55 protein-coding genes (2 of these 55 cut by a window edge) are annotated in these 57,671 nt (G+C 44.1%); 25 read left to right on the forward strand and 30 right to left on the reverse strand.

The features are described 5' to 3' along the window. From IEW69_RS14960 to IEW69_RS14975, 4 genes are all read left to right on the forward strand, one after another. Positions 1 to 212, forward strand: partial view of a transferrin receptor-like dimerization domain-containing protein gene (locus IEW69_RS14960; protein ID WP_188627687.1) — the 3' end only. 2,023 nt of this gene lie to the left of the window's left edge; 212 of the gene's 2,235 nt are visible here — the last part of the coding sequence; its start codon lies beyond the left edge, outside the window; its stop codon occupies positions 210 to 212. Between the two features lie 12 nt (positions 213 to 224). Further along, the gene (locus IEW69_RS14965; protein WP_188627688.1) at positions 225 to 3,329 is read left to right on the forward strand and encodes a SusC/RagA family TonB-linked outer membrane protein; all 3,105 of its coding nucleotides are present in this window, start codon (positions 225 to 227) and stop codon (positions 3,327 to 3,329) included. 12 nt (positions 3,330 to 3,341) lie between these two features. After that, positions 3,342 to 4,820, forward strand: a complete 1,479-nt coding sequence (locus IEW69_RS14970) for a RagB/SusD family nutrient uptake outer membrane protein (RefSeq protein WP_188627689.1) — start codon at positions 3,342 to 3,344, stop codon at positions 4,818 to 4,820. A 217-nt stretch (positions 4,821 to 5,037) separates the two neighbouring features. Beyond that, a complete protein-coding gene (locus IEW69_RS14975) occupies positions 5,038 to 8,241 on the forward strand; it encodes a TonB-dependent receptor (RefSeq protein ID WP_188627690.1) in 3,204 nt (1,067 codons plus the stop codon). An 82-nt stretch (positions 8,242 to 8,323) separates the two neighbouring features. On the opposite strand, the gene IEW69_RS14980 is transcribed toward IEW69_RS14975, so the two are convergent. After that, complete coding sequence (locus tag IEW69_RS14980; RefSeq protein WP_188627691.1) at positions 8,324 to 9,187, reverse strand: DUF808 domain-containing protein; 864 nt, start codon at positions 9,185 to 9,187, stop codon at positions 8,324 to 8,326. Positions 9,188 to 9,400: 213 nt separating this feature from the next. Next, on the reverse strand, positions 9,401 to 9,670 hold the full coding sequence (locus tag IEW69_RS14985) for a DUF3072 domain-containing protein (protein ID WP_188627692.1): 270 nt from the start codon (positions 9,668 to 9,670) through the stop codon (positions 9,401 to 9,403). Positions 9,671 to 9,819: 149 nt separating this feature from the next. Between IEW69_RS14985 and IEW69_RS14990 the strand changes: the two genes are divergently transcribed. Continuing rightward, positions 9,820 to 11,136, forward strand: a complete 1,317-nt coding sequence (locus IEW69_RS14990) for a Gfo/Idh/MocA family protein (RefSeq protein ID WP_229663641.1) — start codon at positions 9,820 to 9,822, stop codon at positions 11,134 to 11,136. On the opposite strand, the gene IEW69_RS14995 is transcribed toward IEW69_RS14990, so the two are convergent. The 4 genes from IEW69_RS14995 to IEW69_RS15010 all read right to left on the reverse strand — a co-directional run bounded on the left by IEW69_RS14995 (position 11,133) and on the right by IEW69_RS15010 (position 15,283). Then, complete coding sequence (locus IEW69_RS14995) at positions 11,133 to 11,804, reverse strand: response regulator (RefSeq protein WP_229663642.1); 672 nt, start codon at positions 11,802 to 11,804, stop codon at positions 11,133 to 11,135. The two genes, IEW69_RS14990 and IEW69_RS14995, sit on opposite strands and share 4 nt — an antisense overlap. After that, positions 11,801 to 13,531 carry a tetratricopeptide repeat-containing sensor histidine kinase gene (locus tag IEW69_RS15000; RefSeq protein WP_188627694.1) on the reverse strand — a complete coding sequence of 577 codons (1,731 nt, stop codon included), beginning with the start codon at positions 13,529 to 13,531 and terminating at the stop codon, positions 11,801 to 11,803. The genes IEW69_RS14995 and IEW69_RS15000 overlap by 4 nt, the downstream gene beginning before the upstream one ends. A 191-nt stretch (positions 13,532 to 13,722) precedes the next feature. After that, positions 13,723 to 14,841, reverse strand: a complete 1,119-nt coding sequence (locus tag IEW69_RS15005; protein WP_188627695.1) for an AI-2E family transporter — start codon at positions 14,839 to 14,841, stop codon at positions 13,723 to 13,725. 67 nt (positions 14,842 to 14,908) lie between these two features. Next, positions 14,909 to 15,283, reverse strand: a complete 375-nt coding sequence (locus IEW69_RS15010) for a Fur family transcriptional regulator (RefSeq protein WP_188627696.1) — start codon at positions 15,281 to 15,283, stop codon at positions 14,909 to 14,911. Positions 15,284 to 15,396: 113 nt separating this feature from the next. Between IEW69_RS15010 and IEW69_RS15015 the strand changes: the two genes are divergently transcribed. The 4 genes from IEW69_RS15015 (at position 15,397) to IEW69_RS15030 (ending at position 19,466) form a co-directional block, all read left to right on the forward strand. Then, entirely contained in the window at positions 15,397 to 16,305 is a 909-nt protein-coding gene (locus IEW69_RS15015; RefSeq protein ID WP_188627697.1) for an NAD(P)/FAD-dependent oxidoreductase, read from the forward strand. Positions 16,306 to 16,437: 132 nt separating this feature from the next. Beyond that, a complete protein-coding gene (locus tag IEW69_RS15020) occupies positions 16,438 to 17,202 on the forward strand; it encodes a glycerophosphodiester phosphodiesterase (RefSeq protein WP_188627698.1) in 765 nt (254 codons plus the stop codon). Positions 17,203 to 17,327: 125 nt separating this feature from the next. Then, on the forward strand, positions 17,328 to 18,236 hold the full coding sequence (locus tag IEW69_RS15025; RefSeq protein WP_188627699.1) for a glycosyltransferase family 2 protein: 909 nt from the start codon (positions 17,328 to 17,330) through the stop codon (positions 18,234 to 18,236). Positions 18,237 to 18,374: 138 nt separating this feature from the next. Continuing rightward, the gene (locus IEW69_RS15030; RefSeq protein ID WP_188627700.1) at positions 18,375 to 19,466 is read left to right on the forward strand and encodes a glycosyltransferase; all 1,092 of its coding nucleotides are present in this window, start codon (positions 18,375 to 18,377) and stop codon (positions 19,464 to 19,466) included. 7 nt (positions 19,467 to 19,473) lie between these two features. On the opposite strand, the gene IEW69_RS15035 is transcribed toward IEW69_RS15030, so the two are convergent. The 5 genes from IEW69_RS15035 to IEW69_RS15055 all read right to left on the reverse strand — a co-directional run bounded on the left by IEW69_RS15035 (position 19,474) and on the right by IEW69_RS15055 (position 27,748). Continuing rightward, positions 19,474 to 20,625: a PAS domain-containing protein gene (locus tag IEW69_RS15035; protein ID WP_188627701.1), complete on the reverse strand. Its 1,152-nt coding sequence runs from the start codon at positions 20,623 to 20,625 to the stop codon at positions 19,474 to 19,476. Positions 20,626 to 20,782: 157 nt separating this feature from the next. Next, positions 20,783 to 24,082: a c-type cytochrome biogenesis protein CcsB gene (gene ccsB, locus IEW69_RS15040; RefSeq protein ID WP_229663643.1), complete on the reverse strand. Its 3,300-nt coding sequence runs from the start codon at positions 24,080 to 24,082 to the stop codon at positions 20,783 to 20,785. 91 nt (positions 24,083 to 24,173) lie between these two features. Next, complete coding sequence (locus tag IEW69_RS15045; RefSeq protein WP_188627702.1) at positions 24,174 to 26,009, reverse strand: ATP-binding protein; 1,836 nt, start codon at positions 26,007 to 26,009, stop codon at positions 24,174 to 24,176. A 168-nt stretch (positions 26,010 to 26,177) separates the two neighbouring features. After that, complete coding sequence (locus tag IEW69_RS15050) at positions 26,178 to 27,194, reverse strand: LLM class flavin-dependent oxidoreductase (protein ID WP_188627703.1); 1,017 nt, start codon at positions 27,192 to 27,194, stop codon at positions 26,178 to 26,180. Between the two features lie 110 nt (positions 27,195 to 27,304). Then, a complete protein-coding gene (locus IEW69_RS15055) occupies positions 27,305 to 27,748 on the reverse strand; it encodes a BLUF domain-containing protein (protein ID WP_188627704.1) in 444 nt (147 codons plus the stop codon). A 161-nt stretch (positions 27,749 to 27,909) separates the two neighbouring features. On the opposite strand from IEW69_RS15055, the gene IEW69_RS15060 reads away from it, so the two are divergent. From IEW69_RS15060 to IEW69_RS15070, 3 genes are all read left to right on the forward strand, one after another. After that, positions 27,910 to 28,386 (forward strand): ferritin-like domain-containing protein, encoded by a 477-nt coding sequence (locus IEW69_RS15060; protein WP_188627705.1) that lies wholly within the window; start codon positions 27,910 to 27,912, stop codon positions 28,384 to 28,386. Between the two features lie 173 nt (positions 28,387 to 28,559). After that, positions 28,560 to 31,775, forward strand: coding sequence for a TonB-dependent receptor (locus IEW69_RS15065; RefSeq protein WP_229663644.1), 3,216 nt, complete (start codon positions 28,560 to 28,562; stop codon positions 31,773 to 31,775). 29 nt (positions 31,776 to 31,804) lie between these two features. Next, the gene (locus IEW69_RS15070) at positions 31,805 to 33,148 is read left to right on the forward strand and encodes an alkaline phosphatase family protein (protein WP_188627706.1); all 1,344 of its coding nucleotides are present in this window, start codon (positions 31,805 to 31,807) and stop codon (positions 33,146 to 33,148) included. Between the two features lie 130 nt (positions 33,149 to 33,278). Here the strand turns inward: IEW69_RS15070 and IEW69_RS15075 are convergent, their stop codons facing one another. From IEW69_RS15075 to IEW69_RS15090, 4 genes are all read right to left on the reverse strand, one after another. Continuing rightward, on the reverse strand, positions 33,279 to 34,181 hold the full coding sequence (locus IEW69_RS15075) for an NmrA family NAD(P)-binding protein (protein WP_188627707.1): 903 nt from the start codon (positions 34,179 to 34,181) through the stop codon (positions 33,279 to 33,281). A gap of 88 nt (positions 34,182 to 34,269) precedes the next feature. After that, the gene (locus tag IEW69_RS15080) at positions 34,270 to 35,169 is read right to left on the reverse strand and encodes a hypothetical protein (RefSeq protein WP_188627708.1); all 900 of its coding nucleotides are present in this window, start codon (positions 35,167 to 35,169) and stop codon (positions 34,270 to 34,272) included. A 95-nt stretch (positions 35,170 to 35,264) separates the two neighbouring features. After that, a complete protein-coding gene (gene uraH, locus IEW69_RS15085; RefSeq protein ID WP_188627709.1) occupies positions 35,265 to 35,720 on the reverse strand; it encodes a hydroxyisourate hydrolase in 456 nt (151 codons plus the stop codon). A 21-nt stretch (positions 35,721 to 35,741) separates the two neighbouring features. Then, on the reverse strand, positions 35,742 to 36,083 hold the full coding sequence (locus tag IEW69_RS15090; RefSeq protein ID WP_188627710.1) for a VOC family protein: 342 nt from the start codon (positions 36,081 to 36,083) through the stop codon (positions 35,742 to 35,744). Positions 36,084 to 36,155: 72 nt separating this feature from the next. Here IEW69_RS15090 and IEW69_RS15095 point away from each other — a divergent pair, with 72 nt between their 5' ends. Continuing rightward, the gene (locus tag IEW69_RS15095) at positions 36,156 to 36,458 is read left to right on the forward strand and encodes a DUF3253 domain-containing protein (RefSeq protein ID WP_229663645.1); all 303 of its coding nucleotides are present in this window, start codon (positions 36,156 to 36,158) and stop codon (positions 36,456 to 36,458) included. A gap of 77 nt (positions 36,459 to 36,535) precedes the next feature. Here IEW69_RS15095 and IEW69_RS15100 read toward each other — a convergent pair whose 3' ends face one another. Beyond that, positions 36,536 to 37,216: an NADPH-dependent F420 reductase gene (locus tag IEW69_RS15100; RefSeq protein ID WP_188627711.1), complete on the reverse strand. Its 681-nt coding sequence runs from the start codon at positions 37,214 to 37,216 to the stop codon at positions 36,536 to 36,538. Positions 37,217 to 37,521: 305 nt separating this feature from the next. On the opposite strand from IEW69_RS15100, the gene IEW69_RS15105 reads away from it, so the two are divergent. Then, entirely contained in the window at positions 37,522 to 38,664 is a 1,143-nt protein-coding gene (locus IEW69_RS15105; protein ID WP_188627712.1) for a glycoside hydrolase family 43 protein, read from the forward strand. 21 nt (positions 38,665 to 38,685) lie between these two features. On the opposite strand, the gene IEW69_RS15110 is transcribed toward IEW69_RS15105, so the two are convergent. The 3 genes from IEW69_RS15110 to IEW69_RS15120 all read right to left on the reverse strand — a co-directional run bounded on the left by IEW69_RS15110 (position 38,686) and on the right by IEW69_RS15120 (position 41,573). Continuing rightward, positions 38,686 to 39,420 (reverse strand): SIMPL domain-containing protein, encoded by a 735-nt coding sequence (locus IEW69_RS15110; protein WP_188627713.1) that lies wholly within the window; start codon positions 39,418 to 39,420, stop codon positions 38,686 to 38,688. A 26-nt stretch (positions 39,421 to 39,446) separates the two neighbouring features. Then, the gene (locus IEW69_RS15115) at positions 39,447 to 40,979 is read right to left on the reverse strand and encodes a PAS domain-containing sensor histidine kinase (RefSeq protein ID WP_188627714.1); all 1,533 of its coding nucleotides are present in this window, start codon (positions 40,977 to 40,979) and stop codon (positions 39,447 to 39,449) included. Positions 40,980 to 41,177: 198 nt separating this feature from the next. Next, positions 41,178 to 41,573 (reverse strand): peptidase associated/transthyretin-like domain-containing protein, encoded by a 396-nt coding sequence (locus IEW69_RS15120; RefSeq protein ID WP_188627715.1) that lies wholly within the window; start codon positions 41,571 to 41,573, stop codon positions 41,178 to 41,180. A 184-nt stretch (positions 41,574 to 41,757) separates the two neighbouring features. On the opposite strand from IEW69_RS15120, the gene IEW69_RS15125 reads away from it, so the two are divergent. Further along, positions 41,758 to 42,021, forward strand: coding sequence for a TFIIB-type zinc ribbon-containing protein (locus IEW69_RS15125; protein ID WP_188627716.1), 264 nt, complete (start codon positions 41,758 to 41,760; stop codon positions 42,019 to 42,021). Positions 42,022 to 42,313: 292 nt separating this feature from the next. On the opposite strand, the gene IEW69_RS15130 is transcribed toward IEW69_RS15125, so the two are convergent. Beyond that, a complete protein-coding gene (locus IEW69_RS15130) occupies positions 42,314 to 42,772 on the reverse strand; it encodes a hypothetical protein (protein ID WP_229663646.1) in 459 nt (152 codons plus the stop codon). A gap of 49 nt (positions 42,773 to 42,821) precedes the next feature. Here IEW69_RS15130 and IEW69_RS15135 point away from each other — a divergent pair, with 49 nt between their 5' ends. Genes IEW69_RS15135 through IEW69_RS15145 form a run of 3 tightly spaced genes read left to right on the forward strand, consistent with a single transcriptional unit; the run spans position 42,822 to position 44,105 of the window. Beyond that, positions 42,822 to 43,391 (forward strand): alpha/beta hydrolase, encoded by a 570-nt coding sequence (locus IEW69_RS15135; RefSeq protein WP_229663647.1) that lies wholly within the window; start codon positions 42,822 to 42,824, stop codon positions 43,389 to 43,391. Between the two features lie 10 nt (positions 43,392 to 43,401). After that, positions 43,402 to 43,548: a hypothetical protein gene (locus IEW69_RS15140; RefSeq protein ID WP_188627718.1), complete on the forward strand. Its 147-nt coding sequence runs from the start codon at positions 43,402 to 43,404 to the stop codon at positions 43,546 to 43,548. Next, on the forward strand, positions 43,533 to 44,105 hold the full coding sequence (locus IEW69_RS15145; protein ID WP_188627719.1) for a tetratricopeptide repeat protein: 573 nt from the start codon (positions 43,533 to 43,535) through the stop codon (positions 44,103 to 44,105). Before IEW69_RS15140 ends, IEW69_RS15145 begins: the two co-directional genes overlap by 16 nt. Before the next feature lie 22 nt (positions 44,106 to 44,127). Here the strand turns inward: IEW69_RS15145 and IEW69_RS15150 are convergent, their stop codons facing one another. After that, complete coding sequence (locus IEW69_RS15150; protein WP_188627720.1) at positions 44,128 to 45,060, reverse strand: TerC family protein; 933 nt, start codon at positions 45,058 to 45,060, stop codon at positions 44,128 to 44,130. Positions 45,061 to 45,442: 382 nt separating this feature from the next. On the opposite strand from IEW69_RS15150, the gene IEW69_RS15155 reads away from it, so the two are divergent. Then, positions 45,443 to 46,603, forward strand: coding sequence for a Gfo/Idh/MocA family protein (locus IEW69_RS15155; protein WP_229663648.1), 1,161 nt, complete (start codon positions 45,443 to 45,445; stop codon positions 46,601 to 46,603). A gap of 66 nt (positions 46,604 to 46,669) precedes the next feature. Here IEW69_RS15155 and IEW69_RS15160 read toward each other — a convergent pair whose 3' ends face one another. Continuing rightward, positions 46,670 to 47,077, reverse strand: a complete 408-nt coding sequence (locus IEW69_RS15160; protein ID WP_188627721.1) for a DUF1801 domain-containing protein — start codon at positions 47,075 to 47,077, stop codon at positions 46,670 to 46,672. A gap of 44 nt (positions 47,078 to 47,121) precedes the next feature. Next, positions 47,122 to 47,460, reverse strand: a complete 339-nt coding sequence (locus tag IEW69_RS15165; RefSeq protein WP_188627722.1) for an EthD domain-containing protein — start codon at positions 47,458 to 47,460, stop codon at positions 47,122 to 47,124. A gap of 99 nt (positions 47,461 to 47,559) precedes the next feature. On the opposite strand from IEW69_RS15165, the gene IEW69_RS15170 reads away from it, so the two are divergent. From IEW69_RS15170 to IEW69_RS15180, 3 genes are all read left to right on the forward strand, one after another. After that, a complete protein-coding gene (locus tag IEW69_RS15170; protein ID WP_188627723.1) occupies positions 47,560 to 47,934 on the forward strand; it encodes a winged helix-turn-helix transcriptional regulator in 375 nt (124 codons plus the stop codon). Positions 47,935 to 47,960: 26 nt separating this feature from the next. Next, entirely contained in the window at positions 47,961 to 48,584 is a 624-nt protein-coding gene (locus IEW69_RS15175) for a hypothetical protein (protein WP_188627724.1), read from the forward strand. A 101-nt stretch (positions 48,585 to 48,685) separates the two neighbouring features. Further along, positions 48,686 to 49,663 (forward strand): Gfo/Idh/MocA family protein, encoded by a 978-nt coding sequence (locus tag IEW69_RS15180; RefSeq protein WP_188627725.1) that lies wholly within the window; start codon positions 48,686 to 48,688, stop codon positions 49,661 to 49,663. A 181-nt stretch (positions 49,664 to 49,844) separates the two neighbouring features. Here the strand turns inward: IEW69_RS15180 and IEW69_RS15185 are convergent, their stop codons facing one another. The 6 genes from IEW69_RS15185 to IEW69_RS15205 all read right to left on the reverse strand — a co-directional run bounded on the left by IEW69_RS15185 (position 49,845) and on the right by IEW69_RS15205 (position 54,310). Next, positions 49,845 to 50,312, reverse strand: coding sequence for an HAD domain-containing protein (locus IEW69_RS15185; RefSeq protein ID WP_188627726.1), 468 nt, complete (start codon positions 50,310 to 50,312; stop codon positions 49,845 to 49,847). A 10-nt stretch (positions 50,313 to 50,322) separates the two neighbouring features. Next, a complete protein-coding gene (locus IEW69_RS15190) occupies positions 50,323 to 50,712 on the reverse strand; it encodes a hypothetical protein (RefSeq protein WP_188627727.1) in 390 nt (129 codons plus the stop codon). Between the two features lie 399 nt (positions 50,713 to 51,111). Beyond that, positions 51,112 to 51,279, reverse strand: a complete 168-nt coding sequence (locus tag IEW69_RS17125) for an FEKKY domain-containing protein (RefSeq protein ID WP_444543962.1) — start codon at positions 51,277 to 51,279, stop codon at positions 51,112 to 51,114. Between the two features lie 70 nt (positions 51,280 to 51,349). Beyond that, complete coding sequence (locus tag IEW69_RS15195) at positions 51,350 to 52,543, reverse strand: neutral zinc metallopeptidase (RefSeq protein WP_188627728.1); 1,194 nt, start codon at positions 52,541 to 52,543, stop codon at positions 51,350 to 51,352. 389 nt (positions 52,544 to 52,932) lie between these two features. After that, positions 52,933 to 53,595, reverse strand: a complete 663-nt coding sequence (locus IEW69_RS15200; protein WP_229663649.1) for an AAA family ATPase — start codon at positions 53,593 to 53,595, stop codon at positions 52,933 to 52,935. Positions 53,596 to 53,719: 124 nt separating this feature from the next. After that, positions 53,720 to 54,310, reverse strand: a complete 591-nt coding sequence (locus IEW69_RS15205; RefSeq protein WP_188627729.1) for an HD domain-containing protein — start codon at positions 54,308 to 54,310, stop codon at positions 53,720 to 53,722. Between the two features lie 108 nt (positions 54,311 to 54,418). Here IEW69_RS15205 and IEW69_RS17010 point away from each other — a divergent pair, with 108 nt between their 5' ends. The 3 genes from IEW69_RS17010 to IEW69_RS15220 all read left to right on the forward strand — a co-directional run bounded on the left by IEW69_RS17010 (position 54,419) and on the right by IEW69_RS15220 (position 56,311). After that, a complete protein-coding gene (locus tag IEW69_RS17010) occupies positions 54,419 to 54,649 on the forward strand; it encodes an inner membrane CreD family protein (protein WP_188627730.1) in 231 nt (76 codons plus the stop codon). 81 nt (positions 54,650 to 54,730) lie between these two features. Then, positions 54,731 to 55,129: a ribosomal maturation YjgA family protein gene (locus tag IEW69_RS15215; protein ID WP_188627731.1), complete on the forward strand. Its 399-nt coding sequence runs from the start codon at positions 54,731 to 54,733 to the stop codon at positions 55,127 to 55,129. A 1,044-nt stretch (positions 55,130 to 56,173) separates the two neighbouring features. Further along, positions 56,174 to 56,311, forward strand: a complete 138-nt coding sequence (locus IEW69_RS15220) for a hypothetical protein (RefSeq protein WP_188627732.1) — start codon at positions 56,174 to 56,176, stop codon at positions 56,309 to 56,311. 12 nt (positions 56,312 to 56,323) lie between these two features. Here IEW69_RS15220 and IEW69_RS15225 read toward each other — a convergent pair whose 3' ends face one another. After that, positions 56,324 to 57,671, reverse strand: the 3' portion of a protein-coding gene (locus IEW69_RS15225) for an ABC transporter permease (RefSeq protein WP_188627733.1). It continues 1,028 nt past the right edge of the window; only the last 1,348 of its 2,376 coding nucleotides appear in the window; its start codon lies off the right edge, out of view; the stop codon is at positions 56,324 to 56,326.

Below are 57,671 nucleotides of genomic sequence, written 5' to 3' on the forward strand. Positions count from 1 at the left end.
TTATCCCAGAGGGCTTACCAAAAAGAACATGGTATAAACACAGCATCTATGCCCCCGGCTTCTATACTGGATATGGTGTAAAAACTTTGCCTGGTGTTCGTGAGGCCATTGAACAAAACAACTGGACAGAAGCCGATGCACAGCTGCAGACGGCAACAAAGCGCATCAACGCGCTCGCGCAAACCTTAGATCAAATTACACAAGCGAAATAAATATACATACGAATGAAACCCAGAATTCTCTACTTTTTAATACTGTTCTGCAGCTTATCCGGGTTTGCGCAAGCGCAATCCAGGAAAGTTAGCGGGCAGGTCACGGAAGCCGGCAGCGGTCAGCCCCTTCCCGGCGTAAGCGTCAACATCAAAGGACTTAAAACCAGCACGCAAACGGGTCCTGATGGCAAGTATAACCTGACCATCCCCGAAGGATCAACGACCCTGGTATTTACCTATATCGGCTATGAAACCCGGGAGATGACGCCCAGTTCAGGCACCTTAAACCTGCAATTGAAAACCTCAGAAAACAACCTGAATGAAATTGTTGTGGTTGCTTATGGCACCGCCAATAAGTCGACCTACACCGGTTCTGCCTCGGTTGTAAACGCCAGCGAACTGGAGAAACGTCCGGTAGCCAATGTGAGTCGTGCTTTGCAAGGCGCGGTACCCGGCGTACAATCCGTGGCTTCCGCAGGGCAGCCCGGCAGTGATGCCTCCATCCGCATCCGCGGTATCGGCTCCATTAATGCTTCCAGCGATCCCTTATACGTTGTAGATGGCGTACCCTACTCCGGAAACATCAACTCCATCAACAGCGCCGACATTGCTTCCATTACCGTGCTTAAGGATGCCGCAGCAAGTGCCTTGTATGGCTCCCGTGGTGCAAATGGCGTCATCATCATCACCACAAAAGCAGGAAGATACAACAGCAAACCACAGGTAAGCTTAAGTACCAATACCGGTTTTTCACAACGTTCGGTAAAAGATTATGAATTTGTAAACACCGATCAGTACTTCCAGCTGCAATGGGAAGCGTTGCGCAACAACCAGCTTGATCAAGGTAAGACAGATCAGGAAGCTGCTCAATTTGCAAGCACAGAGCTGGTGAGTAACCTTAAAATTAATCCATATGGGCCGAACTATCCAAATCCGGTAGGTCTTGATGGGCAACTCGTGCGGGGTGCGGTACCTTTGTGGCAGGACGACTGGTCCAAATCGCTAAGCCGTACGGGTATTCGCCAGGAGGTAAACCTTGGTGTAAGTGGCGGTAGCGCAGACTCCAGGTATTTTGTTTCCGGTGGATATTTGTCTGACAAGGGCTTCATCGTAGGGTCGGGCTTCCGCAGATTCAATACGCGGGTAAACTACAATACGAAGGTTAACAAATGGTTTGAAGCGGGCATCAATGTCGCGGCCTCTTCCACCAATCAGGATTCTCCACCACAGAGCGACAGTGACCAGGGAAACTTCGCAAACTTTGGACGACTGGTTTCCAACATCTATCCTGTATATGAGCGCAATGCGGACGGCAGCTTCAAGCTGGATGCTGCAGGCAATCAGATTTACGATTTTGGTAACTACCGCCCGAGTGCCGCTGCAACCGGCAATAACCTGCTGGGGATTGTTGATCTCAACAAATACAACAACAAACAAGATGCACTTTTACTGCGTGGAAACCTGCAGTTCAACATCCTGGATGGCTTAAAACTTAAGAGCAGCGTAAACACAGATTATAACAATCGCAACAACCTGTCTTATTCCAATCCACTTTTCGGTTCAGGCATCGCCAATGGCGGTTCTGTAACAAAAGGGAGCGTTCGCACGGTGGGTTACACCATCAATAACTTGCTTGATTACACCTTTGATCTGGGGTCTGCACACCACTTTAATGTGCTAGGTGGACAGGAAGTTTATGTGTTGAATATTTCCAACCTTTCCGGAAGTCGTAGTAATTTCGGCTTTGATGGTAAAACGGAGCCTAACGCCGCATCGCTGATCAATAGCTTTAACGGCAGTTCCGACCAATATAAGCTTTCCAGTTTTCTGGGTAAATTAGACTATAACTACAACCAACGGTACTTTTTCTCTGCAAGTTTCAGAAGAGATGGTTCATCAAGGTTCAGTCCGGAATCCAGATGGGGTAACTTCTGGTCTGTGGGTGCTTCCTGGAATGCGAAGTCAGAAGCCTTCTTAGCCAACACGAACTGGTTAAATAGTCTTACCGTACGGACCAGCTATGGCGCACAGGGTAACGATAACCTGGGTAGCTATTACGCATATCAGGATCTCTATTCCATATACAACAGCCTGGGTCAGGCCGGATTGGTGACCTCCCGCCTGCCTACGCCGGGTCTAAAGTGGGAGACCAACCTGAACTTCAATGCGGGGATCGACTTTGCAATTCTGAATCACCGCATCAGCGGAACATTTGAAGTCTTCCAGCGCCAGTCTAAAGACCTGTTATTTAGCCGTCCTTTAGCCCCGTCACTGGGCTTCACGGCGATTGACGATAACATCGGCTCCCTGCGCAACAATGGCTATGAAGGGCAGCTGAACTTTGTGCCGGTGACGAATCAAAATGTACACTGGACTGTAGGTTTAAACTTCGGACACTACAACAACAGGATCACCAAGTTGCCACAGAAAGAAATCATCAGCGGAAATGTGGGTCAGTTGGGCTCTACAAAGAAACTGACGGTAGGAAGCTCGGTTTACGACTTCTACATCCGCGAATGGGCAGGTGTTGATCCGGCAAATGGTAAGCCGATGTGGTACAAGGATGCGGAGAACGGTCGTACCACCACCAGCGTTTATGCCGATGCCACCCAGTACTATTCCGGCAGTGCCTTACCCGATTTTTATGGTGGATTGAACTCTTCCATTCGTTACAAGCAGTTTGAGCTTTATGCGCTCGTGGCCTATAACATCGGCGGAAAGGTGCTTGATCTGGATGAGGTGATGATCATGCACACTGGCGAAAATACCGGAAGAACCTGGAGCAGTCAGATCTTAGATCGCTGGACACCAACCAATACAAATACCGATGTTCCGCGTTTAACGACGACAGCGACAAACTGGAACAGCATCTCTACCCGCTTCCTTTATGACGCAAGTTATGTGCGCCTGAAGAATTTGAGCCTAAGCTACAGTCTTCCGGAGAAATGGGCGAATCAGCTGGGCATGGGTAAGTTAAGGCTCTACGCACGTGGCGAGAACCTGCTGACATACTACAAACACAAAGGTTTGGATCCGGAGCAGGCTGTGGATGGGGTGACTTACTACCGTTATCCATCTCAGAAAACGTACACCTTCGGTTTAGATCTATCCTTTTAATTGCAACATCACATGAAAACAAGATATTTTACTTTGAAACTGATCCTGCTTGCTGCAGTGTTTTTCCTGCCAGCATGTAAGGATGATTTTTTTGAGACTGCCCCTGCCGGAGATCTTACCGGTACGGAGACTTATGCCAGCACCAAGAACATTGATGCTTTAATGAATGGTACCTTGCGGTACCTGATGGAAAGCAGTACCTCGCAGGATAACCCTGGCTTATCTGCCATCACCCTGACGCAGGAAGTGATGGGCGACGATGCCATTGCACGAGATGGCGTTTATGGCTTCCGCGATTCTTATCCTTACCGCGACCCCTATGATAATACCACCCGGAGAGCGTTGTTCTTCTGGAGCTTTCAATACAAGGTGATCGACAACTGCAATAACATCCTGGCGAATATTGATGCGGCAAACGGAACGGAAGATGAGCGCAGATTTTTAAAAGGTCAGGCACTGGCATTAAGAGGCTTTGTGTACCTGAACCTGGTGCGACAGTACCAATTCACCTATGCAAAAGACAAAACGGCAAAAGCAGTTCCGATTTACACGGCGCCGACCAGCCCATCTACCGTTTCTAAACCACGTGCTACTGTAGAAGAAGTTTATACGCAGGTACTAAGTGATCTTACCGAGGCAGAAACCCTGCTGAACGGCTTTACCAGAAAGGTTAAAAACCGTATGGATGTAAACGTGGTGCGTGGACTGCTTGCCCGCACTTACCTGACACAGGAAAACTGGGCGCAGGCGGCGGTGAAAGCGGCAGAGGCACGCAGTGGTTACGCCATTATGGAAGCCTCGCTGTACGCACAGGGTTTTAATGATGTGAGTAATCCGGAATGGATCTGGGGACACCCACAACAGGCGGATCAAAACCTTGGCGGTGCATCCTACTTTGCCTATATCGACGTAACACCAACCACCGGCTACCGGAGCATTATGCCTGATCCGTACTTTAAAGCATTGTTTGCTGATGGTGATGTTCGTAAAACACTGTTTGAAACAGTGACGAATCCTACGGATCCGAGGTACCGCTGGATCTTGTATAAGAAGTTCAGGAACAAAACAGACCTTGCCGGGCACATCGTATTGATGCGGTCGTCTGAAATGGCTTTGATTGAGGCGGAAAGTAAAGCACGTCTGAATGATTTACCGGGAGCCGTAACTGCATTGAATGAACTGCGCAGTAAGCGGAATCTTCAACCACTAACCGCAGCAGCATTTTCGCAAAGCCAGCTTGTTGAGGAGATCTTAACAGAGCGCCGTCGTGAGCTTTGGGGCGAGGGCTTCAGGCTGCTGGATATCCTGCGTTTACAACAAGCACCGCTGAGAAGAACAGCTACGGAGACTTTCCAAGCGGGCACGACCGCTGTCGGTATTAAGGGGCATTATGTGCTTAAGTTTCCGAATGGCAGCGACCTGGTGCCGAATAGTCCATATTACCTGTTTTCAATACCGGTAAACGAGATCAACACCAATCCAAATCTATAAGCTTAAGTCTAACTTATTAAAAGGTCCATACTGTCAGCAGTATGGACCTTTTCTTTCTTAAGCAATGGTGAAGCTTCTTCCAAAGGCCGCATATAAAATTATTTATTGATTTATCATTAAAATATAATTTGTTGATGTAACTATTTATTAATTTAAAGTAAGGTTTCTCTTAACATGTCATTAACAACTTCGCAACATAAAACAATAACATATCTATATGAAAAGAAAACTACTGTTTGCCCTCTTGTTGCTATGTTATGGCATCAAGAACCCGCTTCTTGCGCAAACCACGCAAGCATCTATTTTAGGTATTGTTACAGGTCCGGATAAGCGGCCTGTGCCTGGCGCCTCCGTGCAGGTGACCAACAACTCCACTGGATTTACGACCAGGACTTCAACCGATGCCCAGGGTGCCTACACTTTCCGGGAACTTCCGCTTGGCGGACCTTATACGGTAAAGGTTATTTACATGGGATTGGGTGAACAAACCAAAACCGGCTATACGTTGAACTTCGGCGATGTTGTGCGTGCCAATATTGGTCTTGAAGAGTCGTCACAGGTATTGGAGACTGTTCAGATTTTAGGATCAGGGCTGCAGAATAAAGTGCAGAATTTTGGTGCGTCGACGGAGATCTCCGCAAAAACGATGACCCAACTACCAGTTAATGGGCGGAACTTCTCCAACTTGATGGACCTATCGCCATTAAGTCGGGGCGGCGGTATTTCCGGACAGCTGGGCTCTTCTACCAATTATACGATTGATGGTATGAGTGCTAAAAATCCAACATCCGCTGGTAGTACGACCAGCAGAAGCGGGGCACCGTATTCCATTTCTATTGAAGCGGTAAGGGAATTTAAGGTGGTTACGAATCAATATGATGTTACCATGGGCAGAGCAGGCGGCGGTACGGTAACCGCAGTAACAAAATCAGGAACCAACACAACAAGTGGCAGTGCCTTCATGTACGGTCGTGCAGACTGGCTGGCCAGCCCCTATGATATTCGAGGGATCAAACGGGATAACGACTTTTCCACTTACCAATATGGATTTACGTTGGGGGGACCGATCATAAAAAACAAGCTGCATTACTTTGTTGGGTTGGATCATCAGAAAGATGCACGTCCGCTGATTATTGCAGACATCAACGGTCCTGCTGATGAAGCCCGTTTCCGCATTACAAACTCCACATTATCTGAGTTCCTGGATATTGCCAGAACGCAATATGGTGTAGCAAACTCGCCGCAATATGGGACCTTTGACAAGAAGAGAGGCAGTGATGCGGCATTTGCACGGTTGGACTGGCAGATCAATGATCAGAATCTTTTAACGATTCGTGACAATTATACGAACGACAGAAATCCATTAGGCCTTGCAGATAATACGGCCATTAACTTTTTTGAAAGTTATGGTAATGATAAGAATGTCGACAACAGTTTACTGGCAACCTTACGTTCTACGGTTAGCAGCAAAGTTACCAATGAGCTGAAAGTGCAGCACCTATATACTTATCAGGCGAGTACGCAGAACGAGCAACTAGGCTTTGCTGTTCCAAGAGCGATTGTGAACAACGTTCAATCCACATTGGCGGATGGCACAACAGCAAACACGGCCATCCAAATTGGTGGGCACCGCTTCGCTCAGGAAGGATTTACAAATAATGTGTTCCAGCTGGTGGACAACCTTTACTATAACACCGAAAAAATCAAATTCACTTTCGGCTTTGATGTGATGTACACCCGTGCGAAATCGCTTTACGGTAGTGAGGTAAACGGACGTTTCGAATACACCAATAATGCGGCGGGCACATCGCTAGATAACTTTAGGAATCGCCTGCCGAACAGGTTCTACCGGGAGGTGCCTTTGGTTGATGACCCAACGGTTCGGGCCAGTATCTGGAACACTGCGTTATATGGACAGATGCAGACCAAGCTTGCTAAAGGGTTAGACTTTGTGGGCGGCATTCGGGTTGACTACAGTTCATACCCGAAGTCTCCACTTAACCAGACGCTGCTGGATGAGGTGGGTGTAAGAACGGATAACAAGTTAACGCAGTTTCTGATCCAGCCGAGGGTTCAGTTCAACTGGGACATCAATGAAAATCGGACAGACTTTGTTCGTTTCGGTGCTGGTATCTTCGGCTCTGATGTAAACAATTATGTAACCATTAACAACCTGACTTTCGATGGTACACATCTGGCGACCCTGGATGTAATCAATGAGAATGTACCGACCCCTGACTTCATCGGGTACCGAAATGGTACGGTAGAGGCACCCTCGCTGTCGGCTTTACAGTTGCCAACCATCAACACCTATGCTGAAGATGCCAAGATCCCCGTTGTGTACAAGGCCAATGTGTCCTACAGCAAATTGCTGACGAGTAAACTTAAAGTAGGTGTGACCGGCTATGCAACGTTTGGTCGCAACAACTACATGTATGTAGACCGGAATATGGCCGCAACACCTTTCTTTACTTTACCAAATGAAGCTAACCGCGGTGTGTTTGTTCCTGTCATGCCTGCAAACGGATCACCGGACTGGAAAACCGCACGTATCAGCAACAGATTCGGTCGTGTGCTGGAACTAAATAGCCAGGGTAAGGTAAACCAATTTGCAGTAGTGCTTGACGCTACATGGCAGTATTTCAAGGATGGAGAGATTACGACCAGTTTCACCTGGAACGACACAAAGGACAATACTTCATTCAACGGGAACGTTGCGAATTCCGCCACATTATCGCTACCGGTTATTGACGACCCAAGGGATTTAAGTGTGATCAGCTATTCTGATAACCAGTTTAGAAACAAGCTGGTGATCTATGGTACCCTCCCTACTTTCTATGGCGTAACTGTCGGAGTTCGATACTCTGGTATTGGCGGAACACGATATAGTTTATTGTCGGGCGCAAATAACAACGGCGACTTTGTGGCCACGAATGACCTCGCTTACATCTTTGACCGCAATGACCCGAACGTGCCTGAAACCGTTCGCTCCGGCTTACAAAGAATTATGGATAATCCAGATGCAAGTCAGAGTTTAAAAGATTATATCAACAACTATTCAGGTCAAATTGCGAGACGTAATGGCGGGGTTAACGAATTCTTCGGGATAGTAGACTTAAGGATCAGCAAAAAGTTCAAGTTTAACAAAACCCAGAACCTGGAGATCTCAGGAGACATCTTCAACTTTGCCAACTTGTTGAACAAGAAATGGGGCGTAAACGAGTCCTTAGGCAATCAGGCTTTATATGCACTGAATGGACGTGCGGCGGTGGCAGCAACACCAACAGCACCCGCAGTGCCCGCAGTACCGAATTATGATGCTGCAGCACGTAGTTTCAACTATCGCGTAAATAACGCAGGGATTGTGAATCCTTCAGGAAACCCATATCAGTTCCAGATTGGGTTACGTTATGGTTTCTAGCGATTGCCAGAAGATATAAAAAGCAGAAGCCGTTTCATTCGCATGAAACGGCTTCTTTTATTACAGGCTAATTGTATAAGCCTTATTTGAACGCGCTGAACAACTTTTTGCCTCCGGTGATTACGGCAACGGCAATTAAACCGCCAATAAGTCCGTAGGCAAGTTCTTTCAATGTTGATGGCACTTTTGGATACAGATGGTGTACATATTCTATGTTGTGAACGAATATACCCCCCGCAACCATGATTAAGGCGATCGTACCTACGATGGCAAGAATCCTAATGATGATGGGTAGGGCTTTAACAAGCAAATGTCCGAGTTTCGAGATGAAGCCTTTGTCGCCCGAACTTTTGATCAGCGAATAGCCAGCATCATCCATTCTCACAATCACAGCGACAATGCCATATACACCAACCGTAGCCAATAGCGCAACGACCGAAACGGTCAGGATCTGTATTGTAAGCTGTTCATCTAATACGGTCCCCAGTGCAATGATCACGATTTCCACAGAAAGAATAAAGTCCGTCAGTACTGCCGATTTCACCTTTGCTTTCTCTGCGTCGGCGCCAGTCAGTTCAACTTCTTTGACGACTTCATGGCCGGCTTTATTTCGATGGAAAAGAAACTCAATGATCTTCTCCACCCCTTCATAGGCCAGGTAGAAACCGCCCAGAATCAGGATGAACTTAATTGCGATGGGGAAAAAGGCATTCAGCAATAGGGCGATGGGGACGATGATCAGTTTATTCAACAAGGACCCTTTAGTAATTGCCCAGAGAACTGGAATTTCACGAGAGGCCAAAAAGCCAGTGGCTTTCTCCGCATTTACGGCTAAATCATCACCAAGGATGCCTGCAGTTTTTCTGGTTGCGAGTTTCGCGGTTACCGCGACATCATCCATTAAAGCAGCTATATCATCTAAAATTGCAAAAAAACCTGAGGCCATATTGTTTTAATTATCGGGGCGCAAAATATGTATTGAAAATGAGAATCGCATAGCCATTCTCTACTTTGCAGCTGAACAGGCAAATGGAATACCAGAATTATTGTAACAGGTCGCATTGATGTTGCGGCAAAAATCATCAACCGCAAAAAAATAGGATCAGCAAAGCAGCCTAAACTGATGTTACTGATCCCGCAGGCGTTGATTAAACCAGATTTACTTCTGGTCGTTCGTCAATCCCCGACCAGTTTTATGCTGTAGTTCATCTATGCGTTTTGATGCATCTGATTTACTTAAGGTCTCATCGAAGGGCTCACCGGCTTCATCTGACAAGGTTTTAAGGTAAGATTGCTGCGCACCCGTCATAGGTTCATTGCCCGTAGTCCATTCGTCAGGATCTTTGACGGTGTTCGACCCCTTTATTTCTGCATTTTCACTTTGCGTATTTTCTTGTTCATTGAACAATTCATCTTGTGTGTTTTCCATAGGTTAATTCGCTAGAATATAGATGGATCAACAGATTAACACAGGCTTTGTTTTGCAAAGATTGTACAAGTGCAGCCCAAGCTTATTTCTCCAAAAATCTTAAACACATCATGATCTCTCGTGTTGCTTAGATGATCAACCGACCAACCATGGATGCAGAACCAATATCACGTAAGGACTTCCTATCAATCACTGGCAAATCTGTCGCGCTCGGCGTAGCGGGCACATTAGCTGCCAATAGCTTATTAAACCAAAACGTACTGGCACAAACCAGGCCGCGTCCGCTCTCACCGCCTGCAAAGATCCCCGCCGGCGTGGAGGAGCCTATCGTGTTGGAGGCATGGAAGTCGGATGTGGACCAGCAATCAGGCCCTACGCCTACCCCACTTCCTCCGGACAGCAGGGTTGGCTATGCAGTCGTGGGCTTAGGTCATTTAGCCCTGGAGGAAGTGCTGCCTGCGCTATCCAGCTGTGAAAAGTCAAAGTTAACAGCACTTGTAAGTGGCAGCCCGGAGAAGATGAAAAAAGTGGCGGCGCAGTATGGCATAAAACCCGAAAGCTGCTACAGCTATGAAACGTACGATCAGTTGAAGAACAATCAGGAGGTGGATGTCATATACATCATCCTACCAAATGCCTTGCACAAGGAGTATGTAGTGCGTGGGGCAAAGGCAGGCAAACATATCCTATGTGAGAAGCCAATGGCGGTATCATCAAAGGAATGTAAGGAAATGATTGCAGCCTGCAATGCTGCGAAGGTAAAGTTGATGGTGGCCTACAGAATTCAGTATCAGCCACATAACAGGAAGCTTCGGGAGCTGCTACAGAACAAGACCTTTGGTGCGCCGAAGTTGATTGAAGCTTCCAATTCTCAAAGCAGCGCCAACCCGGCACATTGGCGCCATAAAAAAACACTTGCAGGCGGTGGTGCCTTACCAGACATTGGCTTGTATTGTTTGAACACCAACCGGTTTATTCTGGGCGAAGAGCCTACAGAGGTTTTTGCTTACCAATACAGCACGCCGGGCAATCCGCTGTTCACAGAAGTTGAGGAGTTGATGAGCTGGCAAATGCGTTTTCCGAGTGGCGTGATTGCAAGTTGTGCAACCGACTATAACGTTCATGAAAGTCGCAGGTACCGCGTGCTCTGTGAAAAAGGCTGGTTGAACATGGATAAGGCTTATGCATATAAAGGTCAGAAGTTGAGCACGGCAAGAGCAGAGGGTAAAATGGAGCGACAGGAGGAAATTGGCCTGTCGGAGACGAACCAGTTTGCTGCAGAGATGGACCACTTTTCGGATTGCATCCTCAAGAACAAACGACCATTTACGCCAGGTGAAGAAGGCTTACAGGACCACATCTTAATGGAGGCAATCTATGAATCTGCGAGAACAGGGAAGCCCGTAAAGCTGACGCATAAGGTTACTCAGCCACTTCGTGGGCCCGAGCCAGAAATAGCTGGTTAAATTACTTTAAGGTCTTTGCAATAAGCGACGAGCTGTTCGTTGCTGGAGATATTCAGCGTGCTTTTTATGGCATGTAGCCTTTTCTCAACGCTGCTTAATCCCGCAGGGCGGATGTTACTCTTTTGAAGATATACGGGGATGTCTTTTTGGGCCGTACCCTGAGCCAGCAGCTGAATGATGGTTTTATCGTAAGCTGTGAAGTCAAACTTCTGCTGCATGCCGTTACGCTGGCGTAAGTTCGGAGAGAAATAGACTGCGTTTTTAGTGATGGATTCTATGGCAATCCGGAGGTCTTTTGCATCACCACGTGCTTTTGGCACAAAGGCATCCGCACCGAGTTCATTGATGAAGGTACTTGCAACAGCCATCCTGTTTTCTATTGAAAAGACAAGCGTCTTGATGTCCGGCTGTATCGCCTTCACCGCTTTAATCAGGTCCAGACCACTAATAAGTTCCTGGGGAATGTCGGTATCAAAGGAGATGTCTGTTATGAGCAGTTGGTATGGCTGATTTTCAGAAAGTGCTTTTTTGATTCTGCTGAGGGCATCGTCACAGTAGTAAACATAATCCCGGGCATCATAATGGATGCCCAGATCCGTTAAGGTTTTCTGTACGGAAATGCTGATGCTTTCATGGTCTTCAGCGATAAGTACTTTTTTGAACATCATATTGGCGTGTTGGAATGGAAGAAGAGTTTGATTTTCAATCCCCCTTCCGGTGGTGTGTCAAAGGTAATTTCACCATTTATACTTTTTATACGGCTTCCCGTATTTTTAAGACCATTACCCTGTTGGCGCCTGGAATCTATGCCCTTGCCATTATCCTGGTAGCTGATGGATGCATAATCTGCCCCGCGCTCAAAGTTCAGCAGCACAATGGTCGCGTGGCTGTGCTTTTTCATGTTCACCATCAGTTCCTGAAGTATGTGCTCCAGCTCATATTGAACGTTTCCTGGTATGTTTTCCCAATAAGCTGCGGTGTTGCCGGTTATGGTAATGCTGGTTGTGCCTGTAGCAAATGACTTCAACAACTTGTCAATTTTGTGGCTGAAGCCGTCTGCATCGGCAAGTGCTGTTGGTATGTCGTAGGAGATGTCACGTGATTTTTCGTACATCAGTTCTAGTTTGTCTAAGATCTCTTCCTTGTTCAAGTCCAGGTCATTATCAATTTCTGTGATGACGCGATAAAGTCCATTGGCGACGACATCGTGCACGCGTTTAGAGGTTTTCAGCTGATGTTCCTGAATTTCATGCTGTTTTTCCGCAATCATCCTTGCTTTTCTTTTGCGGAACCAGAGCACCGCAATGATGGCCGTAGCGATAAACACCAATGTACCGAGCAGGATCAATAAATCACGCACTGCCACTTTATACGTTTGCTCAACATTAAGCTGTTGGAGTTGTAAGTTCTCCGTCTTGCGCTTTTCACTCTCGTAACGGATAAGGGCGAACTGATTTTTGGCTGCATTTCTCACCAGTTGAATGCTGTCACTTAACCTTTTGTAGCTTTTGAAGTAGGTTTTTAGTGTATTACCTGAGCTGAGATCAACCAGCTTCTGCAATGCTTCCAGACGATCTGTGGGGTTGTTAATTTGCAGGGCGGTGTTATGCATTCGCAATGCATACGCCAACGCGCGTGCCCGATCAGCACTTTGATTTACCTCTACAAGGTAGTTCAGGCTGGCAATTTGTTGCTGCTTATTGCCGATTTGTTCCCGAATACGTAATCCTCGTTCCAGCTCAGGATTTGCATTGTAGGTACTATCCTGAAGCCATTTGGTATAAGCCATATTGGAAAGTGCCCGCGCATAATCGGCTTCGCTGAGATTATTCTTCAATACCAAAGCGTAAAAGGCCAATGCTTTCTGGTAGTCACCTTTCCTGCGGTGCGCATTCGCAATGTTGTTCTGAAGTATAAGGCGTGTTGCCTCGTCGGAGGTGTAAAGCAATGCTTCATTAAAGAAAGCGGCCGCACGGTCATAGGCTTCCAGCAAATAGCAGCTGTTGCCTAAGTTATTCAGGTTAGATTGAATGTAGATGTGCTGGGTAGTATCGTTCTTGTTGAAATATTGGATCGCGTTGAGTGAAAGCTCTTGTCCACCGTACAAATCGCCCTTGTCGCTGGACAGGATTGCCATGTTCAGCAGGCATTTTCCAACACCTAAGCTATCTTGTGCAGCTAGAAAGACATCTTTTGCTTTATCGAAGTATAAATAAGCACTGTCTGCATTTTCATTATCCCTGAAAGCCACCGCCTGATCATAGGCAACGTTGAGCTTTGCCTTCGGGGGCTTGGGCGACTGTTTACTACAAGCTGCAACAATGATGATTGCGACAAGGCCGCAGATCCACTTCTGTTTAGGTTTGCTTTGCTGTTGAGACATTGCTGCAAACATACAAGTTTATCGATGCAAAGCGATGTATGTAGCCTGGCCTCTGAATTATTGAAGCAAGCTTCTGGAGTGCTCCATGTGATAGCCTTCAAGTTTATTCAGTATCCGGATCAACTCCATTTTATCGTGGTGATCGATAACACGCTCTTAAAAATATTTAAGGCCCGGACATACTTAGTGGCGCTTTTTTTTGTTTATAGCACCTCTTTACCTGCCCTGCTTACTTTCAATCGCTTGGCCAGGCGGTTCTGCTTCTGTTCCTCATCTCCGAGGATGATGCCCCAGGGTTTCATGCTTTCCACACGGTCAAAAATGATCTTCAGCACAGCAATCACCGGAATGGACAAGAACATGCCGGAGATCCCCCAGATCATCTCTCCGATAATCACACCCAGAACGGTGATCAAAGCATTGATCCGCACCTTAGACCCAACAACGATCGGCAGCAAAACATTGCTATCCAGCAGGTGCACAAAGATCAAAGCCCCTATAACCAACAGTACTTTACTTAACAGTGTGGCCGTGGCGAAGGTAATCAGGGTACTTAGTACCAGGGCCACGAAGATGCCGATATATGGAATAACGTTTAGCACACCAGTAATCAGACCAAGCAGGAAGGCATATTTGATGCCCAGTGCCCAGAAAATGATGCTTACCGCAAGTGCAACGACGCCCATTTGTATAAGTAAACCGATGATGTATTTGCGGATAATGTATTGTACCTGCTCTATGATATCATGAACTAATATTTTATTCTCCTCCAGGAACACGGAAACCAGAAACCTCATGATTAAAGTTCTGTAGAGCAGGAAGAAGAAGGTATAGATGAAAGTGAATACGAGGAACAACAATATAGACGAAAGCGATAGCACCGTTGCCCCAACAACTGTCGTACTTGAAGCTAAAGCCTTTGTAGTCGCAGAATGCACGTAGTTGAGCTGTTTAGCCGCGTCGATGTTGAAGCGGGTGTCGATCCACTGTTGTAAATTTCCACCGGTTAAGGTCAGTTGTGCTTTAAATTGTGGCCAATCTGAAGCCAGCTTGCTGAGTTGCGCACCGATGACGTATAACACCAGGCCGACCGCACTGAGCATAAGGATGACGGACAGCATGGATGCGGCACTTCGGGGTAGTTTGAGTTTGTTTTCTAAAAAGGCCGCTAAGGGTAGCAGCAGTATAGAGAAAAGGCAGGAGAAGATTAAGGGAGAAAGGATGTCCTTCGCAATGATGACCAGATATCCGAAGGCGATGAGGCTGACCAGCACACACATTGTTTTTACATAGAATGGGCGCTGGGAGAAGTTTAAATCCATATTGATACTTTATATGGAACTAACAACATCAAGGCCATAATGTTACAGCGCTTTGTGTGGAAAGCAATTAGGCACAGTTGCCACAAGTACCCACAAGCACACAATTAAACTTTTCAACAGCGTATGCCTTCGGCAGTGAAAAATTAATCAAGCTTGACAGACATTCAATGGTGTGGCACTTTGTACATCTGAAATGGAAGTGATTGTCTGGCAATGCTTCTACGTCACATTTCTTGCACACGGCAAAATATTGCTTTCCATCGTCAGCCACAATTTTGTGAATGATTCCATCCGTACAGAATTGGTTTAATGCACGGTATACCGTTGCACGGTCTATCTCTATTTCAATCTTCTGCTCAATTGCCTCCTGGCTCATGGCTCTGGTGCTTGCATTAAGAACTGCAATGACAGCTTCTTTGGTTGGCGTGCTTCTTCTTTTCATTCGTTAATGCGACATTGTTGCAATTATTATTGCGATTATGTTGCAATAATACAAAACCTAATTAACTTTGTCAAAGTAACGGCTACCACAATTAACCTTTAAACAACAATATCATGGAGGATGCATTAGATTTTGACATTATTATAATCGGAGGAAGCTACGCGGGACTTTCTGCTGCGATGGCGCTAGGACGATCGCGTCGTGAAGTAATGATCATAGACAGTGGTAAGCGATGTAACAGACAGACCCCACATGCGCATAACTTTTTAACGCAGGACGGCGAAAAGCCGGGTATAATTGCGGCTAAGGCGAAAACAGAGGTATTAGAATACGGCACCATAAATTGGCTGGATGATGTGGCTGTAGCGGGGTTTAAGCAGGAGCATGGCTTTTCTATCAGTACCCAGTCTGGCAAGCACTTTTCAGCTAAAAAGCTTCTATTTGCCACAGGGATAAAGGATATTATGCCTGATATATCTGGTTTTGAGGCTTGCTGGGGAACTTCTGTTGTTCATTGCCCTTATTGTCATGGATATGAACTTCGCGATCAGCCTACAGCTATTCTTGCTAACGGCGCAAGAGCGGTTCACCTCGCAGGGCTGGTACGCAACCTCACTAGTGACCTTACGGTATTAACGATGGGCCCTGCCGATTTCACTGCAGAGGAGCTCAGTAAATTCAATAAGCACGGCATCGCTATAATTGAGAACGAAGTCAGCGAAATCCTGCATACAGACGGTCAGCTTGAAAAAATTCTCTTTAAAGATGGTACAGCAAAAGACTGCGGCGCCATGTATGCAGCGGTGCCGTTTTTGCAGCATACAATATTACCGGAGTCACTAGGATGCAGTTTTACAGAAAGTGGTTTGATGAAGATCAATAACACGCAGGAAACGACAGTTCCGGGCATTTATGCCTGCGGTGACAACTCAAACATGCTTCGTTCGATTGCCAATGCTGTCTATAGCGGCAATATTGCAGGTGCCATATTAAACAAAGTACTTACCGATGAACAGTTCTAAAAAGCAATCATGTGCTTAGCTTAACAATTTGAGGTAAAACATAACCGGTCTTTAAGGTAACGTTCACTTTACCTTAACATAGGGTCTACAAACTTTTTCCATATTTGAATATTCTTTAAAAGATTACAAATCATGAAAAAGCTGCTAACACTTGGCGTACTCGCACAACTTACCCTGTCAACCATAACTTTTGCACAGACTAAGGTCGTAGCCCATCGTGGAGCATTTAAAAATACTGGTGTTCCTGAAAACTCGATTGCTGCACTAAAAGAAGCAATTAAGATGGGCTGTGATGGCTCAGAGTTCGATGTCCATATGTCTGCAGACTCTGTAATATTTGTAAACCATGATGCGCACATCCAGGGCGTTGCAATTGAGACCAGCACTTCGAAAGATCTTGCAGCCATTAAATTAGGCAATGGCGAGTCGCTGCCTACCTTGGAAGCTTACCTTAAGGAAGGCATCAAACAGAAGAAAACCAGGCTTGTACTGGAAATCAAACCTTCTGCAGTGAGTAAAGAACGTGGTATTGCACTAACCCGCAGGGTTGTAGCCATGGTAAATTCGCTTAAGGCGGCTTCAAAGGTCGACTACATCAGCTTCGACTACGAGATCTGTAAAGAAATCACCAAGCTTGCTCCAAAAGCAACTGTCCAATATCTTGCTGGGAATAAAACGCCAGCTGACTTACATGCTGACGGCATTCACGGTTTTGACTATCACTACAGTGTGCTTCGCAAGAACCCTGAGTGGATCAAAGAGGCCAAAAGCAAAAAGATGATCACCAATGTATGGACGGTAAATGATGAGCCGGATATGGATTGGTTACTTCAGGAAGGCGTTGCATTGATCACCACCAATGAGCCCGAACTGCTCCTGAAAAAGGTCCGGAAATAACAGCACCAACACGCTCGCTTCTAGTCAAATCTGATTAACTACTACACGCGCTTTTAAAGCCATAAAGAAGTTAAAGGGCAGCCCTATGGCTACCGCTCCCGATCAATATACCTAACCTGAAGCTCATGCGAATCTTGATTATCATTGTCACATTCAACGGAATGCGATGGCTGCCGCGTTGCCTGGACGCTGCGGTCAATCAAACTGTTTCTGCCGACATCCTGGTCGTTGACAACCAGTCAACCGACGGCACACAAGCGTACATTAAGGATGCTTTCCCAGACATTCACCTGGTGGAGTCGAAGATCAACCTCGGCTTTGGAAAAGCCAACAACCTCGGCATGGCTTACGGTTTAAAGAATGGATACGATTATTTTTTTCTGCTGAACCAGGATGCCTACCTGGAACCAGACACCATAGAAACATTAATCAAGGTGCAGCAGCTGAATCCTGATTTTGGCATCCTCAGCCCAGTACAGTATGACGGTACGGGCACTGATATGGATCATAAGTTTAAGGTGCTTTTTAAGAGCAGTAAGAATTGCAGACTGCATCCGGCAGCACTACTACCACCAGGGAAACCGGTGAAGCTATTTACAGCCAAGTTCGTCATGGCCGCTTTTTGGCTGATGTCCAGAGCCTGTGTAGAACGTGTGGGGCAGTTTGACGAAATTTTCAGTCACTATGGAGAGGATAACGATTATTTGAACCGGGTCTGGTTCCATCGATTCAAAGTAGGCATTGTTGGAAACTGTAACGGCTTTCACGATCGTGAAAATCGGGCGCTAAGTGTAGAAAAGCAGCTCAATGTCTCCTTTGCCAGCTATCTGGCCGCACTTACGAACCCAAACATGCAGCTGGCTACTGCATACTGGAAGACTTTCCGCGTCATCGAACGCAGGTTCAGAAAGGCCGTACTCCGAAAAGACTTCTCCCAATCCAGCCTTATTTTCAAAAAGCTCACTGCACTATATTCACAGACCCCATCCATCATTAAAACCAGGAAGCGGAATAAGCTAGTGCAGTCAAGCTAACCAGCTGCATTGTAAGTAAAACCATGTATTCTTTATACCACGCGATTTAGAATTTTGAAATCCTAACTGGATTCGTAGTTTTGGCTGCGCGTATCCCTCCTACCTGTTAACATCAACACCCACGTCAACGCCAGCTACATGTTCCAGAAAACCATTGAAAGTATAACCGGCAAAGTAAAGAAGCGGTTCAAGTATTATGCGCATACCAAGCGTAAACTCCGTCGAAAGCCGGAAGGGCAGTTTGCTGAAGTGAATTTCGGAGCCTTTCTGTTGAATCGAGACATGGGTAGATATTCTTTTATTCTTTGTCAGATGCTAAAGTTCAGTGGCTTCAAAGTCGTGGTGAAGTTGGATCCCAGATTCTTTCTGAATGAGGTCCCTTATAAGCAGATGCTCCTGGCGCAGGATTATACGAAGGTACGGGGTTCCAATGCACCTAACCGGTCTGTTTTACTTCATGGACCCGGAGAAAAGCGGAAGCAGCTAAACTTCATTTGTTCTTACAAGTTAATCGACGAGCAGATTGACGCCTACTATCTTCCCTATACACTTCATCCAAGGTTTTATCGCACCTTTTCGGATAACACCAATTTTGATGCTTGCAGGAAGGCAAGCCGGGCAACACGCATCATCTTTTCCGGGAACTTTGAACGATCCCTGTACAACAACAAGGTATTGAAGGATAATTTTGGATGGACAATCTCAAGAGTGGATATTCTGGATCATGTGAAATCTGCATATAAAGATGATCCCAGAATCCTTTATGCGCCAACGCAAAAGCACTTCTATGACTTGCTAAGGCAGGCGGAATCGAGAAATAAGTTCATCATTGCCGAGGTAAAAACAGATCCTGAAGATTGGTTAAAGATTCTGAGTAGTGGTGATTTCTACCTTTGCCTGCCCGGCATGGGCATGCCCTGGTCGCACAATGCCTTCGAAGCAATGGCCGTAGGTACAATACCCATTATCCAATACAATCACCTGTTTAACCCAGCGCTGGTACACGAGGAAAACTGCCTTGCTTACCATGATTTTGACAGCTTTAACACTGCACTGGAACTGGCTCTGAACATGAAACCGGAGGAGGTTGAGCGCATGAAAGCGAATGTCATAGCGTACTACGACGCGTATATATCGACTAAGCAGATCATCAAGCGGATACAAAGGTTTTATGCTTCTGATGAAGAAACGCTGACCATTGCGCTCCCCTACCTGAACGAAGAGATTTAAGGGTAACCTAGGCAAGATTTGTCTTGAAAGCAGCAGGTGTTGAAACCATGTTCAGATCAGAGACGAGATTGATGACGGTATGGGTCTTTGCGTCGAGTTCTTTTACGGCCTTCTGCAACATCAGCAGATACTCCTTTGTTGCCACATAATCATCGGCCTCAATCAAGCTCATGATACCCATGATGGCACAAACAGGCGCCCGGTATTCATGGGCGTGGATGTAAGCAATATCTTTCAGGATCTTATTCTGTTTTAGGATCCGGACGCTATCCGTCTTTCTTTTGTTGATGTTGCGCGCAATGTAGGATACGCCCATCATCTCCCCTTTTGTATTCCGCACAGGCTCGAAGATGCTATCCCACCATACCCGTTCTGATAGTTCCCCATAGCTTAACATTTCCTGACTTATTCTTTCGCCTCTGAGCGCAGATCTGAAATTGGCCATAAATGCAGCATTGTCAACCTCATTCAGGTAATCTGCAGTACAGCCACCCCGCACCATTGTTTTCCCTTTAGCTTTAAGAATGTACTTATATGCTGCTTGATTGAAGTCCAGAATCTCGCCAGACATTCCGAGGAACACATAAACATCTGTAAGGCTTTCAAACAAGGCACGGAGCTTGATCTCGTTGCTTATGGCTGTTTCACGTGCCCGCTCCAGCTCGGCGAAACTGCCATCCAGTCGGGCAAGATTCAACTTCGCTTCCATAATGCTGATTAAATGTTTTGCCAGAATCTTTAAACTTAACGCATGTTGAGCATCCTGCTGATGGGGAACGTAGTCGAGCACACAAAGCGTCCCGATACATACGCCCTGCTTGGTGATTAAGGGTGAAGCCGCGTAGAACCGTGGCGTTTGACCATCCTCCATTCGCAGAAGGGTTGCAAATCGATCGTCTTTTGAGGTATCTTCTACAATTAAAATTTCTTCCGGTGTGGACACCGCATTATAGATGTTAATTAGCCTGGAATAATGCTGTTTGCAGAGGCCTGTACTGAGTTTGATCTCCAGTTGGTCTCCGTCAAGGAAGCAAAGTGCAGCACCTGGCGTACTGAAAATGCTGGTTGCAAGAAGCAGTGCTTCCTGCAGTTCCTCATCCTGTTCTAAGCTAAGTTCGCTAAACGCACTGGCGCTTTCAATTCTACTTCCCACCTTCATACGTTGCTGTTTTAGATTCATGCTCATCAGAGATGACGCAGGCATTGTTCACTAAGTAAACAAAATTTCACGGCATAAAGTTATTTTGCGACAAAAACTTTCACAGTATGTCCCAGCCCATCGTGGTGTCATTCTTCCATTCCTGAAACTTAGGCCCTTATTTCGCCAGTTTTCTTCGCTTATATCGCTGATACGAGACGATCGCCATTATGGCTACGACCACTACAGTGATATACACCCACATCGGAATTGGTACAGGATCACCTTGTGCGTAGGAGTGCAATCCACTCAGGTAATAGTTCACCCCAAAGTAGGTCATGATGATTACGGAAAAGGAAAGCAGCGACAGCAAGTTGAACAAGTACTTGCCTCTTAGCCCTGGAATCAATCGGACGTGAAGTACGAAAGCATATACAATGATGGAAATGAATGCCCAGGTTTCTTTAGGATCCCAGCTCCAGTATCGGCCCCAGCTCTCATTTGCCCAAATACCACCCAGGAAGGTACCTACGGTAAGCAGGAATATCCCCACAGTAAGCGACATCTCATTAACAATCGTCAGTTCGACCACGGAAGCTTTTACTTTGGCGCTGATCTTTTTATGGTCGATGATGTACAGGATAAGCACAACCGTGCCGAGTAAAGCACTTAGGCCGAAGAACCCGTAGCTGGAGGTGATGATGGCAACATGCACCATCAACCAGTAGGATTTTAGTACCGGTACCAATGGCGTGATCTGCGGATTCATCTGCGAGCCACCATGTGCAAAGCCCATTAAGATTACGGCGATAAGGCATCCCGCAGCCGGGATAAAAGCATTACTGTTCCGGTACAACAGCAAGCCCGAAAGTACGCCGATCCAACTGATGAACATGACTGCTTCATAGCCGTTGCTCCAGGGTTCATGACCAGAAATGTACCATCGAACCGCAAGGCCGAACATCTGCAATAATGCCGCGATGCAAATCAATCCCAATACAAAGTTCACGGTCCTGGATAAAGCTTTGGAGTCTTTGAACAGCCTGCCGAAAGCAAGTGTAAGGATAACGGTACCAAGGATTGCATAAGCAATCATCAGGTTCAGGAAGATGTTCCAGGTATTGTATCGTACCTCCATGTCTATTCTGGTCTGCGAAGGCACAACATCTTTTCCGATTTGAAGCTGAAGCGCTTTAATTGCGTCCAGCTTTTGCTCAGCCACTGTCCAGTTGCCCGTTTTATTTGCTGCAATAACACTTAAGAGGTATTCCGCAGCAGGATTTGCATGCCCTTTGCCGCTTGCCTCTGGCATGGTTGCCGCAATCCATGTGTTGTTTTTGTCCCCCGCGATTGGGAAGATCCGCAGGTACTGCCCGTTCAGCAGCTGCTGCATCACCTGCAGTTTATCATTAAGCTCAATAACGTCCTTGTCGTAAGTGTTCTGCTCAGATGCTTTCTTCGCAAAAGCTTTGAGGTAGTCGGCCTTCAGGCTGAAGTCCAGCGCACCCTCTGGTGTTAGTGCCAGCAGGTTCACCATGGTTGTATAGCCCTCTGCGTTCGCTTTAGCAGTTGCACTTAAACCAGGACCGCTTTTCGTTCCAACCTTTATAATCGGCACGTTTACCCAGTCAAAGGGCATCGTTGAAATAGATAAGAAGAACTGGTTGGCGCTAAGGGTATGAAATTTATCCTTGTGATATAGTTTACGCAGAATTTCCAGGGCCATGGTATTTACGGGCTCAATACGGCCGTCGATGTTTTGAACCAACAATCGGCCGAAGCTGTCTGCATGTGCACGATCCGTTTGAATCCCAGCGGCAAACACCTTTCCATCTACCATTTTCCCCGCCAGGATGCGTTGCATGCTGACCACGTGATCGTGATCTGGTGCGGCAGGCGCTACTGGTGCGGCTTCAGGAGTATCATGTGCATGATCGTGATCATGGCCGTCGTTCGGGCCATGTACATGCTCCTGAGGCGTTCCATCCGTGCCGTGCATATCTATCTTCTGACTGAATGCAGATGCGCCAGGCAGGAAGATCAGCAACAACAGGAGTGTTTTTGCACGGGAGATGGTTTTCAGCTGTTCATTAAGCTTGGAGAAGTGTGTGCCTTTCCAAAACAGCGTTACAAAGAGTCCACCGAAGAGCAAGATGTAGCCGAGGTAGGTGATGTTTGTTCCCCAGTAATCGTGGTTCACGGAAAGCACTGTACCAAGCTCATCCTGATCGAAGCTGGCCTGAAAAAAGCGGTAGCCATCCTCATCAAGTACATTGTTCATGAATATCTTGTATGGTCGTTCATTTGGACCATCCTGAATCATCACGTCAGAAGAGTATGCTGCCGGGCTATCACTACCCGGATATTTTTCCATCTTGAAATCAACGAGTTTTAGGCTAAATGGTGCTTTGTAGATCTTGGAGCCGTAAGCCATGGCAATCGGCAAGCCACCGACCTGGCCCTGATAGTTAAAGTTCGTCAATCCGCGGCCGCCATAAAGGGACACCGTGTCCGTTGCGGATGGTGTGGTTACAGCCACACGAACCAGGTCAAGGTCGTGCTCATGCGTTCTTTTATCACCTTCATAATTGATGATATTTCCGGTACGTGCAGGTTCAGGCACGACAAAAGCCAATGATCCGTAAGTATAAAGGCTGCGCAGGTTAAATGGCTGCGCCTCATTGGCGGTCACCGGCTTACGTTCCTGGGTTGCCATGATCATGTAGTTACCTTCATAGGGCGAGGAAATGGTATAACCATTCCGTCCATCAGCGATGTTAATTGCGCCGGTTGTTGGTTCATTATAGCTAATGACCATGCCCTGAATGAGCTTTACCGTGCCGCTTTGAATGTATTTATTCACGCGTTTACCTTCTTCCAGCACCACAAAATGCAAGGTCGGCTTACCCGTAGGGCTAAGCACAAGTGAGTCCTGTGCACGTGCATAGAAATCTACAACTTCCATTTTAACCCTTGATCCCTTGTAGTCATACTCCGAGACAAAGGTCTTTTTGAAAGGCTTTAAATACCATGGAACGTGGTTTGAAATCAATGTTGCCGGGATATCATCATAAGCCAAGGCCTGTTCATTCTGTCCGATCTGCACCTTAAAGAATGTTGCATCAGAGACGATCTCATCACTTGATTCCCCTTCCCGGATGTGCATAGATCCCTCAAAACTGATGTATCTGGTTACAAAACCACCGATAAAGATGATGATAAAGGCGAGGTGAAACACCAACAGCGGCAGCTTTTTAAAAGTCATCAGCTGATACCGTTTGATGTTCCCGATAAAGTTTAGGATCAGGATGAGCATGATGAGCTCAAACCACCAGCAGTTATAAATTAGTGCTTTGGCGACTGGCGTGCCGTAGTCATTTTCCACAAATGTGGCCAGGGCCATGGAGAATGCATAAAGCAGTAAAAGCGTACCCATTGTGCGGGTAGAAAAGAGAATTCGGATTAGTTTTTCGATCATTTCACAAGGTTCTGCAGGCTACTTGCCAACAAAACCGCATATTAGATATTTTCCCTAAGGCGGACCGGAAATTTGTGGAAAAAAGATACTCCTATGATAAAGGCAGCGTAAACCAGAACCTACTCCCCTGACCCTCTATGCTCTCCACGCCAATTTCGCCGCCATGACGTTTGATGATCTCCGCACTGATATAGAGCCCGAGGCCAAGACCCGACACCTGCTTCCCCGATGCATCGGCACGATAGTACCGGTCAAAGAGCTGCGATAGGCGCTCGGGTGCTATACCCGGTCCGAAGTCCTCAACCGTAACCTTTACAACATCGCCTTCATTTTTAACATCTACGAGTATCTGTGCTGAATCTGGCGCATATTTGATGGCATTGTTCACCAGATTAACAATGACCTGCTCAATACGGTGCTCATCGGCATGAACCATGAGTTCTAAGTCACCTTTCAATTGCAACTTATCCTGAGCGGAATCTTGTATCAAACAACATGAATTTTCGAGCATGTTCCCGATGTGAAACGAGGCTTTCTTTAGCTCAATCTGGGCCTGACTCAACTTGGACATGTCTAAAAGATCGTCTACCAGCGCCGTGATCTTAGCCATATTGCGCATGGCCTGATCCAGCAACTTCGGGAAAAGTACCGGGTTGATCTGCTCCTTCATTTTGCTAAGCAGCTGTAGAGCGGCTTTAAGCGATGTAATGGGTGTTTTTAGCTCATGGCTGGCGATGGAAATGAAGTCGTCCTTTTGCTGCTGCAGCGCTTTGTATTGCGTGATGTCTATTGCGGTACCAAGTGTGCGCGTCGGATTGCCATCACTTCCGTAGTAAACCTTGGCTTGGAATCGCACCCATTTCATTGGTGAGCCCTGCTGAAACAGCCGGGCCTCATAAAAAATCCTTCCTGCAGCCTTCGCCGTTTGTAATGCCTGCGCACTTAATTTACGGTCATCCGGATGGTATTGATTGATTAAATCTTCTCTGGTTATGCTTCCTGAAAGTCCTACAATTTCATTAAAGCGCTCGGTGGTCACAAAATCATCGGTGTCAAACCGGTATTCATAAGTGCCAATGTCTCCGGCATCTACCGCAAGGCGGATGCGCTCTTCCATCTCTTCGGTTGCTCTTCGGATGTTCACCTTCTCCGATACATCAATGCCCAACACCATGACTGCGGTGACTTCCCCAGACAGGTCCACCACAGGTTCATAGGTGAAATCAACATATATTAGCTCACGCACGCCGTCTTTCACCACTGGAACTGCGGCTTCTTTGGCAGAAAAGGTCCTATTTGAGGCAATCACTTGCTGCATGATCGGACCGTAGGTGTCTGCCGCTTCCGGGACCGCATCCCAAATGCGAAAGCCTTCCAATTGCGCTCTGGTCTTTCCGACCAGTTCAAGGTAGCTTTCGTTAAGGTCGGTCACAATGAGGTCGCTTACGCTGATCACGCACATCGCAAATGGTGCCTGCTGAATAAGATTTCTGAACCGCAGTTCACTAAGTTCAAGCATGTGGTAAGATTCGGTCAGTTCTGCCGCCGATTCTACCAATCCGGTAACATCTGTAGCATAACAGACAACCCCGATAATCTCGCCCTGCTCATCTTTTAAAGGCTGATAAGAGAAGGTGAAATAGGAAACCTTTTTCTTGCCATTGATCAGGAATTCCGCCCGGTCATTCACCGCGCGGTAGGGTTCACCAGTTTGCATTACTTTCCGCAACAGGCTTTCAAAAGGCTGGTCTTTAAGTTCGGGCAGTGCCTCAGAAAAGGGCTTACCAAGTACCGATTTGTCCTTCCCCCAGGCTTCTAGAGTTGCCGCATTTGCAACAGCGACCGTAAGTTCCTCCCCTAAGATTAGGTATATGGGATATGGTGAACCATCTATCAGCCCTGCTAGTATTTCATTGTTTAACTTCATTATCTTCCCAAAACGACCCTTACCGTATTTGCATCTATAATGCGAAGTTAAGAGAACATCTGAAAGTTAAACAAACATCCTAAAACCTATTTTCCTGTTTTTAGTACTGATAGTCAACTATCCTGGCCGGTACACTTGACCGTAAACCCCTGCCTGTGCCTAAGGCGATTAGGCCTTCAGTAATGGAATTACTTTGCTTCCGATCAATGTAATGGATTGTAGCAACTGTTGATGCGTCAATCCTGCATTGTCCATCTGAAAGGTGAAGCGGTCCACACCACCTAGTGCTTCGCTGTGTCTGATCAGCTTTTCAGCTACCTGCTCCGGTCCGCCAACCACCAGCACACCTCTTGGTGCAATGAGGTTGTTAAACTGCGCTTTTGTTACCGGTGGCCAACCTCTTTCTCTACCAAGCTTCGTCCACAACTCTGCATATCCCGGATAATAATCTGCCACGGCCTGCTCATTGGTCGCTGCAACATAACCTGGAGAATGCAAGCCCACCTTCAACTGTTCCGGTGCGAAACCAGCACGGCGGCCCGCCTCCCGATAAAGATCCACCAGCGGCCGAAAGCGCTCCGTTTCGCCTCCTATGATGGCCACCATTAAGGGCAGACCCAAAGATCCTGCACGTGCAAAAGATTCCGGCGTACCGCCAACACCTAACCACACCGGCAACTTTTCTTGTAGGGAACGTGGGTAAACCGGTTGGTTTTGAAGTGCCGGCCTGAACTGGCCCGACCAGGTCACAAATTCCTGATCGCGGATTTGTAGTAATAAATTGAGCTTCTCCCTGAACAGGGCATCATAATCCTGAAGATCAAAGCCGAACAGTGGGTAGGCATCTACAGCAGATCCACGGCCGACAACCAGTTCTGCTCTGCCTTTAGAGATCAGATCAAGGGTGGCAAAGCTCTGGTATACCCGCACGGGGTCTGAAGTACTCAATACCGTAACTGCACTCGTAAGGCGTATGCGCTTGGTACGCGCAGCAGCTGCAGCAAGAATCACCGCTGGCGCGGAATCCAGAAATTCCTTTTTGTGGTGCTCCCCAATTCCATAAACATCAAGCCCCGCCTCATCGGCCATTGCGATCCTGTCAAGTAATTGTTCCATTGCATCTACGCTGCTCAGGGTGTTACGGCCGTACATGGCCGAGGCAAAACTGTCAATTCCAATTTCCATAACTTCTAATTTAGCTTGTAAGCATTCAAGATCAGGCGCATGCCGATACTCAAAGTTACAGCGCTGTAACTGGCTGGATGATGACCTATGTTAAGAAATAGCGAACCGGCTTACATGAACATCTGCTGGTTAAAAGACTTCATAAAATCAAGTAACAAGTTGCTTTCCAGGTCTCCCTCTTGCCTAAGGATCTCCGGATCCAGCTCAAAAAAGCCTTTCAACATGGAATTGGATCCTAAGGCGACCTTTTCAAAGCCCATTTCCCAGGAAGCAAAGTTGCGGGCGTCAATGATGCCCTGCTTGACAAGCGTGACGGTATGATGCCTTGGGTCATTTTCAATCTTCTCGTAAACATCCAATACGGCTTGTTCAGGTCCTTCAAGCACTTGAATAAACCTGCAAAAATGATCCTCCTCTACGCGACCTTCGATATACGCCAGGCAACCGGTGATGTCCCGCGCCTTATTGGATCGTCTGGAATGTTCTAAAATCTCTAACAGTTCGGGTTGTTGCATCATTTTAGCTGCAACACTAAAATATAATAGATAATACATGTATTTAAGTCAATAAGCTTGTGATCAGAATATCAGCTGAGCCAGTAAATGCAAGCGCGTGAATTGGCCCAGAATGAAATAGTTGCAAGTTAGAATTATATTGAGCTACTGCAACGATACTTGGCTAACTTTTTGCCTCATGATGCTAAAGCATTAAAACCATGGAAAACATACAATCGTCTTCACTAAAGACTAAAAAAGAAGTAATCAACGATCTAATTGACATTTTGCAACTTGTTAATGATGGCAAGGAAGGCTATCAAACTGCTGCAGAATCAACAGATACACCTGAGTTAAAAGCCTTGTTCCTGCAGATTTCAGGAGAGCGTATCGTTTATGCCGCAGAGCTTAAAGAACATATTGCTTTGCATGGCGAAGAAGCAGACAATGAAAAGGGCGGCATTTTAGGCGGCCTGCACCGCACCTGGTTAACCATTAAACAGGCTTTAAGCAGCAAAGAAGATAAAGCGATACTAACCGCCATTACAACTGGAGAACGTGCTGCCATTGATAAGTACGATGCTTGCATTGCCGACTTTGCAGACCATGCCGACCACATTAACTTACTTACCGAACAGCGCGACGGCATCAAAGCTGCTTTGACGGAAATAGAAAAGAAGATCGTACAAGTTAACTAATATCTGCGCGGGTTGAGCTAAGCCAATTCGCTCAACCCGCGTTTACATTAACGTAGTTGTGCTTTCAGTGCATGGAAAGTTAACATCCAATACTGATAAGCTCATCATTCCTTAACCAAGGGGAAATGTGACCCCTCTAGCTTTGCCGGAAATCAAACAAACGGCAAGCTTATATGTACTATTCACTTCTACCCTTTAAGGTCACGACAAACTACAAACACAAAAAAAACACCACAAGTAGTTTTATTCTAGCCCTTCTGGCCTTGTTACTTTTCACTTCAATGTCTGCTTTCGCACAAGGTACGGAAGCAAATATCATCGGGAAGGTCACAGACGAAGGCAAACCTGTACCGGGCGCTTCTATTCTGGTACGCAACGAATCCACAGGATTTAAAGTTTCCACTACAACCAAGGAAAACGGAAGTTTCATCTTCCCGCAATTACCACTTGGATCACCTTATTCCGTAACGGTAAGCTATGTGGGCTATACCGAACAAAAGAAAACCGGCTACACCCTAAACTATGGCGATGAGCTCGTGGTGGATTTCGCACTAACCTCTAGCTCGAACGACCTGCAGGAAGTCGTAATCCAGGGCAGTAATCTAAAAAATGCCATCAAAACTTTGGGTGCGTCTACTGCTGTTACGGATAGAGAGCTGACCAAACTCCCTGTGAATGGACGTAACTTTTCTTCACTGATAGACCTCTCGCCAGTGAGTAACGGAAGTAGTCTGGCAGGGCAGCTGGCATCCTCTACCAACTACACCGTAGATGGTATGACCTCCAGAAGTACCATTGCAGGTGGAAATAGCGGCGGTGCTTACGCCATTTCTATGGAAGCCATCAGGGAATTCAAGGTTGTAACCAACGAGTATGATGTTACCAATGGACGAAGCGGCGGCGGTAGCATTACCACGGTTACGAAGTCTGGAACAAACACGCTTTCAGGAAGCGCTTTTGGCTTCACCCGTACCAACTGGCTATCCAGCAACTATAACCTGAACGGTGCAAGACGTTCGCAAGAATTCTCTACTACGCAGTACGGTTTCTCTTTGGGTGGACCGATCATTAAAGATAAGGCACACTTCTTTGTTGTATGGGATCACCAGGCAGATTCACGCCCTTTATACATCGCCGACATTCAAAATCCGGCAGATATTGGTCGCTACCGTGTAACGCAGGGCACACTAGATGAGTTTACCCGGATTACCCGTGAAAAATATGGCTTTAACGGAGACGCGCTTTTCGGTGCCTTCGACAAAAAGAAAACGACTGATGCCGGATTTGCAAGGTTCGACTGGCAGATCAATCCCACAAACTTGCTTACCATCCGAAACAACTTCATCTATGATCTGGATAACCAGCAGGAAGGTGATAACAGCGGGATAAACGCTTTCGAGTCGTATGTAAACCGCAAAAACTTAAACAACAGCCTGATGGCGTCCCTGCGTACATCCGTAAATTCCAAGCTGACGAACGAGTTGAAAGTCCAGCACTTCTATGAAAGCACAGATGTAATGCACAATGTAGCGGGTATTGGTGCCAGTCAAAGTATTCCACGCGCGATCGTTGAGAATGTGGAGTCGAAAGATGGTGACCGTACCTACTTCAATTCCATTCAGATGGGTGGACAACGTTTTGCACCTGAGTGGTTCAGAGGAAACGTACTGCAGTTGGTAAATAACATCTATTACAACACTGAAAAAGTAAAGTACACCTTTGGTGCAGACATCATGTACACGGACATGAACTTCCGCTATGGCAGTGAAATGAACGGTCGCTTCTATTTCACAGGCCTTGGCAACTATGAAAACATGACCCCTTACCGTTATGCAAGGGATGTATATATGACTGATGAAGAAAACACGAAAGTGAACAACCTGGCTACGGGATTATACGGGCAAATGGAAACAAGATTGGCCAAGGGCCTGGATGTAGTTGCTGGTATACGTCTTGACAATACACGTTACCTTCGTAAAGCAAACTTTAATCAGGTGGTATTTGACGAACTTGGTCTTTCCACTGATAACGGCATCAACACCTTTCAGATACAGCCACGTGTGCAGTTCAACTGGAACGTTGGTGAAAAAGGCAAAAACATCATCCGTTTTGGTGGAGGTATCTTTGGTTCAAATCTTAACCCATACTCCATGTTAAACAACATGTTGTTTGATGGAACCCGCATTGCCGGAGTTGACATACAGGATCGCACATTAATGCCAAATCCTGATTTCGCAGCGTTCCGCAATGACCCTGCAACATCGCCGGGACGTGATTTAATCAACAATCCCAACATTCAGAAACTGGTAACGATTAACACCAACAGTGCTGATGTTAAAGTACCAACCGCCTACAAAGCAAATTTCTCCATAAACCACTTTTTCACACCGTCGCTTAGAGTAGGTATCAGCGGTTACGGAACCTGGGGCCGGAACAACTACATGTATGTAGACCGCAACATGGTCGATAATCCATACTTCAGAATTGCTGCAGAGGATAATAGAGGGGTTTATGTGCCAGCAAATACCATCAATGCATCAAATGGTGCGGCAAACTGGGTAAACAGCCGTAAAACAGATAAAATCGGCCGCGTATTGGAGATGAACAGTGAAGGAAAGGTAAATGCTTACACCCTTGTTGTTGACGGAACGTACCGTTACTACAAAGATGGACAAATTACCGCTTCATACACCTGGAACGATACCCGCGACAATACTTCTTACAATGGAAACGTGGCAAACACCGCTACCCTATCCCTAATGGTAAAAGATGACCCACGTGATTTAAGTACCATGAGTTATGCAGACAATCAGTTCCGCCATAAGGCTGTGTTCTATGGTACTGCTCCAAGTTTCTACGGTGTTACGGTAGGTCTACGTTTTAGCGGCATCGCCGGCACGCGTTACTCCCTTGCAGTGGGCGGGAACATGAATGGAGACTTTGTTTCTTCGAATGATCTTGCATTCATATACAACCCTAATGATCCAAACACACCGGCTTACCTGAGTAATGGCATCAAAGCAATTCTGGAAAACCCGAATGCAGAGCAAAGCGTGAAGGATTACATTAATGGTAACCTCGGGAAAGTTGCAGAACGAAATGGTGGTATCAATAGCTTCTATGGTGTTTTCGACCTTCGTTTGGCGAAGAAGTTCCACTTCTACAAATCACATGGTCTTGAGGCTTCTGTGGACATCTTCAACCTTGCAAACATGCTGAATAAGGATTGGGGTGTAGGACACAACCTGGGCAAACAGAATATTTATAACATCAAAAGCTTTGATCCCCAAGCCCTGCAATACACCTACAACATGAATGCAACTACCGGCGTATCCAACCTAAATGGAAATCCTTTCCAGGTACAACTTGGCTTGCGCTACTCATTCTAATAGTCATCACCGATAAAATATTATCAGATATGAAAAAGATAATTATAGCACTAGGCTTGTTCATCGGCGGTCTTTCTGTTACACAGGCGCAGCAATCCCATGTGATCCTGATCACCGTGGATGGCTTCCGACCGGAGTTCTATAAAGACCCATCCTGGGGGATGGTGCACCTGCGCCAGGCAATGGCCAAAGGCAGTTACAGCGATGGGGTGCGTGGCGTATTTCCATCCGTAACCTACCCTTCTCATACCACGCTTGTGACGGGTGTAAAGCCCATCAAACATGGCATTTACTACAATACCCCACCTGAACCGCTTGGTGCAACAGGTCGCTGGTACTGGGAATATGATGCGCTGAAAGTACCATCGCTCTGGACCGCAGCGAAAGACGCCGGACTAAGCACGGCTTGTGTAATGTGGCCCGTAACGGTAAATGCACCCATAAACTACCGGATTCCGGAGTACTGGTTCTTGCCTAAGGAAAAGGGAGGGAAAAATGATAACCCCGGGGGCATGTCAAAAGAAGCATACCCTGCAGGACTGTATGAGGAAATCCAGGAGAATGTTGGCGGCAAAATGTCGGCTGAACTTTTCACTTCTGATGTGAACAATGCAAGGATGACCGCCTACTTGATTACGAAGTACAAGCCCGCCTTCACAGCGGTACACCTTGCAGATGTGGATCATTATGAGCATGAACAAGGTCGCGATGGTGATAAAGTTCGTTCGGCTGTAGCCTCGGCAGATCAAGCAATTAAAACCATCCTGGATGCAGTGGAAAAGGCAGGCATTTCGGAACAAACCACGGTGATTGTTACAGGCGACCATGGTTTCGTGGACATCCACACGCAACTGAACCCAAATTTGCTGCTGGCCAAAGCAGGCCTGCAAGACAATGCCAATAAGGCAAACTGGAAAGCTTACTTCCACAGCAGCGGCGGCTCGACTTTTCTGCATTTGAAAGATAAGAACGACAAGCGAAGTTTAGCAAAGGTCAGGGAAATTCTGAGCGCTATGCCAGCAGGGCAGCGTAAGCTGTTTAGAATCGTGGAGCGGGCGGAGTTAGACCAGGTGGGCGCTGATCCGACGGTCGCGCTGGCACTTGCACCCCAGCAAGGCATAACATTCGGCGGCAGCACTGAAGGGGAAGTCATGCGTCCGGTAAAAGGCGGCACCCACGGTTATTTTCCAGATTTTAAGGAAATAGAAACCGGGTTTGTTGCCTTTGGAAGGGGCATTCAGAAAAATGTTGTCGTGCGACAGATGGGCCTGGAAGATATCGCGCCAATCATTGCACAGCTTCTAAAGCTTAACTTACCTTCAGCAGACGGCACACTTTACCCGGGCTTGCTGCTGAAAGATCAAGCGAATTAATCCATTCGCTTGTACATTACTTTCTCCTTTGAACCTTAGGACAGCGAATGCAGGAATCATCCTGCAATTCGGATAAACCTAAATTTCAAAGGAGAAAGTTTTGTTTTACAGCTAAACCGTTGAGTAATTCCTAAACAGACTGATTGTAGGTCCGCGCGAAGTCTTTCGCGAAATCCTTCATCTTCACCTTTCCCATTTTAGCTGGTTTATTATCGTAGTAGTATTGCGCCAACAGACCACTTTGAAGTCCGGCATACATTTCCACCAATCCTTCGCCGATCTTTGGATTCATGCCAATGGAAACTAACCCGTTTAGCGTTTCTTCATCAGACACGACCACCCATTTTAAATCTGGCTTACCGATCGCCTCTCCCAGGATCTTTGCGACCGCATTGCCTGACAAATCCTCACTTCCAACGGGCCTTGCATTTCTCCCCCTGGATGGGCTCAGCAATTCTTCTGCAACCGCAGCGGCGATATCAATCGGCGAAACCCATGGAATTACCTGATTCCCGCCATAGTTGGCCGCAATTACGCCATAGTGCTTAATCATGTCTATATAACCAAGGAGGTTGTAATAGAATGAATTTGGGCGCATGTGCGTGATCGACACCTCTGGAGGCAGCTGATTTAAGATTAACTCCACATGATGTGCGCCAATCAAAATTCCATTGCCTGCGCTTAAATTTCCACCAATCGTACTTAGGTTGACGACTCTTTTTACACCAGAAGATTTGATGGCTTGCGCATAATTTGCACCCAATCTGGTGTAATAAGCAAACAGATCCAGATTCGGATCGAAGTAGTTTCCTGGCGGAACCATGGTGTACACCGCATCAGCCCCGCTGAAGGTTGTAGCTAAAAAAGTCACATCTTCTAAGGAACCAATGGCTGCCTTGGCACCCAAATGTTCGATTGCTACTCTTTTTTCTGGATTGCTACTTATTACCGTGACGTCATGGCCCTTCTGAACCAGTTCTGTGGTGAGTGGCTTACTGATATGCCCTAATGATCCTGTTATAACTACTTTCATGGTCTAAATATTTAGTACTCAAAGGTGAGCAGAACTAAATTTCAGCTTGAAGCTGAATCCACTCTTTTTGTAGCCAAAAGCTGAAAAATCAGGATTCAGGATCCTTCAAAGAAGGTCGTATCAAAGCGAGTAAAAGAACTGCCAGGCCAATGGCGAAAGCACGAAATATCCAGGCAACTTTGTGGCCGTTCCGGTCTTCATACTTATCCTGAATGGGTCTCAGCACAATAAAATCATGAACTTTCGGAGCATTTACCCGCGACTGAATGGCTTTTAGGTAATTATCTCTATGGCTCGAGGCTGGTAATCGTTCAAAATGATCCAAGTCATGGAATTTGTAATTGTTCATCTTGGCAAGGGACTTATCAAAAAACACCTTATACCTTTTCTCCTTCTCTGCCTTGCTGGTCCAGTTGCTCGTCCGTTCTGAAAAATGCACAGCATACCAAACTTTGGGTATCCTGCTAAGCCGAGCAGCATTGGCACTTACCATCGGCGTAACAAAGTAAACATCAAAATTTAAATCAGTGCCGTATTTGCCACTTTTGCTGACTTTCGCATGTGTGCCACCATAAGATGGCGCTACAGAAAAGTCATCAACTTTGTAATATCGGGCTGCGTCGGTTTGCTCAATATCTTCAATGGTCGACAAAGTTTTCAGAGATCCGGTTGCTGTGGTTAGATATGCCTGCGAAACACACAACATCACTGTCATAGTGACCCAGGCGATAAAGTGGTAGAAAATCCTGGATATTTCGCTTTCTACCTTAAAGGTCAGCCTCTTTAAACGAGCGTTTAACCACAATCGGATTGGCAACCATGGCAAAAGGAGTGGAAGCCAGAACTCCCAAACATCTTCCTTAATGCCGACAATAGAAAATTTGATGCTTAGGATCCATCTCAAAATGCCAAATGCAATGACAGTTCCAAGGGTAACCGCTATAAATGGCGGCAGAATGTGTTTTAGTTTAAGCTGGTATGCGTTCAAAAATTATCCTTGCTTTTTAGGGCAAGATAAATAGAATTTGGATAAAATACTTTCATCTAAAACACCCCGTGTGCTTATACACGGGGTGGAAATCGCTAGTTGCCTCTATAGGTAGAATAGCCATATGCCGAAAGCGTAATCGGCACATGATAGTGCTTGTCATCCTGAATTTGAAACACCACATCCACAAAAGGATAAAAGCTCTCCATTTTCTTGCTGGCGAAATAGTCTTTCACAAAAAAGGTAAGCTTGTAAATCCCTTTGTTCTGTTGCCTTTGATCGAGGAATTCCTTGATCCTGCCTTGTTCATCTGTGACTTTCTTGTCCACAACGCTCCAGACCTTGGTGGTTTCATTGCCATCGACATTATAGGTAAACAACCTTAAGCAACCATCATTGACGAAATAGTAACCTTTGCATACCTCATCGAAACGGATTAATATCTCATTCCGCCGCGTCTTGACAAGGCTGAAGTGACTGCAGATGAGGTCTAAAGTTTCCTCCTGAACTTCACTCCTGCTCGTGATGTACCTTTTTAGAAGATTGAACATGATAGATAGATCGTGTACATCCTAATCATGTGTCCATACTGCAAGTTCATTTCCAGAAGGATCTATAAAATGAAAGCGCTGGCCGCCGGGGAATGAAAAAATGTCCTTAGTGATCTTTCCATTGGCTTGAATGATCTGGTCTTTGATTTTAGGGAGGTCTTCGTGAAAGAGCACGACAAGTACGCCATTGGTGATTTCGGCTGTGCTTTTCTCAAAACCCCCATCAACGCCGCTTTCTGAAAAAGCAATGTAATCGGGCCCGTAATCCGTAAAGCTCCAGTTGAAAGCCGCTTTATAGAAAACTTTGATTGCATCAAGATCTTTAGCTTTAAACTCAATGTAGTTGATGTGACCGTTTGCCATACTCTAAAATTTCATGAATCTACAAATTTCCCGATTACCACAGTCGTTCTACAAAGACTATTTGAGTTGAAAATGAATAAGGTCAAAGCAAATACGACAGTTTCTTGTTACATGCCTATGCAACAGCATCCTGATATCGCAGAAACCATCATATCTACAGCAGCGCAACGCGGACCCGGGAAGAGCACCTGCCCCTCTGAAATTGCCCGTATGCTATTTCCTGGCGACTGGCGGAAGCATATGATTGAGGTGCGAGACGTAGCCATTGGGTTACACAAACAGGGAGAAGTTGTCATCACGCAAAAAGGCTTAACGATCGATGTGGATCATATCAAGGGCCCTATTCGCATCAAGATCACCGAATCAGCACCGTAATATCATTGAATCACGAATGTGAAACGTAATGAAAAAGCGGTAAGCTGACCAATTAAGGCTGCTTACCGCTCGCTATACTAAAAGAATGCACGTGCCTGCTCATCTGCAGCCGCGCGATTCTCTGCACGCTTGCTAAGGTCAGCACTTTCTAATGCAGCCTTTAATGCTGCTTTATCTAAATCGTGGCAGTAAGCTGGTGTGCCCGGTTCCTGTCTCCAGGATTCTGAAAGCTGTCCACCATCAATAGCGTCAAAGCCGATGTCATCAATTAACTGCATTACCACCTGCTTTTGGGACTCATCATCCCCTGCCACAGAAAGTGCAATCCGATCCTGCGTTCCTGCTGGAGTACCTTTCTCGGCCAGACTAGCTGCGAAGATGTTGTTGAATGCTTTAACAACCGGATGGCCAATCACGCTTGCCACCCAGGTACTATCCGGCGTGCCGGCAGCGATATCTTCCAGATTTCCGTCCCGGGTCGGATAATAGTTCCCCGTATCCACGATAACGGCCTTCGAGGCGGAAAGAACAGAGATTGGCAGTTCCGGGATTGCTTTTTCCGGAATGGTGATGATGACCAGATCTTCTGCCGATGCTGCCTGCTCCGCTGTTACAGCCGTTGCGCCAGTTTCGGCGGCAATCTCTTGCAGCGTTTCAGGCCCTCTTGAGTTGGCAATCTTAACTTCATGCCCAAGTCTTGTCAGGTGATGTACCAGTGCGGTACCGATATTCCCTGATCCAATAATTCCTATTTTCATACTTCCTGAATTTTCTTAGTTACTATAGGCATAACTAACTCGAAAAACACGGCAAAAGTTTTTATTTGACATGTACCTTTAGAATTATGCGCGGTGAGTGAAGACCTACAGCCTTTATTGTATTATAAATGACATCAGAATGGCGATAATCCAATTACGCCACCCACTTTTGGGGCGCCTACGCCGACAAAAAGCATTTCATTGTGCATAATCGCGAGGATATTCCTATTTTGATAGGGATGTATTTCGGTAGGGCAATTTATTCCATGCACCTGCTTCCTGTTAATCATTGATGAACCTATAAAATGAGTAGAATACTTCTAATTACTGTTTCCCTGATTTTAGTCCTGACTAACGTTACCGTTGCCCAACAACAGGCAGGCACGCAGCGCGGTGTTTACACGAACCCTTTAAAAGTGCAACTGGGCGATCCTTTTGTTTTATATACCAAAGGCACCTATTACATGTACGGCACTGGCAAAGCGGAAGATCGGGGCTTTTCGGCATACGCCTCTAAAGACCTGGTTAACTGGAAACCTGCCGGACAGGTGTATTTTCATGACAACAAGAACGGATGGAGCGATCCGAATACCCCTTGGGATGGCGCCTACTGGGCACCTGAGGTCTATGAAGTAAAAGGCAAGTTCTATCTATTTTACAGTGCACAATGGAAGGTAAACCCAAAGAAAGAAATGGAGAATTTCAAGATTGGTGTTGCCGTGGCCGACAAGCCCACTGGGCCTTTTATTGACCTGGCCCCCAAGCCCCTATTTGATCCGGGGTATCCAATTATCGATGCAAACGTATTCTTTGACACAGATGGTAAGTCCTATCTATATTACTCCAGAGCAGCTTATAAGCATCCAATAGCGAGTGAGATTGCCAGCCAGATGCGGAAAAAAGGCAAGTACAAAGAAATTGAAGAAAGCTGGGTATATGGGGTGGAACTCAAGTCTGACTTCTCCGGTGTAATCGGCCAGCCAAAGCTCATACTTCGGCCTCCGGTGAAGCTGGATGATAAGCAGGCTGCCTGGGAAAGTCTTTCTGTAACCACCGGAGAAGTTAATCGCCGATGGACAGAAGGTTCCGTGACGTTCAAGAAAGACGGCATCTATTACATCATGTATTCCGCAAATCATTTCGGAGGGGAGCACTACGCAGTAGGTTATGCCACCTCGACCTCGCCACTAGGCCCTTATAAGAAGTCGGCAGACAATCCGATCCTGCATAAGAACACCGATAAAGGTGGCATCGTGTCTGGAACAGGGCACAACAGCATTGTATACTCGCCCGATGGCAAAGAAATGTTCTGTGTTTATCATGGAAGAACAATCGCCACTGGTGCTGAAAGGGTCGTTTTCATCGATCGAATGGAAGTGAAAAATGGGAAAATCATCGTCCATGGTCCAACCACTAAAGCCCAGAATTTACCTACAGTGCAGAAATAGAGCTTAAGCGGATAAAATAATCTAATCCGCCTCAAACTCCATCTTTATTGTAATTGAACCCGTTTTGTACTTATTGGAGGTGTTGAATGCCCCGCCATAGCTGTAAGCCTCATTGCTGTTTTTCCCTGTGATCTGGAATACGCCCATTGTGGCCTTCTTCAGTTCACCTAAGGAGCTACCTGCATTTTTAGCAATGGTTTCCGCGCGGGCACGTGCATCCGCGCTAGCCTTACCCAGCAGTTCCATTTTCACCTCATTAAGTTTAGTATTATAAAACATCGGTGGATTGGAATTGAATTCAATGCCGCTTTGTATCAGCTCAGCAACCTCACGGGAAATCTTATCCACCTTGTCAACCTCACTAGATTCTATGGTAACGGTTTGCATTAGATTGTATCCTGTAAATTCCTGGGACATGTATTGCCCGTTTGCGTTCGTTTGCTGACTAAATTCTTTGTTGATCATCACAGATGAAAATTGCATATTACCTGCCGCAATGCCTTTTTTAAGGAGGTAACTGCGGATGGCATTTTCATCATTCTTTAAGGTACTGTAGGCATCTTTCAGATCGAAGGATTTCCGGGCGTATGTACCGGACCATACGATTAGGTCGCTGTTGAAGTCCTTTTCTGCCAGCCCGGTCACAACGATCGTTTCCATGGTCTTAGACCGGTACTTATAGGCGTTACTGACTAAAGCAAAAGCAATGACTGCGCAGGTGCCGATGATAACAGCAGTGATGATTGTTGGTCTCATAGCTATGGGTTTGTGCTATTAAGATACTAAATTGTTTTAGCGATCGGAATTGTGAAACTGAAAGTCGACCCTTTGCCAGCTTCACTGTCGACCCACAGCGTTCCGTTATGTTCTTTAATAATCTCATTGCAGACGTAAAGCCCCACGCCCACACCCGGAAACTTCTCTGAAATATCTTCAGCTCTATAAAATCTCTCAAAAATGCGCTTGTGATCCTTCATGTTTATCCCAATGCCATTATCCGTGACAGAAACCTTGCAGTACCCGGACATGCAAGACACGTGAACTTTAATTTCTGATGAACTACGACTGTATTTTACAGCATTAGAAAACAGGTTGATCATCACCTGCTCAAGTCGCCCGTAATCTCCATCCACGTATTGATTTTCTACGCCACTTAAAATGATTTTTATGCCTGGTGTTTCCTGCTGAATAATTTCAATCGACTCATGAATGAGCGTAGACATATCGACAGGTTCAAAGTTAAAATCAACTTTGCCTGATTGCATTTTGGAAACATCAAGGAGTTCGAATATCAACCGCTCTAACCGTGCTACCGACTTCCCAGCTGCAGAGAAACCTCTTGCATAGTCCGTATCACCCTTCTTTTGAGCAACTTTATTCAACAGTTGCAAATTACCTTTAATGCTGGTCAAAGGAGTTCTCATCTCATGACTGGCGATGTTGATGAAGTCTTCTTTTCTGTACTCCATTGTTTTCCGCTCGGTGATGTCTTCTATAGCAAGTAAAATCCTTTCCTGATATTTCCCTTTCAAAGTCATCTGCCTCGCATTAAGCATCAGCGTTTTTCTGCCGATTATGGGAAAATCGTGGGTTAACTCGAAACCTTCAAATGGATTATTGTGGGGTAAGATTTTGGTAAGCAGGTCTCTTAGTTCAGGTATATTCCATTTGCCTGAGCCAATTTCGAAGAGCTTTTGGCCCACGAGGGTTTCTTCAGGATCATTGAAGAAATCGCAGAAGTTATGATTGGCACTAAGAATGCGAAACTCGCTGTCGAGCACCAGAAGACTTTCTCTAATCGTTTCTACGATGGCGGACAGGTACGCTTCACTTTCCTCCAGTGTGTTGGTTCGTTCCCGCACTTTCTCATCAAGTTGATCACGCTGCTGCTCCAGTTTTAACTCTGCAACAACCCGCTTGGTTACATCGTTTTGAATGCCGATGAAGTGGGTAACCTTCCCTGAAGAATCCTTTACTGGTGAAATCATCAGTTCGTTCCAAAACAATCTTCCATTCTTTTTATAGTTCTGAATTAACGCCTGGCAATGTTCTCCTTTTCTAACAGCTTCTTTTATCTGAAGAAGCGAGTCTTGACTTCTGTCATGTCCCTGGAGGAAGCGGCAGTTATGTCCAATGATGTCTTTTTTACTGTATCCAGTAAGCACCTCAAATGCGCTGTTACAGTAGATTATCGGGTGATCTGGTTGACTATGGTCGGTTATAACAACGCCGTTACTTGATGCGTTGAGCGCCGTAGCAAGGAGTCTGAAGTCAGTATGTTTTAAATCGGACAAAGTATTCAGGAATGCTTCCATGTGAAATGCTTAAGGTCCTATAACTAGAATACCAGGTATTTGTTTAAGCTGATCTCTGATGGCGCAAAGTTTAATCTAGGTTCTAGGGAGCAAATCACTTGTTTGTGAAACGCCCTGCGATGTTTAGATTCACAACTTTAGGTCTGGCACTGGCATTAATTTTTTAATTAGAATGTGAGCACCTGCACCTTCCTTGAACTAATCAACTAATTGGGTTTCATTAATCTTTAGATAGAAATCAATATTTATACTATCTCCTTGGCGCAGCGTCATCCTTTTAGTTCTAGTGGAATAATAACCCATTCCCGTCCCTAGAAATCTATACTTTCCAGGCTTTATACTAAAGGAATAGCGTCCCGAAGCCGGATCAGCTTTTGACTTTAATTCCATTCCTACATATACGCGCGGAACAATTGAGGGTAGTTTCGTGCCATATTCATACAAGTATCCGTAAACCAGAGGGTCCAAAGGACTAGAACTATCTTGAGTTTTGTTGATTGAATAGGACCCAGTATTTACTCCGGGCCGCTTTGAAGAACAGCTAACAATAGCGATTGCCAAAGTCACAAGTGTCACCAATAAATATGCTTTCATGCTTTTTATGTTTTTAATCTTGCGTAGACACCACTAAATAGAAGTAATATTTACCTTCATAAACCGTTTCAAGTGTAAATTCCTTGATCGTAGAATTTGTGCACTTTCACCATCCAGGCGCCTAATGTCGCTTGGCCTTGTGAAGCTATAAATTATGACAGAATTCTAAACTAAACCTGTAAATATGAAATGTCCTTCTTGTGATGAAACGTTGCTAATGAGTGAAAAAACCGGAATTGAGATAGATTACTGTCCTAATTGCCGTGGAATTTGGTTGGATCGTGGTGAATTGGACAAGATCATTGAGCGTTCTGCTGATCATTATTCTAAGAAAGAGAACTACGATAAAGATTATGATAAGTACAACAAACCGCAGGGCGATCACAATTATAACAACCGGCAGGGATATAAGAAGAAATCATTTCTAGGAGATATATTCGATTTTTAGGTCTAATGGGGTGTCTTTTAGTACCTTTAGCTATTGTAAAACAGAGACTTGCATTGAACATTGTTGCGTTTTAGCTTCTTAGAGCTTAATAACTCAGAAAATAAATATGTAGATGCACAATAATATTAAAGTTTAAACGCTTTAGTATTTGAGAGCGTTAATTTAGATAAAAGGGATTTTGATCATTGATCATGGTCCCTTTTTCTATTTTACAGGTAAATTAAAAAAAATGATAAACCAAGGACCCTGAGAATGTGTGATGGCTTTTGTTGTTTACCCTTGCTGCGCACTCCTATTTGCTATAAGGGAAGTTCCTAGAAACTTTTCTCATCATCCTGTCAATTAGCTCATCGCTAGAAGTAAAGACTCCATCATTCATCGCTTTGAAGAATCGCCACAACATATCGCCTGTCTCGCCGTCATTAATCACCATGGTTAGTGAGCCTGAGCCAGTTTTGCTTCCAAGACCACCAAACAAAACCGTGGTCACTATTGCGCCCGCTTCTGATCTTGTTTGTTCTGTTTCAAACTTACCAGAAATTATAGCATCTACCCCTAAAGCTTTCGCCAACTCATCCTTGGTAACTTCATCTAATTTATCAACCAGGCCGGCTTTTTTTAGCAATATGTTTGTCTTATCGACATCCTGAAATTCAACACTATAACCGTTTGATTTTCTAAGCAGAAAAGTATACATGCTTGATTGAATTGAAGTTGCCATTGATTTTTCCTTCTGAGCGTGAGCTTCCAAATTGAAGTCTTTCGGTTGTTTCTTAAAAGAAATTTTGGTCTGAAAAGGAATGATGGCTACTATCTTATGTGAAGCTACAGCAGTTTTTAATTTTGGACTTTCAAAAACCTGTTTTGCATTTTCATATTGTGCAAACGCAAATAAGTTAGTACTAATAAGTAGAAGGAGGAGAAACGCCCAAGAAGACCAACGCTTTACTACCGGATTTTCAGAAAAGATCTCTTCAAAAATATTGGGGGAAGACCGGGAAATCCTAATACATATTCCTAAAAGTAATGGAGGTAGCAAAATAAAAGATCGAGGTCAGTATCCTGTGATTTACTTGTTAGATGGCAACGAAAACTTCAACAGTGTCGTGAGTATTACTGAACACATGGAAGAAACAAGCCTATGTCCCCCAACGATTGTAGTAGGAATTGTGCATACCAATAGATTAAGTGATTTAACAACTGGCTCAGATAAAGAATACAAGGGGGCTGTAAGCAATGGAGAGAAGTTTATGTCTTTTGTTGAAAAAGAACTTATCCCTCACATTGATTCTACCTATCCCACCACGACATATAAAACGTTCATAGGCCATTCAGTGGGCGGTTTAACAGTAATGAACACGCTATGTTAACAAACCGAATATGTTCAACTCCTATGTCTCTCTGGACGGCGCATTGTGGTGGAACGAAGCGAACGTTGTAAAAGAAGCGAAATCGTTGTTATCCAGGAATAACTACAAAGGAAAGACGCTGTACATGGCATGGCCAATCGTTTGGAAAGAGGAGTAGATACATTAAGTGTCCAGAACGATACAACGGGAAATACAAGTCTGATCCGGTCGAACTTAAGTTTTATAAAAGAACTTCAAAAAGCAAATAAGAACCAAATGCGCTACAGCTATAAGTTCTACGAAAATGACAACCACCCATCAATAAGATTAATTGGAGCATATGATGCACTTCGATATATTTTCGATTTCTATAGACTCCGGATTTACGACAGTGAAATCGAGAACCCAGACTTTAACCTGTACTCCCTGTTAATTGCACATTTTAATAACGTTTCTAAGCAAATGGGCTACACCGTAAACCCAAATGAAAGCTTGGTTAATAATTTGGGCTACCAAATGATTGCTACTAAGCAGTTTAAAAAAGCAGAAGCCCTGTTCAAACTCAACATTGTAAATAACCCCAATAATGCTAATGGCTATGACTCTATAGGGGACTTGTATCTTGCGAAGGGAGACAAATCAAAGGCAATCGCATCGTTTAAGAAAGCCTTGACGCTAGGACAAGTGCCAGAGAGCAAGGCAAAATTGGAAAAACTTCTGAAGGAGAAAAACTAACCTTCAGGCACTCCGTTCCTACCTATTCTCCATCAATCTTGCTTGTACCCTTTGTCTTTAATAGCGATAATACAATACTGATCGTGATGATGACGCCGATAATGAGTAACGAAACAAATGCCGGGAGTTTGATAACATCTGCGAGAACCATCTTTAAGCCCACAAACATTAGTATAGCGGCGAGGCCGACAGAAAGATAAACAAAGCGGTTAACAACATGGGCAAGCGCAAAATAGAGCGAACGAAGGCCCAGAATAGCAAAGACGTTTGATGTATAAACGATAAAGTGGTCTTGTGTAATGGACAAAATCGCGGGAATACTATCCACAGCAAAAATCAGGTCCGTAGTTTCAATAACGATAAGTACAAGAAACAGTGGGGTAGCAAACTTCTTTCCATTTTGTGTGACAAAGAATTTACCACCTTCAAACTTGTCGCTTATCGGCATAATCTTCCGGACAAATACAATCAGTGGATTTTTCTCCGGCTCCATCTCTTTATCCTTTTGAGTCAGCATTTTGTAGCCAGTGTAAATCAGAAAAGCACCAAAAATGTAGATCGTCCAATGGAATTTCTCAATTAAAGCTACGCCTGCAAAGATGAAGATCACGCGCATCAGAAGCGCTCCGAGGATACCCCAGAAAAGGACTTTATGTTGGTAGATCGATGGTACTTTAAAATAGCCAAACACCAATACGAAGACAAAAATGTTATCTATGCTTAATGTTTTTTCAATAAGGTAGCCGGTCAGGAACTCTATTGCTTTAGGTTCTCCAAACCAATAGTAAATCAACCCATTAAAGGTAAGTGCAAGGCACATCCATACGCCGGACCAAATCAAGGCTTCTTTAACAGTCACTTCGTGTGCCTTTCTGTTAAAAACGCCTAAATCTAAGGCCAGCATAAGGAGAACAAAAACGTTAAAACCAATCCAAAAGGTGCTGCTTACTTCCATAATTAGGGTGTTTGTATCTGAAATTTCGCGAGAGGACGTTTGCAGTACAATGTCGAGTTTTTACCGCAATAATGCATTGGAATTGTGATTTATGACATTCTGAAAGTGATTTCTCACAATCGTTAACCTCTAAACTGCATTTCGCCTTCCATTATACCAGATCTTCGTTTTGCGAGACAATCCGCTCGTTGGTTCCTAATAAGAATGTAGCTATTTTAAGAAAACTTAGCATAGAATTGCTGAAAGTGATTATTGTACATCTACATTATTTAGCATAGCTTACAATTTCTAGTAGCTTTAGGTGAAAAAATACATTCCTCAACTTTTTGGTCCTAAGTGCGGAACAGAAATTAAAGCAGTAAACAATTAAAAACAATAGTTAATGAACAATGTAAAACTTAAAATGGGCATGATCGGTGGCGGTAAAGATGCCTTTATCGGTGCCGTACATCGGATTGCTGCGAACATCGACGGTCAGATAGAGTTAGTTTGTGGCGCACTGAGTATCAATCCCGAAGTAAGCCTGGCTTCAGGCCGTGAATTATTCCTCTCCGAAAAAAGAATTTATGGTAATTATGAGGAGATGATTATCAAAGAAAGCCAGCGTCCTCTAGACGAAAGGCTTGACTTTATTACGATTGTGACGCCTAATTTCGCCCACTTCGCTCCTGCGATGATGGCGCTGGAGTACGGTTTCAACGTTGTGATAGAAAAACCTATCGCTTTGTCATTGAGTGAGGCCCTACAACTTAAAGAAAAAGTACAAGAGACAGGTTTGACTTTATGCCTTACACATACCTACTCAGGATATCCGATGGTAAAACAAGCCAGGAACATGGTACAAAATGGTGAAATCGGGGTCATTCGTAAAGTTATAGTTCAATATCCTCAGGGATGGTTAAGTACCTTAACAGAAAAAGAAGGAAATAGCGGAGCTGCCTGGAGAACAGACCCAGCTAAAAGCGGAAAAAGTGGAAGTATGGGCGACATCGGTACACATGCTGCACATTTGGCAGAATATATCACTGGTTTAGAGATCAGTGAAGTTTGCGCAGATTTAAATATTGTTGTTCAAGGTCGCGGACTTGATGATGATGGAAACGTTCTTCTGAAATTTAACAATGGCGCTAATGGTGTGCTAATTGCCACTCAGATTGCTGCAGGAGAAGAAAATGCGCTTGAGATTAAGATCTATGGAGAAAAAGGTGGTTTGGAATGGCATCAGATGGAACCAAATTCTTTAATCTTAAAAAGACAGAATGAACCAATTCAAATCTATAGAACTGGGGAAAAGTACTTGTCAACAGCCGCTACTTATAATACGCGTGTACCAGCAGGACATCCCGAAGGTTATCTGGAGGCTTTTGCTAACATCTATAAGAATTTCGCCGCAACCTTGAATGCTAAAAAACGTGATGAAGAACCAAGCGAATTAATGCTCGACTTCCCTACAGTTGAAAATGGTGTAAGGGGAATGGCCTTTATTGATGTTGTGGTACAATCCGCGAATTCAGATACCAAGTGGACAAAGTTTGAATATTAATGAACTCAATGTTATTATTAACGGGGTGCTGAAAGGCGGCCCGTTAATAATTATTCAATGTGAAATTTAGGTTGATTTTGCCGCGTAAATCCATTCAACAACAATCTTGGCCAAATCTATTTGTGCGTCTCTAATTTCCTGCATATTCTTAAATGTTGCTATAGCTCTATCGTTCTCTTTCCAAATTAACAGCTTACTCTTAGTATCGATTAACCTGTTCAGCGGTTGTTGCAGCTTCTTCGCTCCCCTGTGAAATATCAGCTGAATTTGCGTAGGGGGTTGAATTCGCATTGTGATTCTATCCTCGTTATTAAAGCAATAGTTAGGTCCATTCCATTTGATATTTTCAATCAGGCCGTCATCTGCGGATAAGATACATTTCCGCAATTCTTCAATTTCATTTCTCAGCTGATGAATCTGGCTATTTAAGAATTCTGTCACACTGTTATTCAGATGCTGTGTTTGCTTTGCCATAGTAGTTCATTGAACGCCTCTTTTTCAACAATGTTTTATGAAATCTATGTCTTGACTAAGCTTTCATTAGTAGCCATTGCGATATAATTTTCAGTATCAAAAAATTTGGGTTCATCGGGACGAACCTTTGTTAGATAATTTTCTGATTTGAAGAAGGCATTGAAATCCTCAAAGGAGTCAAACGAGATTTCTACTACTGCATCGTATAAAGGCTTAGCAAAGCCTTCCGTTACCATAGGGTGGTTAATTACATACTTTCGAACGTAAAGTTCTGTTTCCGGGATAGAACAAAACAAAGGCGCATGTTTATTTTTGTGGTAATCCACAAATTCATCAAGGCTCATGCCTGGCAGTTTATTCACTAAAAATGTAAATTTGATCATTGTCTTTTTTTATTTGAGACAAACCTATTTCATTACATACCTCCCGGCAAGTACGCACAAATTTGTGCCTGTTTGCTTTGACAATAGATTGACTAAGCGATGTACAAGAAGAAAATTCCCATAAGGACGGATTGTGGCCTGCATGTATTCAAGGAACTTCTGGATGGAAAGTGGAAACTGATGTTGATCTATTACATTTCTGATGGGATAAAAAGACCAGGTGCATTGCAGAAGAAAATATCGGTAGACAGGAGGGTAATGAACAAGCAATTGAACGAGTTGGTACAGCATGGCTTTGTAGATAAAATCTCTTTTGATTCTAAAATCCCTAAGATCGAATATATGTTAACGGATCTGGGAACTAGCCTGTTACCTTTAATAATAAGTTTGGAGCAATGGGGCGAAAATAACAGAGCTGTTTTGGAATCAGCGATTGAAGATAAAACTGAGCGAACTGCCAATACACCTGCATAATTTAATATACGTCGTCGTACACTATCGTGGTAAAAAAAATCTTTAAAGTAACATTAGTAATTCTTGGGGTATTCGCCATTTTCTGTGGCGTCTATTTAGGTTTTGTGCTTAATGCACTTGGTGCATTTGATAAGAATTATACAACTGATGAATTAGTTGCAAATTACAACAAGCGAAAAGTGGAAATAGCACACCTAAAGCGATTTTTCAATCAAGTAGTTCCTGAGCATAAATTTGTAGAAATAGAATTCAAAAATGATAGTACCCTTTATCGGCTTGGCGTGGGACCCTTAGATTCTTTGGGCAAGTCGAACTATCATACAATGTTCTTAGAATGGGATCTACATGTTAAATCTTCGAAAGTGGATTCTGTAATCAAAACTTTAGGATGGACTCAAAAGACGCTCCAACTTTTGAAAGACAAACTAGATAAAGCTGAGTGTATACAAATTGAGAGTGGTGAGCCAGCAAAGATTGGCTTCAAAAGAAGTGGCCTAGGCATGTATTTTTATAACGTGTTTGACCAGGGCGTTCCCGATAGTTTGATTACTCATTATAACGACAAATGCAATTATATCTTTATAAACAAGATGCTTGTGCTGGAATATGCTGGAGGTGCAGTTGGTGGTCAATGCTTTCCCCTTGAATGATATCGCAGCATAACAATTGTATTGTACCAGGCGTTAGCTAGTACCTACCGAAGGATTTGCTACTTTAGATGATCAAATAATCAGCGTTAAACGAATTCACTATGATGAATAATAGAAACATCCGTTGGGGTGTTATAGGTTGCGGCGACGTATCGCACCGGTTTATGCAGGGCTTATTGAACGTGCAGAATAGTGAGTTAATTTCAGTATGGTCGAGAAGACCTGAACAAACAGAATCATTCGTAAATACTCATGGTGGTAACGCCTGTGGGTCCTTTGAAGAGCTGCTTGCAAGCGATATCGATGCCGTTTACATTGCCACTTTACCAGACAGCCATGCTTTTTACAGCATAGCAGCTTTAAAAGCCGGTAAACATGTATTATGTGAAAAACCTTCAGCCGTAAATAGCTCCCAATTAGAGGAGATCTTAGAAACGGCGCTTGCACAAAAGTTGCTTTTCATGGAAGCAATGAAATCACCATTTTTCCCGCTTTATCGGCAACTCAAAGAACACATACGCACTGATTCCATTGGAGACATTGGTTATGTCCGCGCGGGATCATCAGTGGTGGGTTTACGTTCTGATCATCCTAACTTTAGCCTTGATCTCGCCGGTGGTAGTTTAATGGGAATTGGTATTTATGAGGCCTTTCTGGCGCTCGATTGGCTTGGTGAGACCAAAAATGTACAGGCCATGGGGAAACTCGGACAAACTGGAATAGATGTTCTTTCTATCTTTCAAACTGAACATGAAAATGGTTACGGGCAATTCTATACCGGCTTTGAAGTCCATGGTAAGGGTGATGCCCTTATCTGTGGTACACTAGGGAACATAACGATTCATAAGAATTGGTGGAACCCTAATCGCGCTACAATTGACTATTTCGATGGCCGGGTTATTGAATTAGACATCCCTTTTACTACTGGAGGATTTAATTATGAAATCGATCATTTCTGCGACTTAATCCGAAATAACGCAATGGAAAGCCCAATTATAAGTCACAATATGTCAAGAGGGATGATCAGTATGATTGATAAAGCTCGTGCTGCGATCGGATTGAGATTTAAAGGAGAATAATTGAATTTAAAAAAGAGCTGGCATTTCAAACTACCGACATGAATATGGCAACGCCCTCCTACAATTTGTTAATGAACTCTTCTTAATAACCGTGGTATATATCGTTACCTTCACCATAGATTTCAGTAAGGCTCAGATAACAAAAAGGCCGAAAAACTTAGGCCATTTTGTTATCTAATATTTAATGCATTAAGGCTCCTTGTGTTAGCTTTTCAATGGCTTCGTCTGCTAGCTCATCTGTCAAACCTAAAGACGAGCTAGTCAATACAAGATGATCTTTGATATTTTCGGGTAGATCGTTTAAGCATTTATCATCATCAAGAATCACAAATGGTTCAGATTGATTACTTGAATAATACCAACTTAATATCTCTTCCTTCCTGCTCAATTTGCTGGAGTCTGTAGGAAGGCTAGCAATATGATTTACTCGAATATCTCTATTCCTAAATATATCATTCCAGTGAGAGGAATCATATTTTAATTTATGTGATGTAGTTAGCAGAATGCTAGCTCCTGTCTCATTCATTATACGTTCTAAAGCTTTCACAGCTCTAAAACTAAACACAGGGAATCCATCTGATAAAAACTCAGGTCGCTTCCAAGAAGTTCCAGGAACCATCACTCCGTCTATGTCTAATAAGATTAACATTTGTACAAAGTTACGAATTATTTGTCATCTCAATCAAAATCTCCAATTCAACACCATTATATTCAGCGTCTTGCCTGTTGATTTCGGCAATCTTAGCTTCAGTATCCCACTCCTCATCAACAAATTCCACTGTCGTCCATTCACATGGCACTGTAGCTGATGTTTTATTGGATGAGACTTGTCCAATTGTATAACTAGCTAAAAGAGAGCTTATGTATCTATGATGCCCATCGATAATTATGCCATCACAAACCTTTATGTCGTCAAACTTAATACCGATGCACATTTTTTTATGAATTCTCCTAATTATTGGCAAGCTAAGTTTCTTGTGACTTGACAGAAATGCAGGTGGATTTGAACTTATATAATCCTCAATGGTGTTTAAAGTGATTTGATTCAAAGTTTTTAATTGTTAGACGGCCAAAGAAGCTTTTCTGAATGAAATTTTTTCCGTAACAAGAATGAAAGATCGTGATTGTTAGGATTGACTAACTGATTGCTGCAGGATCCAAAAGCAATTACACTTAGAGAGCAAGCACTCTGATCGTGGTTTGCATAGCGATCCGATCTTTTTAAAAGGAGTTTAGGAGGATATTGCCATTGGAATTAGCAGAATTCAAGGAACATAAAGTAATACTGCACTTAGGAGAAATCTTCCTTTTTTGAGACAAATTCTGACTAGCGTTTATTCTTGACCTCACTGTACCAATCTACTCTGATACTCTATTTATAGCCTTTTAGGCCAAGCACATCTTTCCTCGCTGCCTTCAACTATTTCTTTTCCATATCTCTGAGTCAATCACTTAAACATAACGCTATTGTACTCAATAGCTATTTGTTCAATAGGGGCCGGACAACCATAATCGTAATAAAAAATTCTGAATCTTTTTTGAAATTTTGCGTCGCCGGGGTATATCACCGGAGCTGTTCCACCTTGTAAAAGAAGAAATGTAGTATTTTTTGAAATATCGGTGTTAAGTAATTAAGCGGTTGATCACCATTAAAGATCAACCGCTTAATTAAAGCAATAAAGACGCCTACTGCTGAATTAATTTCGGTAGCTGAGCTTCAAACTTCTTCGTAAACTCTTGTGCAGTTAATATGTGGCCTTGTTTCTTTGCTGCATCTGCAACTTCATAACCCCATTTTGCTGCTGCCATTCTCTGTGTAGGTGTACCATGATGCCCTTCACTTGTAAAGGAACAATCGCCGATATTAAAGAACACGTTTAAAAATAGTTGCACCCTTTTCCATTGCATAGAAGCACCACGTGCATGCGAAAGATAGTAAGCAGAATAAGCATCCGCCATTAATTCTGTCCTTCTGGTAGCCTCGGCGCCCGATGTATTCCCAAATAGGTTAAGATCGAATTGGATGTGATGTCCGAATTCGTGAGCAAGGATGGCTTGCGGCGCCACGTCAGCATAGCCAATTGCGGCAAATGCATCCATAATTCCGTCACCCATAATGATCTTGTCCGGAATTACGCCATAAGGTGGAAAGCTGAATGAAGATTGCGCAAAAGCATTGAAAGTAAACAGCGGATGATCACCACCTCTCAATTGTGGATACGCCTTTACGGTCGCTAATACAAAATCTGCATAATAATTCGCACTTGCATCGTCCAGACCAAAGGCAGCTTTATAAGTCCGTAAAATTTTAGCTCTGTCAGTTAGCATTGTTCCATGCATAGGGGCTAAAACAATATTTTGTGATTCAATATTCCAGAAACGCTTTAAATCTTTAAACGTCTTTGTAAGCCTTTGTGTATACTGTCCATCAGATCCAAATTCATGGCCTGCACTACTGTTTTCAAAGATCAATGCATCGTAAGTCGGCAAATCAAGCATTGCAGCATTAAGCACACGATTAATGATGGTGTTATTCCAATCCGCGAGTTGTTGATCTAGCCACTGACTGGAGGCTGTGTTATCGTTGCAAGTGGATTCTTCAAGCTTAAGTGTTTTCCGTATGATGTCACGGTATTGGGGATTAAATTGCAACTTAATTTTTGCCTGCCCGCTTACTTTTGCCTTGGCATTTTCTGGAATTTTGGCATACAAAGCCTCAAGTTCCTGCTGCATCGCAGGAGATAGTGTCGTTGACTGTGTTGTTGAAATGCGACTAAATTCTTCACTACTTGAAAGGTTATTGGGGCCTTCTTTTTTGCAGCCTAGAGAAAAGACGAAGACGATAGCGACAGCCGCTGTTAGGAGTTTGGTTTTTTTCATAAGAAATAGGTTAATTGATTTAATAACAGAAAGATAGTAAATAAAGAATCTCCTGTGCTTAAAATTTCACATTCACCGATGTATATGCTGCTATATATCTGGCCTTCCAAACTTCAAAGCGCTCGCCATTGCGAATGTCGTGTATTTAATCAAAATGTATTATCAATGGAATGATCCAAAAAAGGCTCGATTTTTAAGATCGCACCAGCTAATCGAGCGTTGCTCTGGAGGTTAGGGCAAAAAGGAAATCTTCGTTTAATGAGACAAATACATACTAGACCTAATCAAGCTTTTCCAACGGTTTTATCAGAACTAGTCACTTGTTATTTATTATCTAGTATAACCTTCATCATTTCATGATGGTTGTTTAAAAAATATTTGGTAACCATTTAGTGTTCCGTGTCCTCGTATTTTACTTTATTTATTCCCGATTCATCAAGTTGATAGATAGTGGCATTTGGGTAGGCTAGTAAAATCGGTGAATGTGTAGCTATGATAAACTGAGATTGCTGAGATACAAGCTTGTTGATTATTGCAAGGGCTTCCAATTGCCTGGAAGGTGAAAGGGCTGCTTCTGGTTCATCAAAGATATAAAGACCTTTTCCCTTAAGCTTTAGGCTTAAGGCAGCCATAAAGGACTCACCATGAGATTGGGTGTGAAGGGATTTGTTTCCGTATTCTACTAAGTAGCCAACCTCTTCCATATATGTAGCTACGTTGTAAAAACTTTCTGCCCGTAAAAAATAGTAGTCTGAGGGCTTTTTAAAGCTTCTAACAGTCTTTAGGTATTTGAACAACTCGGAACCATTGTTGTGGGTTTGAAACTGAACGCTTTTCGTACCACCTTCAATCCCAAATCCAAGGCTTAGTGCAATTGCTTCTATAAGTGTAGATTTGCCAGTTCCATTCTCGCCTACAATAAAAGTCACATCAGCATGAAACTTTAGAGTTGACAAACTCGAAATCGCAGGAATGTTGAAGGGATATGAATGAAAGGATGGAACAATGTCCCTTTGAAAACATATTTCTTGTAAATAAGGTTTGGCTTCCATAGTCTTCAGACAAGGTATCTAAATATAATTAAAGTTTTTACGTCCATATACTGGATACGGCCGCCTTAGGTCAGGAAACAAAATATTCCTTTTTTGAGACAATGCTTGTGTTGGCAGTAATTACTTATTTTTTTAGAATCCCTTTATGAACGCTTTCGTTTAGCAAATCGTCAGCGAACTTCCAGATAGAAACGGATCCTCTCTCAATGACTTTCTTTTTATCATAGACTTTATCATAGCTTACATTGAATTCCGCCCAGGTTCCACCATTGTTGGAGGTGTTTTGCAGCAATGGCTCAAACCTATCCATAGATCTTGCAAATTTTGCCTCTTCAGTCACTCCTGCTTCGAATTCTAACCAGATATCTATAAATTCTTTTGCCTGAGAAGCTGGTAAAAGACCAAAGATACGTCTCGCGGCCAAAAGCTCTTCTTCCGTATTGTCATGATTTTTAGCTGTGTCATAAATGAAAGTATCACCAGCGTCGATTTCCACGATATCATGGATCAGCACCATCTTCACAACTTTTAAGACATCGATTGGGTGATTCGCGTGCTCTGCTAAAACGATTGTCATCATTGCCAAATGCCAACTATGCTCTGCATCATTCTCGCATCTGTCGCTATTCAATAATTTGGTTCTGCGCTGGATATATTTCAGCTTATCAATCTCTTTGATAAACTCCACTTGTTGTAATAACTTATTAGTCTCCATTCCTATAGACTTAGTTCGACCAGGATGTCTCAAAACGCATAAATAAATGACTTTTAAGGTATTCTGTAGAATAAGGCAAATTTAAGCCGAAAATAATCAGTTCGTTATTTGAGACAAAACTTTTTCTTAACTCTTCTCCGAGCATTTAATGGAAAACCTGCAATCGTTTTTGCTACCATCCTTAGCGTTTTTTATAGTTTTATTTATGTGATCATTCAATTGCAGGACCTGGCTTTACTTTTTGGAAGTGTTGGTTTGTTTATTATTATAGGAATCATGATGTTCCTTTCAGCCAGGATTGACTGGAACAAAGATCCATCTGCAGAGTCGGTTGTATAAATGTTTTCACCAACCAATTAGGGAGTTCCCTGATTTCTCTACTCTCTTAAACTTTAATCCTTTTTAGCGAAATTCATTGGCATGTTCAGCTTTCATAAAAACTACTTCATTGGCACAGTTATTCTTTTTCTCGTTGAGGTCTTCATTGGTTTCTATATGCATGATGCTATAGTTCGCCCTTATGGGGGTGATTTTCTAATTGTTATTCTGCTGTATTGCCTTGTTAAGAGCTTCACTAATCTCAGCGCATACGCTGCTGCAGTGGGCGTGCTTGTTTTTTCTTACCTGATAGAAACTTTGCAGTCCTTCCAAATCGTGAACCTACTGGGACTCGAAAAATCAAAAATTGCCTGTACACTTATCGGAACCTATTTTGCCTGGGGCGATTTGCTAGCTTATACATTGGGGATCCTGGCTGTACTAGGCGCCGAGGCGACGTTTGCAAAAAATGATTTAGGGGTTACCAAACTTCGATTTTAGTTCAACAAGGTGGTTTTTTAAAGATCGTAGTTTTTGAAAAATTGTAGAAATCTAGAATACTAGGCCAACCAGCTTTAGTACATTGATTTTATTTGGTATTTGGGTTCAGTACCCCCAATTATTCACTAGCATCATGTATATTAATGATTAGAAAGCAACTGAACCCATAGAATTTTTCTACGACATTTAGTCCTTCAGCTAAATCAAATTTACATGAACCTTTTTCTTAGGCTTAAAGCTTGGTAAATCTTTGGACTTTTGTTTGGGTTGCCTATGGTGTTACAGTTCGTTGCTATATCTATGTTAGTAAACACTTTGAGCCCAGCCACGATTATCATCATTCCATTTATGACATTACTTTTGATGGTTCTATTCTGTAGCTGGCTTTACACACTTGGCATATCGCTCCATAAGAAATTGCCAAGTGATATTCCAATGCACTTGATTAAATTTAAATTCTGTGGAAGTATTCCAATTCTCTACATGGTATTTATCGTCTTCTTTGGAATATTTCACTTCTCTCTATCACAAAGTGGAGATAGCACTGGCATCATAGCAATGGGTATTATAATGCCAATGCACTTGTTATCCATGTTCTGTCTCTTCTATTGCATTTACTTTATTGCAAAAGCATTGAGGTCGGTTGAATTAAATAGACTTGTAACTTTTAGTGATTTTGCAGGTGACTTTCTAATCTGGTTTTTTCCAATTGGAATCTGGATTATTCAGCCGAGGATTAACCGACTGTTCATTGACAACCATGATGAGAACAGCAAGTAACTTGATTAGTTACAATCTTAAAACACTGCAGTCTTGCATTTTTCAATAAAATTGGATATTCCGCTGCATAGTACGCCACCCATTCTGGAGCAAAGTACGCCACTTCGCTATAGGAATTAATGCTTGTAGCGGTCTGACATTCCGACACAAAGGTTACCACTTATTCCACGCCAAAGTACACCACTAAGAAGCGCTTAACTGCCGTTTGCGCTAAGTTTGGCTCGTAACCAAACCCAACGTAGAATGGCAAATAAGCTACTCAGTATGCATAAGATAAGACAGATACTTTTATTTCTTGAACGCGGTGTTTCCGTAACCGAACCGCTATCCCATGATGAAAAGCTGGAGCTGATCAGGCTGCTGACGAAACTGGAAGATTTTCACGAATCCAAAATGTATTAGCAGCTTTTGCGCTTACTCATACTTTAACGCATCTACCGGATTTGCTTTAGCCACCTTAAAACTTTGCATGCTGATGGTAAGAACTGCAATGGTCAGCGAAATTCCTGAAGCCATAAAATACGGCCATAGTGATCCTGTGCTGACTTTATAATCGTAAGTCTTCAACCAGTTCGTCAGTAAGATATAAGCGATAGGGATTGCTATGACGTTGGAAATCAATACCAGTTTAATAAAATCCTTATTCAGCAAGAGTAGAATGCTTTTTAGATCAGCTCCGAGTACTTTTCTGATGCTGATCTCCCGTTTACGCTGTTCAGCCATATAAAGTGCGAGGCCCAGCAAGCCCAGGCAGGAAATAACAATAGCGAAGCTTCCGAAGATATTGGATAGCACCCCCAGTAGTTTCTCCGACTTTATCTTTTGCTCCATGCCCTCACTAACATATTTCAATCCGGGCGGATAAGCGGGATTCAACTGCCGGCTAATCTTGTTAATACTTTGCACCGCGGCATTTAAAGGATGGGAAGGACTCAACCGCAGCAATAAAGTCTTGCTTTTTTGTGGACTATAATAAAATACTGTCGCCTCTGCTTTTTGAGTAACTGTCACATTATTATAGTCATTTACCACACCTATAATCTTTAATTTCTGAGTACCCCAGCTTATTGGCGTACCTACAGGTTGCTTAAGCGCCATCATCTTTACTGCTGCCTGATTGATAAGAACACCACTGGCGGTATCTGAAGAGAGATGACGTGAAAAGTCGGCACCACTCATAACTGTTGCCCCAATTGTTTTCACGAAATCGTAACCTACACTCCGGTAACCGACAATATATTCATCTTTAACACCCTTGCCCGGCCAGTTAAAGGCACCCGTGATACTGCCGCCATTAGCCGTAAAGTCGGCGGAATATTCCGTAGCAGATACAATTACACCCTCGTTTTTCAGTGCTGCCTTCAAGATCTCTACCTTGTTCGGGTTAGCAAATTCTCCCTCCAAATCCAGTTGTACAAGATTGTTTTTATCAAAGCCCAAGGGCTTATTCTTCATATACTGAATTTGAGAATAAACGATCGTCGCACCAATAATCATTACGATGGATAAACTGAACTGGAATACCACCAGTAACTTCCGGATTGATAAAGAACCCTGACCGATGTTTGTAAAGCCTTTTAAAACCTTTACAGGCGTGAAAGAGGAGAGGTAAAAAGCAGGATAACAGCCTGCAAGGATGCCGGTTACAAATACCAGCGCAAGCAGGAAGCACCAGAATAATGGGGAATGATAATTTATGGTGATGACGATCTCGAGCAGGCCATTGAAATAAGGAAGTGTCAGTTCGATTAGTGCGACGGCA

Origin of the sequence: Pedobacter quisquiliarum (genome assembly GCF_014642175.1) — a bacterium.
GTDB classification, from domain to species: Bacteria; Bacteroidota; Bacteroidia; order Sphingobacteriales; family Sphingobacteriaceae; genus Pedobacter; species Pedobacter quisquiliarum.

What these genes read in the sequence shown, in the direction of transcription:
- IEW69_RS14995 (WP_229663642.1), bottom strand. Translation starts at nt 11,804, where the DNA reads ATGATGTTCAAAAAAGTACTTATCGCTGAAGACCATGAAAGCATCAGC.
- IEW69_RS14965 (WP_188627688.1), top strand. Translation starts at nt 225, where the DNA reads ATGAAACCCAGAATTCTCTACTTTTTAATACTGTTCTGCAGCTTATCC.
- IEW69_RS15025 (WP_188627699.1), top strand. Translation starts at nt 17,328, where the DNA reads ATGCGAATCTTGATTATCATTGTCACATTCAACGGAATGCGATGGCTG.
- IEW69_RS15060 (WP_188627705.1), top strand. Translation starts at nt 27,910, where the DNA reads ATGGAAAACATACAATCGTCTTCACTAAAGACTAAAAAAGAAGTAATC.
- IEW69_RS15035 (WP_188627701.1), bottom strand. Translation starts at nt 20,625, where the DNA reads ATGAAGGTGGGAAGTAGAATTGAAAGCGCCAGTGCGTTTAGCGAACTT.
- ccsB (WP_229663643.1), bottom strand. Translation starts at nt 24,082, where the DNA reads ATGATCGAAAAACTAATCCGAATTCTCTTTTCTACCCGCACAATGGGT.
- IEW69_RS15125 (WP_188627716.1), top strand. Translation starts at nt 41,758, where the DNA reads ATGAAATGTCCTTCTTGTGATGAAACGTTGCTAATGAGTGAAAAAACC.
- IEW69_RS15095 (WP_229663645.1), top strand. Translation starts at nt 36,156, where the DNA reads ATGAATAAGGTCAAAGCAAATACGACAGTTTCTTGTTACATGCCTATG.
- IEW69_RS15065 (WP_229663644.1), top strand. Translation starts at nt 28,560, where the DNA reads ATGTACTATTCACTTCTACCCTTTAAGGTCACGACAAACTACAAACAC.
- IEW69_RS15030 (WP_188627700.1), top strand. Translation starts at nt 18,375, where the DNA reads ATGTTCCAGAAAACCATTGAAAGTATAACCGGCAAAGTAAAGAAGCGG.
- IEW69_RS15000 (WP_188627694.1), bottom strand. Translation starts at nt 13,531, where the DNA reads ATGTTTGCAGCAATGTCTCAACAGCAAAGCAAACCTAAACAGAAGTGG.
- IEW69_RS15150 (WP_188627720.1), bottom strand. Translation starts at nt 45,060, where the DNA reads ATGGAAGTAAGCAGCACCTTTTGGATTGGTTTTAACGTTTTTGTTCTC.
- IEW69_RS14985 (WP_188627692.1), bottom strand. Translation starts at nt 9,670, where the DNA reads ATGGAAAACACACAAGATGAATTGTTCAATGAACAAGAAAATACGCAA.
- IEW69_RS15120 (WP_188627715.1), bottom strand. Translation starts at nt 41,573, where the DNA reads ATGAAAGCATATTTATTGGTGACACTTGTGACTTTGGCAATCGCTATT.
- IEW69_RS15200 (WP_229663649.1), bottom strand. Translation starts at nt 53,595, where the DNA reads ATGGAAGCCAAACCTTATTTACAAGAAATATGTTTTCAAAGGGACATT.
- IEW69_RS15020 (WP_188627698.1), top strand. Translation starts at nt 16,438, where the DNA reads ATGAAAAAGCTGCTAACACTTGGCGTACTCGCACAACTTACCCTGTCA.
- IEW69_RS15090 (WP_188627710.1), bottom strand. Translation starts at nt 36,083, where the DNA reads ATGGCAAACGGTCACATCAACTACATTGAGTTTAAAGCTAAAGATCTT.
- IEW69_RS15105 (WP_188627712.1), top strand. Translation starts at nt 37,522, where the DNA reads ATGAGTAGAATACTTCTAATTACTGTTTCCCTGATTTTAGTCCTGACT.
- IEW69_RS15170 (WP_188627723.1), top strand. Translation starts at nt 47,560, where the DNA reads ATGTACAAGAAGAAAATTCCCATAAGGACGGATTGTGGCCTGCATGTA.
- IEW69_RS15140 (WP_188627718.1), top strand. Translation starts at nt 43,402, where the DNA reads ATGTTCAACTCCTATGTCTCTCTGGACGGCGCATTGTGGTGGAACGAA.
- IEW69_RS15195 (WP_188627728.1), bottom strand. Translation starts at nt 52,543, where the DNA reads ATGAAAAAAACCAAACTCCTAACAGCGGCTGTCGCTATCGTCTTCGTC.
- IEW69_RS15115 (WP_188627714.1), bottom strand. Translation starts at nt 40,979, where the DNA reads ATGGAAGCATTCCTGAATACTTTGTCCGATTTAAAACATACTGACTTC.
- IEW69_RS14975 (WP_188627690.1), top strand. Translation starts at nt 5,038, where the DNA reads ATGAAAAGAAAACTACTGTTTGCCCTCTTGTTGCTATGTTATGGCATC.
- IEW69_RS15215 (WP_188627731.1), top strand. Translation starts at nt 54,731, where the DNA reads ATGTTCAGCTTTCATAAAAACTACTTCATTGGCACAGTTATTCTTTTT.
- IEW69_RS15005 (WP_188627695.1), bottom strand. Translation starts at nt 14,841, where the DNA reads ATGGATTTAAACTTCTCCCAGCGCCCATTCTATGTAAAAACAATGTGT.
- IEW69_RS15050 (WP_188627703.1), bottom strand. Translation starts at nt 27,194, where the DNA reads ATGGAAATTGGAATTGACAGTTTTGCCTCGGCCATGTACGGCCGTAAC.
- IEW69_RS15015 (WP_188627697.1), top strand. Translation starts at nt 15,397, where the DNA reads ATGGAGGATGCATTAGATTTTGACATTATTATAATCGGAGGAAGCTAC.
- IEW69_RS14980 (WP_188627691.1), bottom strand. Translation starts at nt 9,187, where the DNA reads ATGGCCTCAGGTTTTTTTGCAATTTTAGATGATATAGCTGCTTTAATG.
- IEW69_RS15185 (WP_188627726.1), bottom strand. Translation starts at nt 50,312, where the DNA reads ATGTTAATCTTATTAGACATAGACGGAGTGATGGTTCCTGGAACTTCT.
- IEW69_RS14970 (WP_188627689.1), top strand. Translation starts at nt 3,342, where the DNA reads ATGAAAACAAGATATTTTACTTTGAAACTGATCCTGCTTGCTGCAGTG.
- IEW69_RS15045 (WP_188627702.1), bottom strand. Translation starts at nt 26,009, where the DNA reads ATGAAGTTAAACAATGAAATACTAGCAGGGCTGATAGATGGTTCACCA.
- IEW69_RS15220 (WP_188627732.1), top strand. Translation starts at nt 56,174, where the DNA reads ATGCATAAGATAAGACAGATACTTTTATTTCTTGAACGCGGTGTTTCC.
- IEW69_RS15110 (WP_188627713.1), bottom strand. Translation starts at nt 39,420, where the DNA reads ATGAGACCAACAATCATCACTGCTGTTATCATCGGCACCTGCGCAGTC.
- IEW69_RS15180 (WP_188627725.1), top strand. Translation starts at nt 48,686, where the DNA reads ATGATGAATAATAGAAACATCCGTTGGGGTGTTATAGGTTGCGGCGAC.
- IEW69_RS15160 (WP_188627721.1), bottom strand. Translation starts at nt 47,077, where the DNA reads ATGGCAAAGCAAACACAGCATCTGAATAACAGTGTGACAGAATTCTTA.
- IEW69_RS15070 (WP_188627706.1), top strand. Translation starts at nt 31,805, where the DNA reads ATGAAAAAGATAATTATAGCACTAGGCTTGTTCATCGGCGGTCTTTCT.
- IEW69_RS14990 (WP_229663641.1), top strand. Translation starts at nt 9,820, where the DNA reads ATGGATGCAGAACCAATATCACGTAAGGACTTCCTATCAATCACTGGC.
- IEW69_RS15135 (WP_229663647.1), top strand. Translation starts at nt 42,822, where the DNA reads ATGATGGCTACTATCTTATGTGAAGCTACAGCAGTTTTTAATTTTGGA.
- IEW69_RS15155 (WP_229663648.1), top strand. Translation starts at nt 45,443, where the DNA reads ATGAACAATGTAAAACTTAAAATGGGCATGATCGGTGGCGGTAAAGAT.
- IEW69_RS15055 (WP_188627704.1), bottom strand. Translation starts at nt 27,748, where the DNA reads ATGTATTATCTATTATATTTTAGTGTTGCAGCTAAAATGATGCAACAA.
- IEW69_RS15100 (WP_188627711.1), bottom strand. Translation starts at nt 37,216, where the DNA reads ATGAAAATAGGAATTATTGGATCAGGGAATATCGGTACCGCACTGGTA.
- IEW69_RS15165 (WP_188627722.1), bottom strand. Translation starts at nt 47,460, where the DNA reads ATGATCAAATTTACATTTTTAGTGAATAAACTGCCAGGCATGAGCCTT.
- IEW69_RS15205 (WP_188627729.1), bottom strand. Translation starts at nt 54,310, where the DNA reads ATGGAGACTAATAAGTTATTACAACAAGTGGAGTTTATCAAAGAGATT.
- IEW69_RS15075 (WP_188627707.1), bottom strand. Translation starts at nt 34,181, where the DNA reads ATGAAAGTAGTTATAACAGGATCATTAGGGCATATCAGTAAGCCACTC.
- uraH (WP_188627709.1), bottom strand. Translation starts at nt 35,720, where the DNA reads ATGTTCAATCTTCTAAAAAGGTACATCACGAGCAGGAGTGAAGTTCAG.
- IEW69_RS15010 (WP_188627696.1), bottom strand. Translation starts at nt 15,283, where the DNA reads ATGAAAAGAAGAAGCACGCCAACCAAAGAAGCTGTCATTGCAGTTCTT.